The following is a 56,333-nucleotide window of genomic DNA, read 5'->3' on the forward strand; positions in this document are numbered from 1 at the left end:
GCCGCGAGGCTAGCGCTGGCTGCGACGCCCATGAGGGCTGCAAGCAGAAAATTGGCAAACAACTTCATATCGGGGGCTCGATTTATTGGCGCAAAACCGCGCGATTCTACAATGGCAGCCCGTTCCGAAAGCTCATTGATGATCACCCCGTCGCGCAAGCACGCTGCTCCCCCTTCCCGCGCGACCCCTGCCGTGGACCCTCTTGTCGCCGAGCGCGAACGCACCGCGCTCGGCTGGCTGCACACGGCGCACTTCCTCACCAGCGCCCCGCAGCTGGAGCATCTGCCCCCGCTCGACCTGCCCGAAATCGCCTTTGTCGGCCGCTCGAACGCGGGCAAATCGACCGCCATCAACACGCTCACGCAGCAGACGCGCCTGGCCTTCGCCTCCAAGACGCCGGGCCGCACGCAGCACATCAACCTGTTCGGCGTCGGCAAGCAGAAGGCCGACGACGCCGTGCTGGCCGACCTGCCCGGCTACGGCTATGCCGCCGTTCCCAGGGAAGCCAAGCTGCGCTGGCAGCGCGTCATGGGCAACTACCTGATGACGCGCGAGAACCTGCGCGGCGTGGTGTTGATGTGCGACCCGCGCCACGGCATGACCGAGCTCGACGAGATCCTGCTCGACGTGATCCGTCCGCGCGTGGAGCAGGGGCTCAAGTTCCTCGTGCTGCTGACCAAGTCCGACAAGCTCACGCGCAGCGAGGGCGCCAAGGTGCTGTCCATTACGCGACTGCAGGCCGGCGGTGGCGAGGTCAAACTGTTCTCCGCCCTCAAGAAACAGGGCGTGGGCGAAGCCGCCGAGCTGCTGTGGCGCTGGGCGCATCCACCCGGAGAAGAAAAACCGGAGGCGGCCCAGCCGGCCGCGCCGCAAGACACCTAGGCGAAAACCGGCGCGGGCCGTTTCATCTGCGTGATCCACTATGAAAACAATAGCAACGAAAGTTGAAGGAGACCCCGCATGATCGAGACGTTCCAGCGCAGCCTGCCCAACGGAATCACGCTGAGCTGCCGCGCAACCGGCACGCCCGGGCGACCGCTGATGATGTTCCTTCATGGTTTTCCCGAAGCCGCCTTCATCTGGGACGAACTGCTCGAGCACTTCGCCCAGCCTGAACACGGCGGCTATCGCTGCGTCGCGCCCAATCTGCGCGGCTTCGAAAAGTCGAGTGCGCCCACCGAGGTGGCCGCATACAAGGCCCACCTGCTGATCCAGGACATCCAGCAACTGGCGGCCACCGAAAGCGCCGACGGCACCATGGCTGCCCTGGTCGCGCACGACTGGGGCGGCGCTTTCGGCTGGGGCTATGCCAATGCCTTTGCGCAGCAGGTCGGCAAGCTGGTCATCATCAATTCGCCGCACCCCGGCACCTTCACGCGCGAGCTGCGCCACAACCCGGCGCAGCAGCAAGCCAGCGCCTACATGAACTTTCTCGCCAGGCCCGATGCCGAGGCCCTGCTCTCGGCCGACGACTTCAAGCGCATGTGGCCCTTCTTCACCTTGATGAAGGCCGGGCCCGATGGCTTCGGCTGGCTGACCGAGGATGTGAAGCAGCGCTACCGAGAAGTGTGGAATGCGGGCCTCACGGGCGCCTGCAACCTGTATCGCGTCACGCCGATGAAGCCGCCGTTGCCGGGCCAGAGCATCGACGGCATTCCGGTGCTGCCGCGCGAGCGGCTCACCATCGACGTGCCGACCTTCGTCTTCTGGGCGCTCGACGACGCTGCGCTGCTGCCGGGCCTGCTCGAAGGCCTGGAAGACTACGTGCCGAAACTCGAGGTCAAGAAGGTGCCCAACGCCACCCACTGGATCGTGCACGAGCAGCCGCAGCTGGTCGCGCGCGAGATCGAAGCCTTTCTTGCCAGGGGCTGAAGCGGCTCCGCTTCAGTAGATCGGCGGCGCGCCTTCGGGCCGCGTCTTGAAGCGGCGGTGCACCCAGTAGTACTGCGAAGGCATCGTGTCGATGTAACCCTGCAGCCGCTGGTTCATGAGCGCCGTGTCGGCCTCGACGTCGTCGGTCGGGAAGTTCTGCCAGGCCGGCCGCACTTCGATCTCGTAGCCGCCAGGCGTGAGCTTCGCGATCACCGGCACCACCTTCGCCTTGCCCAGCCGCGCGAAGCGCGAGAGCGAGGGCACCGTGGCCGCCTGCACGCCGTAGAACGGCACGAAGATCGTCTGGTCGCGGCCGAAGTCCATGTCGGGCAGCAGGTACAGGAGGCCGCCCTTGCGCAGGCCCGCGAGCACCGGCTTGATGCCGTCGACGCGGTTGAGCGCCGCGACGTTGCCGAAGCGCGTGCGGCCTTCGCGGATCCATTCGTCGACCATCGGATCGCGCTGGGTCGTGTAGATGGTGGCCGAGGGCCGCGCCGTGTGCATGGTCAGCGCAGTGGCTGCCGCGTCGAGGCCGTAGAAATGCGGCGCAAACAGGATCATCGGCTCGTCGCCATCGGCAATCTCGCGGATCTCCGCCGCCGCGCCGACCACCTTGAGCCGGCGGGCCACCACCTTTTCGGGCGCATGCCAGAGCCAGCTGCGGTCGAGCCAGGACTGCGCCACGTAGACGAAGGTCTCGCGCGCGATGCGGCGGCGTTCGGCTTCGGATTTGCCGGGAAAGCACACGGCCAGGTTGGTGTCGACCACGCGCCGCCGCGGCAAGGCGATGGTGTGCAGCACCCGGCCGAGCAGCGCGCCGAAACCGCGCACCAGCGGCAGCGGCAGCGGCGCGATCGCGCGCATGAAAGCGATGCCGAGGCGGGAACCGAGACTCATCGTGCCTGCTCCCCGGGCTGGGCCGCCACCGCGGTTTCGCCGCGCGGCTCCTTGTAGCGCGCGTAGTCCCACACGTACTGCCCCGGCAGGCTGTGGATCAGGCGCCCGATGGCGTCGTTCATGGCGGCAGCCGCGGCCTCGATGGGCGCCGCCGGATCGGTGAGCGGCGTACCCACGATCGGCTCGAAGCGGATCACGTAGCCCGCGCCGCGCGGCAGCCTTTCGCACACGCTCAGGAAGCAGGCGGCGCCGGTTTGCTGCGCGAGCCGCGGCAGCAGCGTCATGGTGTAGGCCGGCCGGCCGAGAAAGGGCGCCCACACCCCCTGCCCCAGCGGCGGCACCTGGTCGGGCAGGATGCCGGTGTAGCCGCCGCTGCGCAGCGTGCGGATGAGGCCGCGCACGCCGGTGTTGTTGGTGGGCAGAGTCTGCAGGCCGGGCCGGTCGCGCGAGCCGGCGGCGATGAGCTCGGCCATCCACTTCTTGCGCGCGGGACGGAACAGCGCGGTGATCGGCCCGAAGGTCTCGAGAAAGCGTTCGCCGATCGCCTGGCCGCACATCTCCCAGCTGCCCAGGTGCGGCGCCACGAGGATCACGCCCTTCTTCTCCCGCATGGCGGCCTCGAAGGCCTCCACGCCTTCCCAGCGCACCACGCGGCGCAGCACGCTCTCGCCCTGCGGACGCAGCCAGAGCCAAGGCAGCTCGGCGGCCATCTGGCCGGCGGCTGCGATGGCGGGTCGGTATTGCCCGGGGGTGAAGCCGGCGCTCTCGGCATTGGCCTTGAAGCGGCGGCGGTAGTCGGGCGCGCAATACCAGACGATCCAGCCCAGCAGTGCGCCGAGTCGATGCATCACGGGCATCGGTACGCGGGCAAGCAGGCGGAACAGGGTGACCATAGGCAACAGGGAGTGAAAACCAGGACGCGCGCGCACGATTTGGCGCGGCTCGAATAGAATGCAAATTGTCGCCGAGTTACGGAACAACTTGCAGGGCGACAAACACAAGCGCAAAAGCGATTGTGCCCCGCCGATTCGTCGGCCTCTGCTAAAGCGTTCGCCAGGGCTCCGCAGAGTTGGCAACGCGCCAAATCACTTCAAGGAGCTTTGAACAAAATGGCGAACGACTTCCTCTTCACGTCCGAATCGGTTTCCGAAGGCCACCCCGACAAGGTCGCCGACCAGATCTCGGACGCCATCCTGGACGCGATCTTCGAGCAGGACCCGCGCAGCCGCGTGGCCGCCGAAACGCTGACCAACACCGGCCTCGTGGTGCTCGCCGGCGAAATCACGACCAATGCCCACGTCGACTACATCCAGGTCGCGCGCGACACCATCAAGCGCATCGGCTACGACAACACCGACTACGGCATCGACTACAAGGGCTGCGCCGTGATGGTCTGCTACGACAAGCAGTCCAACGACATCGCCCAGGGCGTGGACCACGCGAGCGACGACCACCTGAACACCGGCGCCGGCGACCAGGGCCTGATGTTCGGCTACGCCTGCGACGAAACGCCCGAGCTGATGCCCGCGCCCATTTACTACGCGCACCGCCTCGTCGAGCGCCAGGCCCAGCTGCGCAAGGACGGCCGCCTGCCCTTCCTGCGGCCCGACGCCAAGAGCCAGGTCACGATGCGCTACGTGGACGGCAAGCCGCACAGCATCGACACCGTGGTGCTCTCCACCCAGCACAGCCCCGACCAGAGCGAAACGCCCACCAAGATGAAGGCCTCGTTCAACGAAGCCATCATCGAGGAGATCATCAAGCCCGTGCTGCCGAAGGAATGGCTCAAGGACACGCGCTACCTGATCAACCCGACCGGGCGCTTCGTCATCGGCGGTCCGCAGGGCGACTGCGGCCTCACGGGCCGCAAGATCATCGTCGACACCTACGGCGGCGCCTGCCCGCACGGCGGCGGCGCGTTCTCGGGCAAGGACCCGTCGAAGGTCGACCGCTCGGCCGCCTACGCCGCGCGCTACGTGGCCAAGAACATCGTGGCCGCGGGCCTCGCGCGCCAGTGCCAGATCCAGGTGGCGTACGCCATCGGCGTGGCCCAGCCGATGAACATCACGGTCTACACCGAAGGCACCGGCGTGATCCCGGACAGCAAGATCGCGGAACTCGTGCGCGAGTTCTTCGACCTGCGTCCCAAGGGCATCATCCAGATGCTCGACCTGCTGCGCCCGATCTACCAGAAGACCGCCGCCTACGGCCACTTCGGCCGCGAGGAGCCCGAGTTCACCTGGGAAGCGACCACGCAGGCGGCTGCGCTGCGCGCTGCGGCCGGCCTGTAATTCCCCGGGGCTTTCCGCCCTCCTCCCACGCAAATGCCGGCCTCGCGCCGGCATTTGCGCTTCTGGAATACCCCCGCCGAATTTGCTGGCGGTGCGCGGCGTTGTGTGTAAAACTTGAGCGTCTTGTGAAAATTTTACAAAGGCTCTGGTGTCGCAATTGCCGGTTCGTCCGCCTCCCGCCCCCATTCCGGCCCCCGATGCCGGCCGGGCACAGCGCATCCATTCGGTCATCGACCTCTGGCTCGGGGAGCAACTGCGCAGAAGGCGCCAGGCCCTCGGCCGCTCGCTGCAGCAGGTGGCGCAGGCCTGCGGAATTTCGGTCAGCCTGCTGAGCCAGCTCGAACGCGGGCACCGCTCCATCTCCATCCGCACGCTCGGCGCGCTGGCGCAGGAACTGCAGTTGCCCATCGAAACCCTGGTGCGCAACACCCAGTACAGCGAGGGCGAGGCCGAAGGCGCGGTGGCGCGCGCCGGCACGCACAAGCGCATCGACCTTGGCGACAAGGGCATCCACAAGGAAAACCTCACGCCGCCCGCCGCCGCGGGTGGCGTCGAGATGTACCGGGCGGTGATCGATCCGGGCGGCTCCACGGGCGACGACCTGTTCTTCACGCGCAAGGGCGAACAGGTCGGCTACGTCATCGAGGGGCAGCTCGAACTCTTCGTGCGCGAGCGCCTGCTCAAGCTGAAGGCCGGCGACAGTTTTTGCTACGACGGGGGCATGCCGCGCCGCTGGCGCAACCCCGGCACCACACCCACCACCGTCCTTTGGGCGATCACCCGTTCACCCGCATAGGCCCGATCTTTTCTTGAAGAGGAACCCACCATGAAAATCGCTTCTTCCCTCGCAGCCTTCGTGCTGGCCACGTTCACCCTGGCCTTCGGCGGCCAGGCCTCGGCCCAGACGGTGCTCAAGGTGGGGTCCACGCCCACCGGCAATCCGTTCACCTTTCTCGACACCAAGACCAACACCATCGACGGCATCATGGCGGACATCGTCAAGGCCGTCGGCAAGACCTCGGGCTTCGAGGTGCAGATCGAGCCGATGCAGTTCTCGGCGCTGATCGGCTCGCTCACGTCCAAGCGCATCGACCTGATCTCGGCCGCGATGTTCATCACGCCGGTGCGCCAGGAGGTGGTGGACTTCTCGCAGCCGATCTACAGCTACGGCGAAGGCATCGTGGTGCCGGTGAAGGACACCACCGCCTACCGCAGCTTCGCCGAGTTCAAGGGCAAGCGCATGGGCGTGCAGGTGGGCACGGCCTTTGTCGAGCCGCTGCAGAAACTCGGCATCTTCAGCGAGGTCAAGCTCTACGACACCACCGCCGACCTGATGCGCGACGCCAATGCCGGGCGCATCGACGCGGGCGTGCTCGACTCGCCGATTGCCGCCTACGCGATCTCCAAGAACGTGTTCCCGAACCTGCGCCTGGTGACGACCTACCAGCCGACGATGGTCAACAGCATCGGCATTGCCACGCGCAAGGGCGACACCGAAACCATGGGCAAGGTGAATGCGGCGCTCACCAAGCTCAAGGCCGACGGCAGCATCGACGCGATCCTCAAGAAGTGGGGCCTCAACAGCTGAGCGGCACTTGCATTGCCTGCCCTCTGACAAACCCTGCCCATGAGCACCTTCCTGCACAACGTCTGGGAGTTCCTGCCGATCCTGCTCCAGGGTGCCAAGCTCACGGTGCTGGTGACGCTGGGCTCGCTGGTGATCTCCACGCTGCTCGGCCTGGTCTGGGCAGCGATGCGGGTCTCGGGCATTCCGCTGCTCGCAAAGATCAGCGCGGGCGTGATCAACCTGCTGCGCGGCATTCCGATCATCGTGCTGCTGTTCTTCATCTACTTCGTGATGCCCGACTTCGGCCTCTCGCTGACGGCGCTGCAGGCGGGCATCCTGGGTTTGGGCATCGCCTACTCGGCCTACCAGTCGGAGAACTTCCGCGCCGGCATCGAAGCTGTGGACCACGGCCAGGTGGAGGCGGCACAGGCCATGGGCATGAGCTGGCGGCTCACGATGCGGCGCGTGGTGCTGCCGCAGGCCTTCCGCATCACGCTGCCCTCCTACGGCAACATCATGATCATGATGCTCAAGGACTCGTCGCAGGCCTCGACCATCACCGTGGCCGAGCTCGCGCTGCAGGGCAAGCTGATCGCCACTTCCACCTTCCAGAACGCCACCGTGTTCTCGCTGGTGGCGCTGCTCTACCTCATCATGTGCGTGCCGCTCATCCTGCTGGTGCGCCACTTCGAGAAGCGGGGCAGGAAATGATCGAGATCCGCGGCCTGCAGAAATCCTTCGGCAGCCACCATGTGCTCAAGGGCATCGACGCCTCGATCTCGCAGGGCGAAGTGGTCTGCATCGTCGGGCCTTCGGGTTCGGGCAAGTCGACCATCCTGCGCTGCATCAACGGGCTCGAGAGCTATTCGGGCGGCAGCGTCGACATCGACGGCCGCCGCGTGGACAACCGCCATGCATCGATCAAGGCGATCCGCGCCGAAGTGGCCATGGTGTTCCAGCGCTTCAACCTGTTCCCGCACCGCACGGTGCTCGAGAACGTGATCGAAGGGCCTGTGTACGTGAAGGGCGAAGACCGCGCCGCCGCCATCGTGCATGCGAAGGAACTGCTCGCGAGCGTCGGCCTGGCCGACAAGGCTGCGGCGCATCCGCCGGAACTCTCGGGCGGGCAGCAGCAGCGCGTGGCCATTGCGCGCGCGCTGGCCATGCAGCCCAAGGCCATCCTGTTCGACGAGCCCACCTCGGCCCTCGACCCCGAACTCGTCGGCGACGTGCTGCAGGTGATGCGCAAGCTCGCCGGCACCGGCATGACGATGGTGGTGGTCACGCACGAGATGCAGTTCGCGCGCGAAGTGGCCGACCGCGTGATCTTCATCGACGGCGGCGTGATCGTCGAACAGGGCCCTGCCGCTGAGCTGCTCAACAACCCGCGGAACCCGCGCACGCAGGACTTCCTGCGCCGCGTGCTCCATCCGCTCTGAAGGGCCTTCATTCATGCCGAACGCGCCGCAGGAATTCTTTCCGCTCGCCCCATCGCTCTGGGCCGCCACCGCGGTGCCCGCACCGGCAACCGCGCCGCTGGACACCGACGCGCAGGCCGACGTGATCGTGGTCGGCGCCGGCTATTGCGGCCTCAGCACGGCGCTGCATCTGGCCGAGCGCGGCGTGCGTGTGGTGGTGCTCGAAGCGAAGGAGATCGGTTTCGGCGGCTCGGGCCGCAACGGCGGCCAGGTCATCCCGGGCCTCAAGCACGACCCGAGCGAACTGCTGCGCATGTTCGGCTCCGACGAAGGCCAGCGCCTGGTCGACTTTGCCAAGGGCACGGCCGACGCGGTGTTCGACCTGATCGACAAGCACGGCATGGACGTGCCCCGCGCGCGCCAGGGCTGGATCCAGGGCGCGCACACGCCGGCCGCCGTGCAACTGGCCGAGCGCCGCGCGCGCGACTGGCAGATGCAGGGCGTGGCCGCGCGCCAGCTCGACCGCAACGAAACCGCGCGCCTGCTGGGCACCGACAAGTACTTCGGCGGCTGGCTCGATCCGCGCGGCGGCGGCGTGCAGCCGCTGAGCTACGCGCGCGAACTGGCGCGCGCGGCGCAGGCGGCCGGCGTGGTCATCCACACCGGCACGCCCGTGACGCAGCTCACCCAGGCCCACGGCAAGTGGCAGGCCGCCACCGCACGCGGCCAGCGCGTGACGGCCGAGCGCGTGGTGATGTGCACCAACGGCTACACCGACGGCCTGTGGCCCGGCCTGCGCAAGACCATCATCAATGCGAACTCGTTCCAGGTCGCGACCGAGCCGCTACCCGAGGCAATACGCAAGACCGTGCTGCCCGAAGGCCACGTCTCCTCCGATGCGCGCAACCTGCTGCTCTATTACCGCCTGGACCACGCCGGCCGCCTGCTGATGGGCGGGCGCGGCACCTTCCGCGAACCCGATTCCGGCCAGCCGGGCGACTGGTCGCACCTGGAGCACGTGGTTGCCAAGCTGTTCCCGCAGGCGGCGGGCGTGCCCATTGCCTACCGCTGGTGCGGCCATGTCGCGATCACGCGCGACTACCTGCCGCACCTGCACGAGCCCGCACCGGGCCTCTTGATCGACATCGGCTGCCAGGGCCGCGGGGTCGGCCTGCAGACGCGCATGGGCCAGGCCCTGGCGCAGTACATCGCCACGGGCGACAGGAAGGCGCTGCCGGTGCAGCCCTCGGACATGCGGCCATTCCCGCTCTATGGCCTGCGCCGCCTCTATGTGTCGGCCGTGATCGGCTGGTACCGAATGACGGACGGCGGCGTCTGAGCCTCAGAAGCGGTAGGCCCCGCTCAGGCCCACCGTCCAGTTGCGGCCCGGCGCGGGCTCGTAGTAGCGCGCGTTGCCCTCGTTGACGATCAGCGAACCCACGTAGCGGCGGTCGAACAGGTTGTCGACGCGCGCAAAGGCGTTGAACTCCCAGCGCTCCCACTTCTTCAGGTAGCCGGCGTACAGCGCGGCGACGGCATAGCCCGGCGCGCTGGCGGTGTTGGCGTCGTTGGCCTGCATGCGCCCGAGCGCGCGCATCTCGACGCCGGCGCGCCAGCCTTCGGGCGGCACCCAGCCCAGCGATGCGAAGAGCGATTGCCGCGCGATCCCCGGAATGCGGTTGCCCGCCGCCACCGTGTTGGATGCCGCGCAGGGCGACGGCGAGCAGAAGGCATCACGGTAGCGCGCGTCAAGCCAGGTGTAGGCCAGCTGGGTGCGCCAGTGGTCGGCCGTTTCGTGCTGCCAGGCCAGCTCGAAGCCGTTGCGCCGCGTGCGGCCCGCGTTCTGGAAAGTGGCGCGGCCGCCGATGTTGGTGTCGGTCACGATCTCGTCGCGCGTGCGGGTCTGGAACAGCGCCGCCGTCAGCAGCCCTCCGCCCAACCGCGCCTTCGCGCCCAGTTCGACGCTGACGTTGACCGAGGGCCGCAGCGCGAAGTTGAGCCCGCTGGCAACGCCCGCGCGGTAGGAAAGCTCGTTGAGCGTCGGCGTCTCGAAGCCGCGGCCGATCGAGCCATACAGCGCGAGATCGGGCGTGGCCTGGTAGCGCAGCGAGGCCACGGGCAACGTCTTGCTGTAGCGCGCGCTGCCGCTGTCGTCGCGGTTGGCGCCCACGATGTAGCGGTCCTGCGAATCGAAGTGCACGCTGCTGCGGCGCACGCCGGCCTCGAGCGTCCATTGCTCCGCGAGGCGCCAGGTGGCCTGCGCGTAAGGGTCGAGATTCCAGACCTCGTTGCGTTCGCTGCGCCGCAGTCGCCCCTGCACGCCCAGCACGGGCGAAGCCACGCGGCCGAGGTAGTTCTCGTAGCCGCGGCGCTGTTCGCGCAGGCTGTCGTAGCCCAGGCCCGCCACCAGTTCGAGCGGCCGGTCGGCCAGTTGCAGCGCGGCGGTCCAGCGCAGATCGAGCCCGCCGTACTGGCGCGTGAGGTCGATCACGCCGCCCGCATGCAGCGGGTTCTGTTGCGCCGACGGCGGAATCGACTGGTACTGCACGGTCTTGCGCTCGCCGCCGTAGACCATGAGCCGCAGCGACTGCGCGGCATCGATGCGCCGTTCATAGAGCAGGCCGGCCTGGGTCTGCTCCACGGTCTTGCGGGTGTCGAACTGGGTGGCGAGCGGTGCGCTGCGCGGCGCCAGCGCGTACTGCCCGGCCGTGAGCCCCAGCGGATCCTGCGCGCTGATGCGCACGCTGTTGAGCACCAGCGTGAGTTTGTCGCCGTTGTCCAGCGCGATGCCGAGCTTGCCGTTCGCAATGTCGCGCCGTGCCGCACTGTGCTCGCGCCAGCCGTCGGTCTGGAAGCGGCTCGCGTTCAGCAGGTAGTCGACTGCGCCCTGCGACCCGCTGGCCTGCAGCGACTGGCGCCAGGTGCCGAAGCTCCCTCCGGCCGCCGAGTACGAAAGCCGCGGCGCACCCTCGCCCGACGCGGTGAAGGCCTGCAGCACGCCGCCCGACGAGTTGCCGTAGAGCGCCGAGAACGGCCCCCGCAGTATCTCGATGCGGTCGAGCGAGCCGATGTCGATGTTGGAGGTCTGGCCCTGGCCGTCGGGCAGCGTGGCGGGAATGCCGTCGACATACAGCCGCACGCCGCGCACGCCGAAGGTGGAACGCGCGCCGAAGCCGCGGATCGACAGCTGCAGGTCCTGCGCATAGTTCATGCGGTTCTGCACCTGCAGGCCCGGAACGCCGCCCAGGCTTTCGGAAAGATTGACCTGCAGCCGGCTGTCGCGCATCTCGGCGCCATCGACCCGGTCCACCGAGCCAGGCACGTTGAACGGCGCGACCTCGCCGCGCGGCGTGGAGACGGTGACTTCGGGCAGGCTGCCGCGGTCGGCCTGCTGCGCCGCCGCGGCGAGCGGAACTCCCAGCAGGAGCAGGCGGACGGCGGCAGTGGCGGTAGCGGAAAGTGCAGGCTTCATTGCGCCGATTCTGCGTCGGCGCGCGCCCCTGCCCGTACTGGCAGGAACCCGGTCGGGCCGGATTCAGCTTCTTCTGCGCCAGCCGTACCAGCCGCAGACGGCAACGGGAATGCCCAGCGCAAACCAGGCCAGCATGTCTCCCAGGCCGCCGTCGCTGAACAGCGCCGAGACCAGCCCGAAGGTGGTCAGCATGCCGAGCACGATCGGCCAGCCCCACATGTGCCGGAAGCTGTGGCGCGGCTTCATGCCTGCACCTTCATGGCGGGCGCCGGATCAGGCTGCTGATGCCCACCATGCGGCGGCCGCTGGCCCACCGGCGAGGCCGCAGCAGGCACGCTGTTGCCGCGCTTGAGCCACAGGTACAGCCCGCTGCCCAGCACGATGATGGTCGCGATGTCGAGCAGCGCCCAGATGATCTGCATCGGCATGCCGCCGTAGTCGCCGAAGTGCAGCGGCTGCGACACCAGCAGCGCCGTCAGGTACCAGGGCATCTTCGGCGCGGCGGTCACCTGGGCCGTCTTGGCATCGACCAGCACCGGCTGCAGCAGCTTCGAGGTGAAGGGCTCGCTGCCGCGCATGAAGAAGGTGGTGTGGTGCGGGCTCGAGAACGCGGTGCCGGGGAACGCGACGAAGGACAGCTTCATGCCGGGCGTCTGCTGGAGCGCGACCTCCATCGAGCGCTGCACCGATGCGCGCTGGGCCACCGGCACCGTCGGCTCGTCCTTGTAGGGCGCAAGAAGCGCGCTGAGCTGGTCGTACTGCCAGTACTTGATGACCAGGTCGGCCCAGGTGTTGATCATGCCGGTGGAGCCCACCACGAACAGCCAGACCAGCGTGACGATGCCCAGCAGGTTGTGCAGGTCGAGCCACTTCAGGCGCGGGCGCTTCTCGCGCCGCACCGTGCCGAAGTCGAGCTTGCGCATGAACGGCGCATAGAGCACCACGCCGGAGACGATGGCCACCAGCAGCAGCAGGCCCATGAAGCCCAGGAACAGCTTGCCCGCGAGTCCGGCAAACAGGTCGACGTGCAGCTTGAACATCACGTACATGAAGCCTTCGTCGAGCTTGGGCTGGGCAAGCACGGCGCCGGTGCGCGCGTCCACCGCCACCGACTTGAAGTCGTCCGTGGGCGCAGGCGTTGGCGTGAGCGTGACGAACCAGAGGCCGTCGTCGTCCTCGGGCTGCGAAACGAACTGCACCACGCGGTCAGGGTGTTTCGCACGCGCCGTTTCGAGCACGCGGTCCAGGCTCACGCGCGGCGTGTTCGCGGGCATCTTGGGCGACTCGACCTCGGTGCCCAGCAGGTGCCCGATCTCGTGATGGAAGATCAGCGGCAGGCCCGTGATGCACAGGAGCAGCATGAACACGGTGCACACGAGGCTGCTCCACTTGTGCACCCAGGCCCAGGTCTTGATCTTTCGGCTGTTCATGTCGTTGCTGCCCTCGTCGAAAGTGAGCTGTTAGAAACGGTAGGTCGCGCTGGCCACGATGTTTCGGCGCGAGCCGTACCAGCAGTCGCCGCGCGACAGGCAGGTGCTGAAATACGCCTTGTCCGTCACGTTGTTGATGTTGAGCGCATAGCGCCACTGCGCGGTGTCGTAGGCGAACACGAGGTCGGCCAGCGCAACGCCCGGCACGCGCGGTCCCACGCCGAATTGCAGGTCGCGGAACGAGCTCATCACGCGCACGCCGGCGCCGGCCGAGAAGCCGCTGACGCCGCCGATCGAGAAGCGGTACTTGGCCCAGACGCTTGCCTGGTGCTTGGGCAGGCCCTCGATCTGTTCGTCGGCATCGGTGTAGTTGTAGTGTGCGATGAGATCGAGATTGGGGCCGATGGATCCCTTGGCCTCGAGTTCGACGCCCTTGGTCTTGGTCTTGCCGGCTTGCGTGTACACGTTCGGCGACGGCGAAGTGATCTGGTTCTTCTCCTGCAGATCGTAGACCGCCGCGCTGAATGCCAGCGCGCGGTCCTTCGGCTCATACTTCACGCCGGCTTCCCATTGCTCGCCGCGCAAGGGCGTGAAGATCTGCCCGTTGCGCGGCGACTGCGGCGTGAACGATTCGGTATAGCTCAGATACGGCGACCAGCCCGAGGGCATGGCATACATCAGGCCGAAGCGCTTGGTGGTCGCGCTGCTCTTCTGCTCGTCGCTGCCGGCGGCGCTGGACACCGCCCTGTCGTGCCGCAGGCCCGCCACGAAGATCCAGTTGTCGAGCTTGATCTGATCCTGCAGATAGACGCCGGTCTGGCGCTGGCGCGTGCGCGGCAGCGCCACGCGCTCGGGCAGGTCGACATGGCCGTACACCGGCGCGTAGACGTCGATGGTGTCGAAGGTCGTTGCGCCCCACACGTTCTCGCGCTGCCTGGAAAAATCCGCCCCGACCAGCAGCGTGTGCTTCACCGCGCCGGTTTCGAAATGGCCCTCGACATGGTTGTCGAGCGTCTGCGTGCGGTTGCGTGTGAGATAGCTGTCGTAGTAGCGGCCGAGCACGCGCTTGAAGATCGGATCGGTGGCGTCCCAGCTCTCGGCCCCGCTGAAGGCAGCGCCATAGTGGTAGCGGTTGTCGTTCTCGTTTTTCGCGTAGCGGAAGTTCTGCCGCACGCGCCAGTTCTCGTTGAACTTGTGCTCGAACTGCCAGCCGAAGGTCTTGCGTTCGCTGTTGTAGTAGTCGAAGCCCGGCTCGCCGATGAATCGGCTGGCGGGAATGCTCCCGTTCGGGTTCGGCAGCAAGGTGCCCTCCCACGGAAGGAACTGGGAGCTGCTGCCGCTCTTGTCCTTTTGCCACAGCCCCTGCAACGTGAGCGAGGTGGCCGCATTGGGCCGCCAGGTCAGCGAAGGCGCAATGACGCTGCGGTCGTCGGGCACGTAATCGACCTGCGAGTCCGACTTGCGCTGCAATGCGATCAGCCGGTACGACAGGCTGCCGTCGGCATTCAGCGGCCCCGTGAGGTCGGCCTGGACCTGCTTGCGGCCGAAGCTGCCGAACTGCACGCCCACTTCGCGCTGGGTTTCCTGTAGCGGACGCTTGCTGACCATGTTGACCACGCCCGCGGCCGTGCCCGCGCCGAACAGCATGCCCGCCGGGCCGCGCAGCACTTCGAGCCGCTCCAGCGTGTAGGGCTCGGTGCGCGTGGTGCTGGTGTAGTAGCCATAGGACTGGCGCAGGCCGTCCAGGTAGACGTCGGGCGTGGCGCCCCGGATGCGCACGGAGTCGGTCCGCGAATCCTGGCCATAGGCATCGGAGCGCACGCCGGCCGCGTAGTTGAGCGCGTCCTGCACGTTGGTTGCGCCCTGATCCACCATCTGGTCGCGCGTGACCACGGTCACGGACTGAGGCGTTTCTGCCAGCGGCGTGTCGGTCTTGGTGGCGGTGGCGGCGTTCCTGGCGCGGTAGCCGATCACCGGCGAAGTCGCGGTTTCGAGCTCGGCGCTTGCATCGATCTTCACTTCCGGCAGGGCGCCAGGCGCCGTGGTCTGGGCCAGAACCTGGTGATGCACGTAAATCGCCATGCAGCCTGCCAGCACCGATGCGACCTTGCGCCCCGCCATGAACCTCTTCATTCCTTCTCCACTCCGAAACATTATTAAGAACGATTCGCATTCTAATAGTTATAAAGTCTCATTTGTTCCGATTTCCCCGCCTGGACAAGGGGGCGTTCCTGCAGCGCTCGCGCCGACGGTGCGGCGCGCCACAAGGCAAAGCGGCTACGATCCCGGCCGCACGTCGTGTGCGTCCGCAGGCCCCATGCCCGACAAGCTCATCGCCTCTTCGTTTCCTGCGCTGCGCGGCCTGGCGCTCTGGCTGGTGGCCACCGGCATCGCCTGGGTGCTCGCAGGCTGCGCCGGCCTGCCTCCGCGCACGCCCGAGCCGCCAACGCTCTCGATTGCCGCCTCCCCTTCCACCGCGCTCGGCCGCGCCGCGGCCAGCCTGGACGACGCGCACGACGGCCTGTCGAGCATCCGGCCGCTGGTGGAGGCCTCCTTTGCGCTCGATGCGCGCTTCGAGCTGATGCGGCGGGCGCAGGCCTCGCTGGACGTACAGACCTATCAGCTCGGCAACGACAAGACCGGCCGCCTGCTGCTGCGCGAATTGCGCGATGCCGCGCGGCGCGGCGTGCGGGTGCGCCTGCTGCTCGACGACTTCTACACGGCCGGCATGGACCGCCTCCTGCTCGGCCTGGCCGCGGAACCCAACGCCGAAGTCCGGCTGTTCAACCCCTTCGTGAACGCCCGCGACCATTCGGCCACGCGCTGGATGGAATTCTTCGGCGATTTCCGCCGCCTCAACCATCGCATGCACAACAAACTCTTCGTGGCCGATGGCGCCATGGCCATTGCCGGCGGCCGCAACCTGGCCGACGAGTATTTCCTGCGCAGCGAGGGCGCCAACTTCATCGACTTCGAACTGATCATGGCCGGCCCCGTGGTTCCGGAGGCCGCCCGCATCTTCGACACCTACTGGAACAGCGACGTCGTCTACCCGCTCCAGCGGATCGCCAACGCCAGCGGCACCCCGGAGGCGCTGAAGTCCGAGTTCGAAGCCGCCACCTCGCCGGTCCATGCCCCGCCGCCCGCCGCCCTGCAGGGCACCGACCTGATGGGCGATCCGCCGCTCGGCGCCCAGTTGGCCGACGTCGGCCGCATGAAGTGGATGCGCGCCGACGCCCATGCCGCGGCCGACAGCCCCAACAAGGCGCTGGGCACCCTCGCGTCACCGGCCGAATCGCTGGCCGCGCGTTTCCATGAAATGACCGCCACGGCGCGTTCGGACGTGGTGGTGATCTCGCCCTACTTCATTCCGGGCGAGGAAGGCATGGTGCGCATCCGCGAGGGCCGGGCGCGCGGCGTGCGCATCAGTGTCATCACCAATTCGCTGGCCGACAGCGACGAGCCGCTGGTCAACATCAACTACAACCGCTATCGCGTCGACATGCTGAAGCTGGGCGTGAACCTGTACGAGGTCAGCACCCGGCAGCTCAAGCGCAACCGGCAGTTGCGCGACCTGCTCAAGAAGGCGCGCGGCCGGCTGCACGCCAAGCTCGCGCTGGTCGACCGCGAATGGGTGCTGCTGGGCTCCATGAACCTCGACCCGCGCTCGGCGCGGCTGAACACCGAGTTCGGCGTTCGCGTGCGAAGTTTCGAGCTGACCCAGGCGCTTCTCTATGCCTACCAGCTCGACGACATCGAGGGCGTCTACCGCGTCGTGCTGCTGCCCGACGGCGAGAACGTGCAATGGATAGGCACCGGCGACGTGGACAACGAGGTGCTCGACAGCGAGCCCGACTCGAGCCTGCTCACGCGGCTGCAACTGCTGCTGTTTTCCTGGTTCGTGCCGACCGACCAGCTGTAGCGGACGTCTACAATAGGTAATGAGATTTATTCTCATTAACTGTAAATAAAACGTCAACAAATTTCAATGAGATCCCGCATCCGGTCGTCACGCATCGCTTTTGCCCTGCTCCCCCTCGCTTCCATTTCCCCGCTCTCCATGGCACAAGGCACCGGCACCGGACAGCCGGACCCTGCGAGCACATCGCTGCCCGAAGTGCATGTTGTCGCCGAGCCCGAATCCGGGGGCTACAACCCCACGACCAGCAGCGGCGCCACGCGCACCAGCACGCCGCTGCGGGAGGTGCCGCAATCGGTGCGCATCGTCTCCAGCCAGCTGATCGAAGACATGGGTGCGACGCGCCTGGCCGACACGGTGGGTTTTGTCAGTGGGATCACGCGCCTCAACGACTTCGGTGGCACCTGGGACAACTTCGGCATCCGCGGGTTCAGCAGTACCGACATGGGATTCCTGGTCAACGGCTTTCCCGGATCGCGCGGCTACAACCCGCCGCGCGACACCGCCACGGTCGAGCGCTTCGAGTTCCTCAAGGGCCCGGCTTCGGCGGTCTACGGCAGCAGCGAGCCCGGCGGCACCATCAACATCGTCACGAAAAAGCCGGAATTCACGCGTCGCAACACGGCCGACTTCAGCATCGGCAGCCAGGGCCTGCGCCGCAGCACGCTGGACAGCACCGGCGCGCTGAGCCGCAACGTGGCCTACCGGCTGAACCTGGCGGTGGAAGAAGGCGACAGCCGAAGCGACCTGCTGAGCAACAGGCGCACCCTGGTCGCGCCGGCGCTGACCTGGGTCATCGACGACAAGACAGTGCTCAACTACGAGTCCGAATTCCTGCGTTCGAAAACGCCGCTGGACCGCGGGCTGATCAACGTTCGCGGCCTGCTCGGAACCCTGCCGCGCGACCGGGTGCTCAACGAACCCGGCGACGGCAACATGACGCTCACCAGCAATACCCACCAGCTCACGCTGGACCGCCAGCTGTCGGAAAACTGGCGCGCGCGCATCGGTGCGAGCTACAAGGAAAGCACCTTCTCCGGCAACTACACCGAAGCGACTTCCCTGGCCAGCGACAACCGGACGCTCAACCGCCGCGCCACCTGGCGCCAGCTGCCGTCGCGCGACACTTCTTTCCAGGCGGAGCTGGAAGGCAAGTTCACGACCGGCGCGCTGGCCCATACGCTGCTGGTCGGCGTGGAAGCGTCCAGGCTGTGGATGAACACCGAAATCCTCCGCTCGGGCAACTACCCGATCGACATCTACCAGCCCGTCTATGGCAGGCCCCGGCCGCCGCTCACCTCGCTCACTTCCAGTTCGGACGAGCACCAGCGCGCGAGCGCCGTTTTCCTGCAAGACCAGATCAGCCTGTCGCCGCAGTGGAAGCTGCTGGTGGGCGCCCGCTACGACCACTTCAGGCAGAGCATCGAGGACCGCGTGAACCGCAACAGCGCCCAGAAGCACGATGCCGTTTCGCCGCGCGCAGGCCTCACCTACCTGCCGAACGACTGGAGTTCCTGGTACGTCTCCGCCGGCAAGTCGTTTCGCGGCAACAGCGGCACCGACAAGAACGGCCAGGCCTTCGATCCGCAGCGCTCCACCGCGCTGGAGGCCGGCGTGAAGCTGCAGACGCCGGACCAGCGCCTGGGCGCCAACCTGGCCGTGTTCGACATCAAGAAGACGAACGTGCTGACGGCCAGCGACACGCCCGGCTTCTCCGTGGCGGCCGGCGAGGTCAAGAGCAGCGGCTTCGAGGCCGACGTCTATGGCCAGATCGACAGGAACTGGCGGGTGAGCGGAAATTTCGCGTACGTTGACGCCCGGATCTCGAAGGACGCAACGCTGGCGCCCGGCACACGCATCGTGAACATCCCGAAGACGAGCGCCGGCCTGTTCGCCATCCGCGAGGATGCGCTGGCCGACGGCAGCCGCTATGGAATCGGTGCCGGCATCAACTACGTCGGCAACCGTTCGGGCAACAGCGCCGACACCTACGCGCTGCCGGCCTACACCACCGTCAAGCTGGTGAGCTTCTGGCAGATCAACAAGACCGCCCGCGTGTCGATCGACGTGCACAACCTCTTCAACCGGAACTACTACACCGCCTCGTGGGGCAACCTGTACGTGATTCCGGGCGCCAGGCGCAGCGTCGTGGCCAGCCTGAAGCTGGACCTCTGAAGCCCGTGCATTCACCCCGTATCCGCATTTTTTCGACTGGACTCCCAATGATGAACAGGCTGCACCGAATCGCCGCCCTGGCCACGCTCGCAGCGGCGGCCGTACTTTCTTCCGCGGGCGCGCAGGCGCACGGCATCTGGTTTGCCCAGCGCTCGGGCGATCTCGCATTGATCTATGGCGAGGGCGCCGACGACCTGGATACGGTCAAGCGGCAGCCGCTGATCACCGCGGTCAGCGCCTATGACGCATACGGGAAGCCCGTGCCGACCGCCCTGGAGGTGAACGGGCGCCTGCTGCTTGTGGACACCAAGGAGAAACCCGCCATCGTCGCAGCGGTGCTCGACAACGGCATCTGGAGCAAGACGCCGGAAGGCAAATGGCTCAAGAAGGGCAAGAACGAAGTTCCCGGCGCGCTCACGAGCGGCCACAACTTCAAATATGCGGTGCATCTGCGCAGCCCGCTGCGCAATGCCTTGCCGCCGCTGCCCGGGCATGCGCTGCAGATCGTCCCGGTCGATGCCGCCCTGCCCGAGAAGCTCGGGCAAGACCTGCGCCTGCGCGTGCTCTACCAGGGCAAGCCCGTGGCGGGCGCCCTGGTGCTGAGTGATTTCGTCAACGATCCCGACGCCAGGCCCATGGAAAGCGGCGCCGACGGCAGTGTGGTCATCAAGGTGCGAAACCAGGGGCTGAACGTCGTCACCGCCCAGTGGGCCGCACCGCCGGAAGATCCCCTCAAGACCGACAAGGTGGAGCACCTGACATCGCTCTCCTTTGTGCTGTCGCACGCGCCGGAATAGGCGGGCAGCGCCGCAGATGCGCGCCCGGGCCCTTGAAACTCCCCCGATTGCCCTTATGATTAGCACTCGCTGCTGATGAGTGCTAACAAAGCCTCGCTTCCAGTCGATGGGCTGCCGGTCTTTCCCGCCGGCGCCCGACCACAACCCCGTTTCTTATCCAGGAGATGCAATGAAACTTCGTCCTTTGGCCGATCGCGTGATCGTCAAGCGTGTTGACAGCGAAACCAAGACCGCCTCCGGCATCGTCATCCCCGACGCAGCCGCCGAAAAGCCCGACCAGGGTGAAGTCCTGGCCGTCGGCCCCGGCAAGCGCACCGACAAGGGCGACCTGACCGCACTGACCGTCAAGGTCGGCGACCGCGTCCTGTTCGGCAAGTACAGCGGCCAGACCGTCAAGGTCGATGGCGACGAACTGCTGGTCATGAAGGAAGACGACCTGTTCGCAGTCGTCGAGAAGTAATCCATCCATCCCCATTCGGAGTAATAAAACATGGCAGCAAAAGACGTAGTCTTCGGCGGTGAAGCCCGCGCACGCATGGTCGAGGGTGTCAACATCCTCGCCAACGCCGTCAAGGTGACCCTGGGCCCCAAGGGCCGCAACGTGGTGCTCGAGCGCTCGTTCGGCGCCCCGACCGTCACCAAGGACGGTGTGTCGGTCGCCAAGGAAATCGAACTCAAGGACAAGCTCCAGAACATGGGCGCCCAGCTCGTGAAGGAAGTGGCCTCCAAGACTTCGGACAACGCCGGTGACGGCACCACCACCGCGACCGTGCTGGCCCAGGCCATCGTTCGCGAAGGTTTCAAGCTGGTGGCTGCCGGCATGAACCCGATGGACCTGAAGCGCGGCATCGACAAGGCCGTCACGGCCCTGGTCGCCGAGCTGAAGAAGGCTTCGAAGCCCACCACCACGTCGAAGGAAATCGCTCAAGTCGGCTCGATCTCGGCCAACAGCGACGAAACCATCGGCAAGCTCATCGCTGACGCGATGGACAAGGTCGGCAAGGAAGGCGTGATCACCGTGGAAGACGGCAAGTCGCTGGACAGCGAACTCGACGTCGTCGAAGGCATGCAGTTCGACCGCGGCTACCTGTCGCCCTACTTCATCAACAACCCCGAGAAGCAATCGGCGCTGTTGGACAACCCCTTCGTGCTGCTGTTCGACAAGAAGATCAGCAACATCCGCGACCTGCTCCCCACGCTGGAACAAGTCGCCAAGGCCGGCCGTCCGCTGCTGATCATTGCCGAAGAAGTCGAGGGCGAAGCCCTGGCTACCTTGGTCGTGAACACGATCCGCGGCATCCTGAAGGTCGTCGCCGTCAAGGCACCTGGCTTCGGCGACCGCCGCAAGGCCATGCTGGAAGACATCGCCATCCTGACGGGCGGCAAGGTCATCGCTGAAGAAGTGGGCCTGACGCTCGAGAAGGTGACGCTGGCCGACCTGGGCCAGGCCAAGCGCATCGAAGTGGGCAAGGAAAACACCATCATCATCGACGGTTCGGGCGCTGCAGCCGACATCGAAGCCCGCGTGAAGCAAGTGCGCGTGCAGATCGAGGAAGCCACCAGCGACTACGACCGTGAAAAGCTGCAAGAGCGCGTGGCCAAGCTGGCCGGCGGCGTTGCAGTGATCAAGGTTGGCGCTGCCACCGAAGTCGAAATGAAGGAAAAGAAGGCTCGCGTCGAAGACGCCCTGCACGCCACCCGCGCTGCAGTGGAAGAAGGCGTCGTGGCTGGCGGCGGCGTGGCTCTGCTGCGTGCCAAGCAAGCCGTGGGCGACTCGATCAAGGGCGACAACGCTGACCAGGACGCCGGCATCAAGCTGGTGCTCAAGGCCATCGAAGCACCCCTGCGCGAAATCGTGAACAACGCCGGCGGCGAAGCCTCGGTGGTGGTGAACGCGGTGTTGGCCGGCAAGGGCAACTACGGCTTCAACGCTGCGAACGACACGTACGGCGACATGCTCGAGCTGGGCATCCTGGACCCGACGAAGGTCACCCGCACCGCACTGCAGAACGCCGCCTCGGTGTCCTCGCTGCTGCTGACGACCGAAGCCATGGTCGCCGACGCACCGAAGGAAGAAGCCGGTGCTGGCGGCGGCATGCCCGACATGGGCGGCATGGGTGGCATGGGCGGCATGGGCATGTAATTGCCCACCCCCGAAGCGGCTCACTACTGCGTGTAGCCGCCTCCCCCTCCAGGGGCGACACCTGCGGACCGGCGGAGCCGGATCCGCGGTGTCTCCCGAATAAAAAAACCCGTCTCTCGACGGGTTTTTTTATGGGCGCTTCACAATGCGGCGCTCATCGGAACTGATCGCGCAATGCTGTGTAGAGGCGCTTGAAGCGCGCATGGCGTGCCGCGTGCGCGGTGGCGCCGTCTTGCGAGGGCACGAGCCGCTGCTTGACCGGCGGCAGCGTGCACACCTCGGCCACGGTGCCTCCGTCGGCCAGCCAGGCAAGGCGAGCCGCACCCAGCGCCCCACCTGTCTCGCTGCCCGCATAGAGCGTGAGCGGCACCTCGAAGATGTCGGCCAGCAACTGGCCCCACCAGACGCTGCGCGCGCCGCCGCCCACCAGCGCCACTTCGCGCAGCGGCATGCCGGCCGGCAGGCGCAGGGTGTCGAAGCCGTCGCGCAACCCGAAGCTCACGCCCTCGACCACGGCATAGGCGATCTCCGCCGGACCGTGCGCATGCGTGAGCCCGAACAGCACGCCCTGCGCGTTCGGGTTGTTGTGCGGAGAACGCTCGCCCGAGAGATACGGCAGGAACAACGGGCAACGTTCGCGCTGTGCCGGTGCAACCGACGCGGCAGCTTCGAGCAATGCCGCCTCATCGGCGAACTTGAATGCCTTGGCGGCCCAGCTCACGGCGCTCGCGGCCGAAAGCATCACCGACATCTGGTGCCAGCGCCCGGGCAGCGCATGGCAGAAGGCGTGCATCGCCTGCGCGGGGTTGGGCAAAAAACGGTCGGTCGAGACGAACACCACGCCCGAGGTGCCGAGCGACACGAAGCCCTGCCCCGGCTCCACCAGCCCCATGCCGACGGCGCTGGCGGCGTTGTCGCCCGCGCCGCCAGCAATGAGCACGGTGCTGCTGCCCACACCCCAGCGCGCGGCCAGCTCGGGCTTGAGCCGCGCCGACACTGCACTGCCCTCGACCAGCCGCGGCATGTGGCCGCGCGTGAGCCCAGTGGCCGCGAGCAGTTCGTCGGACCAGTCGCGCGCGCCGACGTCGAGCCACAGCGTGCCGGCCGCATCGGACATTTCGCTGACGGCCTCGCCGCTGAGCATGAAGCGCAGCCAGTCTTTCGGCAACAGCACGCGCGCCACGCGCTCGAAGATGTCGGGCTCGTGCTCGCGCACCCACAGCAGCTTGGGCGCGGTGAAGCCAGGCATCGCGAGGTTGCCCGCGATCTCGCCCAGCCGCGGCACGGTACGCGCCAGCGCCTCGCACTGCGGGCCGCTGCGTCCGTCGTTCCAGAGGATGGCGGGTCGCAGCACCTCGCCGGCGGCGTCCAGCAGCGTGGCGCCATGCATCTGGCCCGACAAGCCGATGGCGCGCACGGCCGCCAGTTCCTCGGGATGCGACTTTCCGAGCGCGCGCATCGCCTCCTCGAGCGCATGCCACCATTGGCTCGGCGCCTGCTCCGACCAGAGCGGCTGCGGCCGCTCGACGGTGAGCGGCGCGCGTGCCACGCCGACGATGCGGTGATCGTCGGCGAGCAGCAGCGCCTTGAGCTCGGACGTGCCGAGGTCGAGTCCCAGATACAAGATGGTGCCCCCTGATTGCGCCTTGGAAAAAGCCTGTGGTCAGCCGAACCGCGTGTCGGCCTGGCGCCTGAACTCGCTCGGCGTCATGCCCTTGATCTCGAGGAAGCGGCGGTTGAAGTTGGCCACGTTGTTGAAGCCGACCTGATAGCAGATGTCGGTCACGTAATGGTCGGTCTGCATCAGCAGGTGGCAGGCGCTGTTGATGCGCACCCGGTTGACGAAGTCGGTGAAGCTGTTGCCGGTGGAGCGCCGGAAGAAGCGGCTGAAGCGGCTTTCGCTCATGCCCAGTTCGGCCGCCACCTCCGACATGGAAATCGGCTCCGCCATGTTGCTGGTGATGCGGTTGACGATATCGTTGATCTGGTCGACCTGGGCGTCGCCCTCGATGCCTTGCGCGCCCTGCATCTGCACGCTCGAAAGCAGCCGGTAGTCGGTGCACTGCGCGAGGTCGGCCATGAACTCGAGGAACAGCCCGAGCCGGCGCACGCCGCGCGCGGCCTTGATGTTGTCCCAGTGCGCCTGCGCCTGCTGCGACATGCCGAAGAACTCGATGCCATGGCGCGCGCGCTCGAACAGCTGCATCACCTCGCGCAGTTCCGGAATCTCGGCCGCGGCGCGCTCGATGGGCTCGTGGCGGAACTGGATCACCCGGTCGCGTCCCGCGGCGCCGCCTTCGGGCACGTCGAGCGAGATCCAGTTGTGCGGCAGCCGCGGCCCGCACAGCACGAGGTGCCCGGGCTGGAACGGCCCGATCCAGTCGCCGATGAAGGCCTTGCCAGAGGTCTCGGTGATCAGGTGCAGCTCGTAGTCTTCATGGAAATGCCATCGCACCAGCGGGCTCGGAAAGCCGTGCGCCAGGCAGCGCACCAGGCCGGTTTCGGGGGCCTCGTAGCCCAGCGACGGCGAGCGCGCAATGTCACGCTCCAGCTCGGGTTGGCGCTGACGGGGAATCGAGCGTTTGCGTGTGGACGTTGTCATGGCAGCACGGGGGTCAGGGCCGGGAAGCGACGGCCCCATTGTCTTCCTGCGCCAGCGCGGCGTGCACCGCGTCGAGCGTGGGCGGATCGGCACCTTCGCGGGTGCAGTTGAGTGCGGCGGCGGTGGCGGCGAAGCGCATCACTTCGCGCCAGGCGTCGTCGCCCAGTTCGCCGAGCCGGGCCGGGTGCTCGACGCCGTGCGCGAGCAGCGCCACCGAGAGTCCGGCCGTGAAGGTGTCGCCCGCGCCGATGGTGTCGACCACCTGGACCTGCGGCGCCGCCACGGTGAGGGGCGCGTGCCCCGTGCGCCAAAGTGTGGCGCCCGCGCCGCCGCGCGTGACGACCACGGCGTGCGCGCCGGCCTGGAGGCATTCCGCGGCCAGCGCATCGACCGGCTGGCCGGGGGCGAGCAGTTCGGCGTCCTCGTCGCTGAGCTTGACGAGGTCGGCCATGGCGAGCCAGCCCGTCACGCGCTCGCGGTAGGCGGCCATGTCGGGAATCAGGCTGGGACGCACGTTCGGGTCGAACACGATCACGCGGCGCCCGGCGCTGGCCGTGACCAGCTCGGCAATGCGCGTGGCCGCCGGCTCCTGCAGCATCGAGATCGAGCCGAAATGCAGGAAGCGGCACTCCGCCGGCAACTGCGGCAGCGGTTCGGGCGCCCAGGTGGCGTCGGCGCTGCCGCGCGTGTAGAAGGCATAGCGGTTGGTCCGCGGCGTGCGCTCGACGAAGGCCAGCGTCGACGGCGCATTGCTGCGCAGGATGAAGCTGGTGTCGACGCCGTTGCGTTCGAGAAAGCCCATCAGCCGTTCGCCGAACAGGTCGGTCGACAGCTGCGTGAGAAAGCCGGTGGGCTGGCCAAGGCGCGCGCAGGCCACGGCGGTGTTGAGCGGCGAGCCGCCCTCGTGGCCCAGGAACGCGAGCGTGCCGGCCTCGCTGGCGGTGAAATCGATGAGGGCTTCGCCCGTGAGTGCAATGCGCATGGTTCTCGGATTCTCTTCTCTCAGGGCAAGGTGCGCGCATCGGCCAGGAAGCCGCGCTCCGCGGCCAGCGTGGCGGGGTGGTCGAGCAGTTCGGCAAAGAGGCGCGGCGGGATCGTGATGGCGCCCACGCCCAGCGCCAGCAGCGAAAGATAGGCTTCGCGCGAGCGGATGCTGGCCACCAGCAGCCGCGTACCCGAAGAAGGCCGCTGCGCGATCAGCGCCTGCATCTGCGCGATCAGCGCGAGCCCGTCGACCCCGGCATCGTCGAGCCGGCCGAGGTACGGTGCCGCGTAGGCCGCGCCCAGTTGCGCGGCGAAGTGCGCCTGCTCGGGCGCATAGACGGCTGTCCACGTGACGGGCACGCCTTGCGCGATGAGCCGCGCGCCGGCATCCAGGCCCTGGCGCGTGGCGGGGATCTTCACCACCAGCTGGCCCCGGTCGAAGTGCGAGAGCAAGGCATCCGCGTCTTCGAGCATGCCGTCGACCTCGCTCGAATACACCTGCGCCTGCACCTGGCGCGCGCCCAGTTCGATGCAGCGCTTCAGCAAAGCGGGCACTTCGCCGCGGCCGATGCCCGCACGCTGCAGCAGCGTGGGGTTGGTCGTCACGCCGTGCACTACCGGGTGCGGCAGGCAAGTCTTCAGTTCGGCCAGGTCCGCGCTGTCGAGGTACAGATGGAAGTCTTCGGTCATCACTCGTCAGCTCATGACATTGCCGCCATCGACGTTGAGGGTCTGCGCCGTGATGTAGCGCGCCTCGTCGCTGGCCAGGAATACCGCCGCGCCTGCGATGTCGGCCGGCACGCCCATGCGGCCGAGCGGCACCTCCAGGCCCACGCGGCGCTTCTTCTCGCCGGGCGGCAGCCCTTCGGCCTTGGCGAACAGGCTGTCGACATGGTCCCACATCGGCGTGTCGACCACACCGGGTGCAATGCCGTTGACACGGATGCCGTGCGGCGCCATGGCCAGCGCGGCGCTCTGCGTATAGCTGATGACCGCGGCCTTGGTGGCGCAGTAGTGCGACACCAGCGCCTCGCCGCGCCGCCCGGCCTGCGAGGCCATGTTGATGACCGACGCGCCTTGCGTGCCGGCCTCCACCATGTGGCGCAGCACGGCCTGCATCACGAAGAACATGCCTTTCACATTGACCGCGAACAGCCGGTCGAACGAAGCCTCGTCGCTGTCGAGCAGCGGCGCCAGGTCGAACACCGCGGCATTGTTGAACAGCGTGTGGATCGGCCCGAAGGCGACCTGCGCCTCGGCCAGCATGTGCGCGATGGCCTGTGTGTCGGTCACGTCGGCCGCGATGTAGGCCAGATGGTCGGGGTGCTGCTGCTGCAGCGCGCGCACCGCCTCGGGTGCCGCCGCGGCGCGGTCGATCACGCTGCAGCGCGCGCCCTCCGCAATGCAGGCCTCGGCCACGGCCAGGCCGATGCCGCCACCGGCACCGGTCAGCAGCACGTGGCGGTTCTTCAAACGTTCGCTCATGTCGTTGCTCCAGGGTTCAGGAAATTTGCCACGCGACCGCTCGCCGCGCGCACCGCGTCGACCAGCCGTGCATCGCCCGCGGCGGCGCCCCACAGGCCCGGGTCCGAGCACAGCGCGAGCACCGGATCGGCGGCATCGCAGATCGCGTGCGCCGCGGCTTCGTCCATGCCCTGGTCCTGGTAGGCATAGGGCAGCGCCCCGCGATGCCAGCGCTGCAGGAAGGCCAGGAACAGCGCGGGCAGCATCGCAACGCTGTCGATCGGCTGCCCCGCGGCCAGCCGCTCGCGCACCGTAGGCGCGATGAAGCCCGGGATCTTCGAGAAGCCGTCGGCCGCCACGCGCTGGTTGGTGTCGCGGATCGCGGGGTTGCCGAAGCGGTCGAGCACCACGTCGCGGTAGGCCGCGAGGTCGATCGGGCTCGGACTCAGGCATGGGATCACGTCGTCGGTCACGTAGTCGAACGCCATCCTGCGGATGGCGGCGTCGTGCGTGCCTTCGTGGATGAAGTTGAGCCCCGCCAGGGTGCCCGCCCAGGCGGTGCAGCTGTGCGTGGCGTTGAGGATGCGGATCTTGGCCTCTTCGTAAGGCTGCACCGATTCGACCAGCTCCACGCCCACGCGGCCCCAGTCGGGCCGCCCGGCCGCGAAGTTGTCCTCGATCACCCACTGGATGAAGCTCTCGCCGGTGATGGCGGCCGCATCGTCGCGGCCGGTCGCGGCCTTCACGCGCGCGCGCAGCTCGGGCGGCGGGCGCGGCGTGATGCGGTCGACCATCGCGTTCGGGCAGGCGGTGTTCGCTTGCACCCATGCCAGCAAATCGCCATCGCCCGCGCGTTCGATGAATTCGAGCAGTCCGGCACGGAAGCGGTCGCCGTTGTGGCGCAGGTTGTCGCAGTTGAGCAGCGTGACCGCGCCCGCTTGCGCGGCCTTGCGCGCGCGCAGGATCGCGCAGACGGCGCCGTAGATCGTCACGCCCTCGCCACCCTCATTGCGGGCATTGCCGCGCCGCGCGCGCTCGATATCGGCTGCGAGATCGCCGAACGACAGGTCCAGGCGGCCCTTGGTGTCGAGGTAGTAGCCGGCCTCGGTCACGGTGAACGAAACGATGCGCGTGGACGGCGCCGCGCCGCGCGCGACCACCGCGGCCAGCGAAGGCTCCCACGGCAGCACTTCACGGATGGCCTCGATCTGCTCGTACCGGTACTCGCCGGCCGGCGACACGGTTTCGAGCGTGTAGCGGCCGTCCTGCGCTTGCAGCGCGGCGACGACCTCGGCCATGTCGGGCCGGATGTTGGCGCCCGAGAGCGACCAGCGGGTGTCGCCCGCATCGATCAGCCGCTGCAGATAGACGGCCTGGTGGGCCCGATGGAACGAGCCGAGTCCAAGGTGAAGCACCATGAACTCCGACGGAGCCGGGGGTGGAGTTGGCGCATCGAGAGGCGCTGCTGCGAGGGTCACGGGAATGTTCCGGAAGAAGTCAGGCGGAGACCGAACGGCCTTCGCGGTTGAACAAATGGAGCACCGACGGATCGAGCTCGACCGCCACGTCGTCGCCCGCATGCAGCGGCGTGCGCTCGTTCTGGCGCGCGATCAGCGGCACGCCGCCCACGTCGACGTGGATCAGCGTGTCGGCACCCAGCGCCTCGATCAGCTCCACACGCCCCGGCACGCCCGTGGCGGCGGCCTGCTTCGGATGCACGCGCAGGCCTTCGGGCCGCACGCCCAGGAAGCCGTCGCTCGGCAGGCGCCCGCCGGTGGCGGCGGAGAAGCTCGGAATCGCGCTTGCCGCCACCATGTTCATCGACGGCATGCCGATGAACTGCGCGACGAACTGGTTGGCCGGGTGGTCGTAGAGCTCGAGGGGCGTGCCGACCTGCTCGATGAGGCCGTCCCTGAGCACCACCACGCGGTCGGCCAGCGTCATGGCCTCGACCTGGTCGTGCGTCACGTAGATGGTGGTGGCGCCGAGCGATCGGTGCAGCTTGTGGATCTCGACGCGCGTGTTGCCGCGCAGCGCCGCGTCGAGGTTGGACAGCGGCTCGTCGAACAAAAACACCTTGGGCGCGCGCACTATCGCGCGGCCGATCGCCACGCGCTGGCGCTGCCCGCCCGACAGGTCCTTGGGCGTGCGGTCGAGGTACTGCGTGAGGTTGAGCGTCTTCGCCGCGTACTCGACCTTGGTCTTGATCTCGTCCTTCGGCACGCCCGCGAGCTTGAGCGCGAAGGACATGTTGTCGTACACGCTCATGTGCGGATAGAGCGCATAGCTCTGGAACACCATCGCCAGGTCGCGCTTGCCCGAAGGCGCCCAGGTGATGTCCTTGCCGTCGAGCAGCAGCTTGCCGCTGGTGATCGGCTCGAGCCCCGCAATGAGGCGCAGCAGCGTCGACTTGCCGCAGCCCGAAGGCCCGACGAAGACGATGAACTCGCCCTTCTGGATTTCGAGATCGACGCCCTTGATGATGTCGACGTCGCCGAAGCTCTTCTTGATGTCTTTGAGTTGCAGGTAGGCCATGGGGTGTCTCCCTTTCTTTACTTGACGGCGCCGAAGGTCAGGCCCTGGACGAGCTGCTTCTGGCTGAACCAGCCGAACACGACGATGGGCGCAATGGCCATCAGCGAGGCGGCCGACAGCTTGGCCCAGAACAGGCCCTCGGGGCTGGAGTACGAGGCGATCAGCGTGGCCAGCGTGCCGGCCTTGGCCGAGCTGAGATTGAGCGCCCAGAAGGCCTCGTTCCAGCTCAGCACCAGGCACAAGAGGCCGGTCGATGCGAGACCGCCCACCGACAACGGCAGCACGACGTGGCGGAACTCTGTCCACAGGCTGGCGCCGTCCATGCGCGCGGCTTCGAGGATTTCGTTCGGAATGTCCTTGTAGGCGCTGTAGAGCATCCACACCATGATCGGCAGGTTCGACAGCGTGAACACGATGGTCAGCGCGGTGAGCGAATCCAGCAGGCCCGCAGTCTGCGCGAGCACGTAGATCGGCACCAGCGCCCCGACGGCCGGCATCATCTTGGTGGAGAGCATCCACATCAGGATGTCGCGCGTCTTCTTCGTGCGGAAGAAGGCCATCGAGTACGCGGCGGGCGCCGCGATCAGCAGGCCGATGATGGTCGAGCCCAGGCTGGTGATGAGCGAGTTGCGCGCATACAGCAGGTAGTCGCTGCGGCGCTGCACTTCGCTGAAGTTGCCGAGCGTGGGCTCGAAGATGAAGAGCGGCGGCACGTGGATCGCCTGCAGCTCCGTCTTGAAGGCCGTGAGGAACAGCCAGCCGAGCGGAAAGAACAGCAGAAGCGCCACGGCCCATGCACCGGCGGTGCGCAGCAGTTGCGGAAGGAAATTGCTGGGTTGCATGGTCGTTCCTTCAATCCAGGTTCTTGCCGATGATGCGGATCAGGAACACGGCCACGATGTTGGCCAGCACCACCGCGAACAGCGCACCGGCCGAGGCCACGCCCACGTCGAAGTTCATCAGCGACTGCTTGAAGATCAGGTAGGTCATGTTGGTGCTCTCGTTGCCCGGGCCGCCATTGGTGGTGATGGCAATTTCGGCGAACACGCTGAGCAGAAAGATCATCTCGATCATGATCACCACCGCCATCGGCCGGCCGAGGTGCGGGATGGTCAGGTAGAAGAAGCGCTGGAACGCGCTCGCGCCGTCCATGCGCGCGGCTTCCATCTGCTCGCGGTCGAGCGACTGCAGCGAGGTGATGAAGATCAGGCAGGCGAACGGCAGCCACTGCCAGGCCACCATGACGATCACCGAGAACAGCGGCACATCGGTGAGCCAGTCGACCGGCGTCGCGCCGAAGAAGCGCCACACGTCGGCCAGGATGCCGTAGATGGGATTCATCATCATGTGCTTCCACAGCAGCGCGTTGACCGCGGGCATGACGAAGAAGGGCGAGATCAGCAGTACCCGCACGATGCCGCGGCCCGGAAAGGGTTCGTTCACCAGCAGCGCGAGCAGCACGCCGAGCACCACCGTGATGGCGATCACGCTGCCGATCAGCACCAGCGTGTTCCAGGTCGCGGGCCAGAAGTCCGGATCGGTGACGAAGTAGTGAAAGTTCTCGATGCCCGCGAAGGTGCGTTCGCCGGGCTGCATGAGGTTGTAGTTCACGAACGAGAAGTACAACGTCATCGCGAGCGGCACGATCATCCACAGCAGGAGCGTGAGCACGGCGGGCGCCATGAGGGCGCGGGGCAGGAGGCGTTTCATGAAGAGGTTCCTTCTCGTTGTCTCTGGCTCCTTCCCCCTCTGGGGAAGGCGGGGATGGGGGCTCGCTGCTCGAGCGCTGCGGCGATTGGTGCGCCGCGTGCCCCCACCCCAACCCTCCCCCGGGAGGGGAGGGAGCAAGAAAGAAAGCCTGGCTTACTTGTAGTACCCGGCCTTCTTCATCTCGCGCTCGGCCGCCGTCTGCGAGGTCTTCAGCGCCTGGTCGACCGTGACCTTGCCCGACAGCGCCGCGCTCATCTGCTGGCCCACGGCCACGCCAATGGCCTGGAACTCGGGGATGGCCGCGTACTGGACGCCGGCGTAGGGCGACTTGGGCAGCGTGCTGTCGGTGAGGTTGGCGGTGTCGATGGCCCTTTTCTCGGCTGCAGCAAACTTCGCAACCTTCTGGAACTCGGGGTTCGCATAGGTCGACTTGCGCGTGCCGGTCGGCACCGAAGCCCAGCCGGTTTCCTTGGCCACGAGGTTGACGTAGTCCTTGGACGTGGCCCACTTGATGAACTTCTGCGCGGCGTCGTCCTTGGTCGAGCTGGCCGGAATGGCCAGGTTCCACGACCACAGCCAGTTGGCGCCCTTGGGCGTGACGGCGATCGGCGCCTGCGCGAACGCCACCTTGTCAGCCACCTTCGACTGCTTCGGGTCGCTGATGAACGAGGCCGCGATGGTCGCGTCGACCCAGGCCGCGCACTTGCCTTCGTTGAAGAGCGCGAGGTTCTCGTTGAAGCTGTTGGCCGAGGCGCCCGGAGGGCCGTTCTTCTTCATCAAGTCGACGTAGAAGGTGATGGCGTCCTTCCATGGCTTGGTGTCGATCTGCGGCTTCCACTGCATGTCGAACCACTGGCCGCCGTGCGTATTGACCAGCGTGGTCAGGAAGGCCATGTTGTCGCCCCAGCCCGGCTTGCCGCGCAGGCACATGCCGTACACGCCGGCCTTCGGGTCATTGGCCTTGTCGGCGAACTCCTTCACCTGCGCCCAGGTCGGCTGCTCGGAGAACTTCACGCCCACCTTGTCGGCCAGGTCCTTGCGGTACATGAGCATCGAGCTCTCGCCGTAGAACGGCGCGGCGTAGAGCTTGCCGTCGGTCGACAGGCCGTTGCGGATGGCGGGCAGCAGGTCGTCCACGTCATAGGCGGCGTCGGTGGCAATGGGCTTGAGCCAGCCCTTCTTCGACCAGATCGGGGTTTCGTACAGGCCGATGGTCATCACGTCGAACTGGCCGCCCTTGGTGGCGATGTCGGTGGTCACGCGCTGGCGCAGCGTGCCTTCTTCCAGCGTGACCCACTTGAGCTTGATGTCGGGGTTGGCTTTTTCGAAGAAGGGGGTGAGCTTCTGCATCTCGATCATGTGGCCGTTGTTGACGGTCGCGATCACGAGTTCGGTGGCGGCCTGGGACATCGCGCCCGTGCCGATGAGTGCGAGGACGAGGCCCGCTTTCAGAAAACGCTTCATGTTGTCTCCTAGAGGTGAGCGACGCCCGCTCTGTTTGGGTCGCCGTGGCGGGATTCTGGAGAAACGCGCTTGCGGGTTTGGTACTTCACCGGCTCGCTATGGTACTTTCATGCACCAGTTGGCTAGGAGATTCCCTAGTTGGTGCAATACAGCATGGAAAATCTCAATCCAAAGGCTTCAGGCGCCGCCCAGCAGCTGGCGCCGGAACTGCGCCGCGGCCGGTGAGAGCGCGCGGTCCTGCCGGGTGACGAGGCAGATTGGCGGTACGCGCACCGGCAGTTCCACCGGCACCGTGCGCAGCACGCCCAGCCGGGCGTAGTGGCTGGCCTGCGAAGCCGGCATCACGGCCGCCATGTCGGAGTTCTCGAGCAAGGCGGTGATGGCAATGGGCGATGCCGTTTCGATGATGTCGAGCCGCGCCTGGATGCCCGCCTCCCGCATCGCCGCCTCGAAGCGCCCGCGCTGCGGCGAGCCCGGCGGCTGCAGCACCCAGGACCAGTTGGCCATCTCGGCCAGCGTGACGGTGGCGCGCTCGAACACCGGGTGCGTGGCGCGCACCACCACCACCTGCGATTCGCCCAGCAGCGGCACGCTCGCGTACTTCGCCTCGTCGTGGCCGTCGGTGAGCCGGCCCAGCACCAGGTCGACATCGCCCTGCTCCAGCTGCGCCTGCATCACGTCGCTGGTCTCGACCACCACCGACACGGCCACCTGCGGATGGCGGCGGTGGTACTCGACCAGTGCCGGCGCCAGCAGTTCGGGCACGGCGCCCGGCACGCTGCCCACGCGCAGCGAGCCGCTGAGGCCGGAGCGCAGCGCGAGCATTTCCTCGCGCGCGCTGCCGAAGTCGCTGAGCACGCGGCGGGCATAGCGGATCAGGATCTCGCCATAGGGCGTGGGCTCCATGCCGCGCGCAAGGCGCTCGAAAAGCCTTTCGCCGAGCGAGTCCTCCAGCTGCTGCAGCAGCTTGGTGGCGGCCGGCTGGCTGATGTTCATGGCCTCGGCCGCGCGGCCCAGGTGGCGGTGGGTATCGAGCCGCGCCAGCAGGAGCAACTGGCGCGGCCGCACGTGGAGCATCAGCGATGCGTCGGTCAGGCCGGAACCGGAGGTCATGCACAAAAGTATATGGAGCTTCGGGCTTTTTTGATTGGATCGGCCGCATGAAGCTGCCTAAGCTCGCGCCAAACAAGCAGGAGACACCCCGATGAAGCAATCTTTTCTGGCCCGCGCGGCGGGCACGGCCGCGCTGGCGCTGATGGCCGCCACCGCCGGTGCGCAGCAGCCGGCCTACCCCGACAAGCCGCTGCGCATCCTGGTCGGCGCCTCGCCCGGAGGCGGCACCGACATCCTGGCGCGCGTGCTGGCCGACAAGTTCGCGCCGGTGCTCAAGCAGCCCGTGACGGTGGAGAACCGGCCCGGCGCCTCCAACACCATTGCCGGCGAGCTCACGGCGCGCGCCGCGGCCGACGGCAGCACGCTGCTGCTGGCCACCAACACCGCGCAGGCGGTGGCACCCCACATCCTCAAGCTCAAGTACGACCCGCTGAAAGACCTGCAGCCGATCGGCCTGGTGGCGGTGATGCCCAACGTGCTGGTGGTCTCGGCAAGCTCTCCCTACAAATCGGTGAAGGAGCTGGTAGCGGCCATGGGCGCCAGGCCGGGCGGCTTCAAGTACGCCTCCTCCGGCATAGGCAGCACCCAGCACGTGGGCGGCGAGGCCTTCAACCTGGCCACCGGCATGAAGTCGATCCACGTGCCCTACAAGGGCAGCTCGCAGGCCCACGTCGACATCATCGGCGGCGAAGTCGACATGATGTTCGACAGCACTTCCTCCGCCATGGGCCAGATCAAGGCCGGCAAGTTCCGCGCGCTGGCCGTGAGCGCGCCGCAGCGCTCGCCCGAGCTGCCCGACGTGCCCACGCTGGCCGAGCAGGGCATCAAGGGCGCGGACGTCTCCACCTGGTACGGCCTCTACGTGACGGCCGGCACGCCGCGGCCCGCGGTCGAGCGGCTGAACGCCGAGCTCGTGCGCACGCTGAAGCTGGCCGACGTGCAAACGCGCATCAAGGCCCTGGGCGGCGAGCCCGGCGCGCTGACCGGCGAAGCCTTCGCGGCGATGAACAGGCAGGAGTTCGACCACTACGGCCAGCTGGTGCGCGACGCCAACATCAAGGCCGAATGAGGCCTCTCTTCTTCATCATCATTTCATTCCTGCCCACATGTCCACTTCATCGAAGACCCCCAGCCTGATCTCCGCCAGGCCCCGCATCGCCGTGCTGCTCGGCGATCCCAGCGGCATCGGCCCCGAGATGGCCGTGAAGCTGCTCGCGCGCCAGCGCAACCTGGACGCCGCGCGCGTGCTGCTGATCGCCGACCCCGCGGTGCTGGCCGCGGGCGAGCGCGTGGCGGGCATGAAGCTGGATCCGCTGCGGGTCGGCGGACTCGACGACCTGCGCTTCGAAGACGGCCGCCTCACCGTGCTGCTGCACGACTGGATGGAAGGCCGGGAGCCGGTGCTCGGCGAGTCGAACGAGGCCTCGGGCCGCGCTTCCTTCGAGGCGCTCGAACTCGCCACCGCGGCCGTGCGGCGCGGCCAGGCCGAGGGCATTGTCTTCGCGCCGCTCAACAAGCATTCGCTGCGGCTCGGTGGCCTCGTGCACGAGGACGAGCTGCGCTACATGCAGGAGCGCTTCGCGGTGACGGGTTTCGTCTGCGAGTTCAACCTCACGGGATCGCTCTGGACCTCGCGCGTGACCTCGCACATTCCGCTGAAGGACGTGGCAAGCCACATCACGGTGGAGGGCGTGAGCGACGCGGTGAAGATCATTGCGTCGGCGCTGCGCCGCGCGGGCGTGGCACAGCCGCGCATTGCGGTGACGGGGCTCAACCCGCATGCGGGCGACGGCGGCTCCATCGGCATGGAAGAAATCGAGATCATCGCGCCGGCCATCGAGCGGCTGCGCGCCGAGGGCCACGATGCGCGCGGCCCGTTCTCGCCCGACACGGTGTTCATCGGCGCGCGCCGCGGCGACGTGGATGCGGTGGTGTCGATGTACCACGACCAGGGCCAGATCGCGATGAAGCTGATGGGCTTCGAGCAGGGCGTGACGCTGCATGGCGGCCTGCCCGTGCCGGTGGCCACCTCGGCCAGCGGCAGCGCCTTCGACATCGCGGGCAAAGGCATCGCGCAGATCGAAGGGCTGCAGCAGGCCTTCGACCTGTGCGTGCGCATGGCCAGTGGCGGGCCGGTGCGCGCGCTTTCCAGCGCGGAAACTGCAGCCTGACCGAGGCTCAGGTGGCGGGTGCCCCGTGCGGGTTGGTTTCGGGCTGCGTGGGCTGCACGTAGAAGTAGATCAGCACCAGGTTGACGATCGGAATGATCATCAACAGCTGGAGCCAGCCGCTCTTGCCGATGTCGTGCAGGCGGCGCGCGCCCACGGCCAGCGCGGGCAGCAGGAAGCCCAGCGCCGCGATGACGTACACATATTGATGGATCAGGCTCGCCACGATGAGAACGACGACCTCGGCCAGCACGAACCACCAGTACTCCGAACGCGATGCGCGCCCGTTGAAATCGGCGTATTTGCTGAAACAGGTCTTGACTGCTGTCTGAAAGTCCATTGATCGACTCCTCTTGATTGAATCCCAGGGAAATTCCCCGGGCCGATCATATCGACGCATCTTTCAACGGCAAATTCGGCCATCAGTTCGCAAACAAACGGCCTATGAATCGGCCTGTCGCGGCCTATCCGGACCTGCTGCCCCGGCCTTTCAGCGGATCAGGCCTGCGTGCCCAGGCGTTTCAGGAGGCCGGCCGTCGAGGCGTCGAGCCCCATGATGTCGCCCGAGGCGAGGCGCGGCTCGATGTCCTTCGCAAGCACCTTGCCGAGTTCCACGCCCCACTGGTCGAAGCTGTTGATGCCCCACAGCGCGCCGCTGGTGAACACGCGGTGCTCGTACAGCGCAAGGAAGGCGCCCAGCGATTCGGGCGTGAGCTTCTCGAACACGAAGAAGCTGCTCGGCCGGTTGCCCGGGAAGTTCTTGTGGCCGCCGGCATCGAGCTTGCCGACCATCAGCGCCTGCGCCTGCGCGAGCGCATTGGCCAGCAGCTTGGGGTGGTGGCCGTCGAGGTCGTGCGCCGCATCGCGCACCGCCACGAATTCGAGCGGGATCACGTCGGTGCCCTGGTGCAGCATCTGGAAGTAGGCATGCTGGCCATTGGTTCCGGGCTCGCCCCAGAGCACAGGCGAGGTGCCGAGGCCGGCGGGCAGCGGCGCGCCGCTCGCATCGACCTGCTTGCCGTTGCTCTCCATCTCGAGCTGCTGCAGGTAGGCCGGCAGGCGCTTCAGGGCGCTGTGGTACGGCGCGATGCCGCGGCTCGTGAACTTGTGGAAGTTGCGGTACCAGACGTCGAGCAGGCCGAGCCGCGCCGGCAGGTTCTGCTCGAGCGGCGCGTTGCGGAAGTGCTCGTCCATTGCGTGCGCGCCTGCCAGCAGCCGGCGGAAGCCCTCGGCGCCGATGGCCAGCGCAATCGGCAATCCGATGGCCGACCACAGCGAATAGCGCCCGCCTACCCAGTCCCAGAAACCGAAGGTGGTGTCGATGCCGAATTGCTTCGCCGCCTCGACGTTGGTGGTGAGCGCGGCAAAGTGGCCGGCAATGTCGGTGCCGCCCGACTGCTCGTACCAGCGCCTGGCCGAGAGCGCGTTGGCCATGGTCTCGGCCGTGGTGAAGGTCTTGGAGGCAATGAGGAACAGCGTGTGCTCCGGCGCCAGGTCGCGCAGCACGCCGGCCAGCTCGTGGCCATCGACGTTCGAGACGAAGTGGAAGCGCTTGCCCGGCGCGGCGAACTCGGCCAGCGCGAGCACCGCCATCTGCGGCCCGAGGTCGGAACCGCCGATGCCGATGTTGACCACATCGGTGATCGTGTGGTCGGCGCGCACCTTCTCGGCAAAGGCCAGCATCGCATCGAGGGTTTGGTGCACCTCGCGCAGCTTGTCGGCCGTCTTGCCCACTTTCGCATCGGCGGGGGCGCGCAGCAGCGTGTGCAGCACGGCGCGGTCTTCGGTGTTGTTGATGTGCTCGCCCGCGAACATCGCGTCGCGGTGCGCCTCGAGGCCGCACTCGCGGGCCAGCGCGAAGAGCAGTTCTTCCGTGCGCGCATCGATCAGGTTCTTCGACAGGTCGGCGAACAGGTACGGCGCTTCCTGGCTGAAGCGTTCGAAACGGCCGGCATCGTCGACGAAGGCGTGGCGCACGTCGAACTGGCGGCCCGCGGTCTCGAAGGCGGCCTGCAATTGCGCCCAGGCGGGCGCGCGGTCGCAGCGAAGGGTCATGGCCATGCTTACTTGCCGCTTTCCTGCATGAGTTTTTCGAGCTTCACGGCATCGGCCGCAAAGGCGCGGATGCCCTCGGCGAGCTTCTCGGTGGCCATGGCGTCTTCGTTGAGCGCGAAGCGGAAGCCGGCCTCGTCGTAGCTCACTTTCTGCATGTCGGCCGTGGGCGCGGCGGAGGCGTCGAGCGCATGCGCGAGGGGCTCGTTGCTTGCGGCCAGCTCGGCCAGCAGCTCGGGGCTGATGGTCAGCAGGTCGCAGCCGGCCAGGGCCCGGATCTGTCCCACATTGCGGAAGCTCGCGCCCATCACCTCGGTCTTGATGCCGTGCTGCTTGTAGTACTCGAAGATCTGGCGCACCGACTTGACGCCCGGGTCGTTTGCGCCCGCGTTGGCGGCCTCGTTCCACTGGGCCCCGGCCGATTTCTTGTACCAGTCGTAGATGCGGCCCACGAAGGGCGAGATGAGCTGCACGCCGGCCGCGCCGCAGGCCACGGCCTGCGCGAACGAGAACAGCAGCGTGAGGTTGGTGCGGATGCCCTTCTGCTCCAGGGCGCGCGCCGCCTCGATGCCCTCCCAGGTGGAGGCCACCTTGATCAGCAGGCGCTTCTCGGTGTCGATGCCTTCGGCCTTGTAGAGCGCCACGATGCGCTCGCCGCGCGCAACGGTGGCGGCCGTGTCGAACGAGAGGCGCGCGTCGACCTCGGTCGACACGCGGCCCGGGATGATCGAGAGGATTTCGGTGCCGAAGCGCACCAGCAGCCGGTCGATGACCTCGTCGAGCGGCTTGCCCGCGTGCTTGCTGACGGCTTCGTCGAGCAGCGGCCGGTACTCGGGCTTCTGCACCGCCTTCAGGATGAGCGACGGATTGGTGGTCGCATCCTGCGGCCTGGAGATGGCAAGTTGCTTGAAGTCGCCGGTGTCGGCGACCACGGTGGTCCATTGGCGGAGAGCATCGAGTTGGTTCATGGAGAAAGATTATCCAGTGCGGGTGATGACAAGTCCTGCACGCTGTTGCGCCGGGTCCGATGTTTTCATGCGCACCGTAGCACGGGTTTTCACCGCCCCGCATCAGCCTGCCGCCGACAGGGTTGTAAGTGGCCGGCCGGCCGCGCTGCCCTACAGCGGCTGTGGTCCGCCGCTGACGGCGCGCCGCCCCGGCCGGGGACTAGGCTGGCCGTTTCCGATTGATGCTTCCGACCACAGGAGTGCCACGCCCATGCCCCTTCGCCATCGCTCCGCCGCGGCTGCCGCCGCCAGCCGCGCTCCTTCCTTCGATGACCGCCGCACCAGCCACGCCATCGGCACCCTGGCCACGGCCTTCGTGGTGGGCGGCGTCGCCACCTGGATCGCCATGGGTGCGGGGCGCACCGGGCGAGCCCAGCTGCCCGGGCCGCCCGATGGTGCGCCGCTCATGCGTGCGCCGCTGCAGGTGGTGGCGCCGGTCGATCTGCAGCGCTATGCGGGCATCTGGCACGAGCAGGCCCGCCTGCCCAACCGCTTCCAGAAGCAGTGCGCCGGTCCCGTGAGCGCCGAGTACACGCTCCAGGTCGATGGCACCATGCAGGTGCTCAACCGCTGCGTGCGGCCCGATGGCAATTTCGACGAAGCGGTGGGAACGGCCCGTGTGGTGCCGGTGGCCGGCCAGCCCGGCGCGGGCCGGCTCGAAGTGCGCTTTGCACCGTCGTGGCTCAGCTGGCTGCCGATGGTGTGGGGCGACTACTGGATCCTGAAGCTCGACCGCGACTACCAGGTGGCGCTGGTCGGCACGCCCGACCGCGAATACCTCTGGGTGCTTTCGCGCGCGCCGCGCCTCGAGGACGACGCGCTGCAGGCCGAGCTGGACTACGCCGCCAGCCTGGGCTTCGACACCTCCAAGGTGGTGCTCACCGGCCGGTAGCCGGCAGGTAGCGCGCCAGCTGCGCCGCCAGAGCTGGCGGGTAGGTGCAATGGATGGCCTGCCAGCCGAAGGCACGCGCGGCCTCCACATTGGCGGCCGAGTCGTCGATGAACACCGTCTGCGCGGGATCGAGCGCATGGCGCACCGCCAGCAGTTCGTAGATTTCGCGATCCGGCTTGATGAATTTCACGTCACCCGAGAACACGCCGCCGTCGAAGCGCCGCATGAAGCCGTGCCGGCGCTCGACCGCGCGTGCGTAGGGCGCCGGCATGTTCGAGAGGTAGTACAGGCGCAGCGCCTCGCCGGCCTCGCGCCGGACGAACAGGCCCTCCAGCAGTTCCACGGTGACGGCAATGGGCTCGAGGCGCTCCCCGAGCGTGCCGAGCATGGCGTCCAGCCGCTCCGCCGGCAGCGACAGCCGCCGGGCCAGGCGCGCGATGGCCTCGTCCAGCGAGCGCATGCCGCAGTCGAAGCTCATCCAGTCGTCATGGTGGAAAAGCGCTCGGCCCAGCGCCGCTGCGGCAGCCTCGGTGGGGGCATGCTCGGGAAGGTGGGTCTGCACCAGCCGGGTGGGCTCCCATGCCAGCAGCACGGCGCCAAGATCGAAAACCACGTTCATGGCGCCATTGTTTCACGCGGCGGGCACCACGCTCACACCATGCGCCGCCAGCGACAGCGTGGCCTCGGCGCCCGCGGCCAGGGGCGTCGACAGATCGGTCGACACCACGAAGACCGGCCCCAGCGGCGTGTCGAAGCCGTATTCGTAGAAGCTCCCGAGGTAGGCCGCCTTGCGCAACGTGGCCGGCAGGCCCTCGCGGGTGCCGTCCAACCCGATTTGCCAGGCCTCGGGCCGCACCGCCACCTTCACCGCGCCGGGCGCCACCGCATGGCGCGGCTGCAGCCGCAGCGGACCGAGCGCGACGCTGCCGTCGGCTTGCGCCACCGCCGGAAACACCATCGCCTCGCCCATGAAACCGGCCACGAATTCGCTCTCGGGCCGGGCGTAGAGCTGCTCGGGCGTGCCACGCTGGGCGATCACGCCGTGGTCCATCACGATGATCTGGTCGCTCACGGCCAGGGCCTCGCTCTGGTCGTGCGTGACGTAGGCCACCGTGAGCTTCAGGCGCTGCTGCAGCGCGCGGATCTCCTCGCGCATTTCGCGCCGCAGCCGGGCGTCGAGGTTGGACAGCGGCTCGTCGAACAGCAGCACCGCGGGCTCCAGCACCAGTGCGCGCGCCAGCGCCACGCGCTGCTGCTGGCCGCCCGAGAGTTCGCTGGGCAGCCGCTCGTCGAAGCCGACCAGCCCCACGCCCTTGAGCGCGCCGCGTGCCCGCGAGGTGGCCTCGTCCTTCTTCACGCCGCTCATGCGCAGGCCGTAGCCCACGTTCTCGATCACGTTCATGTGCGGGAACAGCGCGTAGCTCTGGAACATCATGCTCACGTTGCGCTCGGCCGGGCCCAGCGTGGTCACGTCGCGGCCGCCCATGAAGATCGAGCCCGAGGTGGCCGATTCGAGCCCCGCGATCATGCGCAGCGTGGTCGTCTTGCCGCAGCCCGAGGGCCCGAGGATGGTGGTGAGCGTGCCCGCAGGCACCTCGAAGCTGATGCCCTTGACCGCCAGCGGCCCGTTCCTGTCGGTGCCGTAGCGCTTGGTGACGTTGCGCAATTCGATGCCGTTCATTCAATGATCTCCGCGCGGCTCATGCCGCCAGGCTTTCCATCTTGTGATGCCCCTGGTGCGGCGGCGTGGCCCCGCGCCGCCCCAGCCTGCGCTCCCCCACCACGAACTGCACCAGCGCAATCGCGACAGACATCAGGATCATCAGCACCGTGCAGTAGGCCAGCGCGATGCCGTAGTCGCCATTGCCCACGCGGCCGATGATGTAGGTGGTGGCCAGTTCGTTCTCGGCCGTGACCAGGAAGATCACCGCGCTCACCGTGGTCATGGCGCGCACGAAGCTGTAGACCAGCGCGGCCACCAGCGCAGGTTTGAGCAGCGGCAGCACCACCCTGAAGAGCGTCTGGGCCGTGGAGGCGCGCAGCATCAGCGAGGCTTCGTCCAGCGACCGGTCCAGCTGCTTGAAGGCCGCCGTGCCGGCCCGCACGCCCACCGGCAGGTTCCGGAACATGAAGCACAGCACGATGATGAGCCCGGTGCCCGTGAGCTCGAAGGGCGGCACGTTGAAGGCCAGGATGTAGCTCACGCCCAGCACCGTGCCCGGGATGGCAAAGGCCAGCAGCGCGCCGAACTCGAAGACGCCCTGCCCCTTGAACTCGTTGCGCGCCAGCAGCCACGCAATCAGCAGGCCCAGCGCGGCCGTGATGGGCGCCGAGATGCCCGCGAGCTTGAGCGTGGTGAGCAGCGAGTTCCACGCGGTGCCGGCCCACACCAGGCCGAACTGGCCCCATTCGAGCGCGAACGCGTTCTTGAAATGGTCGAGCGTGAAGCTGTAGTCGCGCCCCCAGGTCTGCACGAAGCCGCCCGCAAGGGCGAACAGGTAGACCACCGCGGTGAACGCGATCCAGGGCAGCGCGATGCACTGGATGGTGCGCCGCACGCCGTCGGGCAGCGCCATCGCGATGCCCGCGTCGCCCTTGCCGCTCACGGTGGTGTAGTTCTGCCGGCCGAGCACGCCGCGCTGCAGCGCGAACACGCCAAGCGCAAAGATCGTCAGCACCCACGCCAGCGAAGCCGCGCGGCCCTGGTCGTACTGCGCGCCGACGATCGCAAAGAAGATGTCGGTCGACAGCACCGAGAACTGGCCGCCCACCACCACCGGATTGCCGAAGTCCGCAATGCTTTCGATGAAGCCCACCAGGAAGGCATTGGCCAGCCCGGGCTTCAAAAGCGGCAGCGTGATGGTGAAGAAGGTGCGGCGGCGGTCGGCACGCAGCATCTGCGCCGCCTCTTCCAGGCTGGGCGCAATGCCCTGCACCACCCCGCGCATGATCATGAAGGCAATGGGCGTGAAGGCGAACAGCTGCGCCACCAGCACGCCCGGCATGCCGTAGAACCAGCGCGTCGGCTCGACGCCGAACACGCTCTCGAGCAACTGGTTGACGATGCCCGCGCGGCCGAACAGCAGGATGAGCCCGAGCCCCACCACGAAGGGCGGCGTGATGATCGGCAGCAGCGCGAGCACGCGCAGCGCGCCCTGGCCGCGCTTGCTGCCGCGTTCGGCCATCAGCGCCATCAAGGTGCCGAGGAAGGTGGTGCCAGCCGCCGTCAGCAGCGCCAGCACGAGCGTGTTCCAGGCCACGCCGCAGCGCACGCCGCCGGCCAGGCAGCCCACGCCCCAGATGCGTTCGGCGAACACGCGCGCGGCAAAGGCCGCGATCGACCAGCGGCCGTCCTCGTCGAGGAAGGCACCCGCGAGCGCCTTGCTCACCGGGTAGGCGATGAACAGCGCCATCAGCACGCCGCAGCCGATGACCGCGGCCGCCACGAACAGGTCGCCCTTGAAAAGCCCGAGCCGCGCAATGCCGAAGGCGGCCAGCATCGTGAGCGCCGTGAGCGCCACGAAGCCGCCCGCGCCAATGCCGAACTGGTTGATTGCGAGTTCGCCGAACAGCGCGTTGAGCGCTTCGAAGCTCCAGCCGCGCGCGCCGATGGCGAACCCGGCAATGGCCAGGCCGAAGGCACCGATGGCGCCACCCGCCAGCAGCCAGCGCCCCTGCGCGCGGCCGGCCGGCAGCCAGGCGCCGATGGCGCACATCGCCAGGCCGGCAAGCCCGATGAAGAGCCAGCCGCGCCCCTGCGTGGCCGCCTGCATCAGGCCGTTGGCACCCTCGGCCCGGCCGAAGACCTGCGGAACGGCTTCGTACCAGGTGGCGTCCTGAATCGCGTACCAGGGCAGCAGCAGGTAGGCCGCAAGGCCCAGCGCCACCCAGGCCCGGATCCAGCGCTGCGCCCGCCGGGCGGCGGCCACCGACGCCGGATTGGCCGGCGCGCCGCCGATGGAAAGGGCTTGCACTTAGCGCGGCAGCGAATTGACGTCTTTTTCCCAGCGCGCGATCAAGCGGCGGCGCTCGGCGCTGGCGCCGTACTTGGCGTAGTCGTAGTTGATGAACCTGATCTTCTTGAAGTCAGGAATGCGCGGATCGAGCTTGGCATTCGCGTTGCTCGGCAGCTGGAACTGCTTGTTGGCGGCGCCGAGCTCCTGCGCGGCCGGCGTCAGCGCCCATTCGTAGAACTTCTTCGCGGCCTCGAGGTTGCGCGCACCCTTGATGATGCTCATGGAGCCGATCTCGGCGCCGGTGCCGTCGGCCGGCGTGATTGTCTCGACCGGAAAGCCCTGCATCTTCTCGCCCGGGCCGTCGTGCACGAAGCTGATCGACACGGCCGTTTCGCCGCGCGCCACCGCCTTGATGGGACCGGTGCCCGAGCGCGTGTACTGGCCGACATTCTTGTGCAGCGCCTTCAGGTAGTCGAAGGCCTTGTCCTCGCCCATCAGCTGCACCAGCGTGGCGATCATGGTGTAGGCCGTGCCGCTCGATGCGGGGTTGGCCACCTGGATGTCGCCCTTGTATTCGGGCTTGAGCAGGTCGGCCCAGGTCTTGGGCACCGGCAGCTTCTTCTTGGCGAGCAGCTCGGGGTTGTAGCCGAAGCCCAGCGGGCCGGAGTAGATGCCCACGGTCCTGTAGCCCGACTGCTTCGCCTGCTGCTGGGCCCAGGGGTGCAGCTGCGCCAGCGTGGGCGACTTGTACTCGAGCGTCAGGCCCTGCTCGGCCGCCTGCAGGTGCGGGTCCCCGGTGCCGCCGAACCAGATGTCGGTCTTGGGGTTGTCCTTCTCGGCGATGAGCTGGGCCAGCGCCTCGCCCGAGCCCTTGAGCGACATGTTGATGCGGGTACCCGTGGTGCGCGCATACACGGTGGCGATCACGTTGCACCATTCGGCCTGGACCGAGCAGATCACGTTGACCGTGCCCTGGGCCGACGCGGCAGCCGACAAACCCACCAAGGCCGCTGCAGTAAAAAGCTTCTTCATGTGAAAACCCCGCCTCCAAAACAAAAATAGGCCTCCCGGCCGGGGTTGAGCGTAGCTTTCGTACAGGTTTCATGAATTGGTACAAGTACCATTCGGTTGAAACAGAGAGCCCACTCGGCACCAAGACAAAAGGAATTTCGACTCATGAGCTTCGATCTCGTTCTGTTCGGCGGCACTGGCGATCTCGCATGGCGCAAGCTCATGCCCGCGCTGTTCCAGGCCTTCAGGCACGGCAGCCTTCCGAAAGACGGACGCATCGTCGGCGTGGCCCGCGACGACCTCTCGGACGACCAGTACCGCGAACTGATCCAGTCGCGCTTCAATGCCGTCGAAGGCGCCAAGCGCCCTTCGACCGAGGAGTTCGAGAAGTTCGCCTCGCTGCTGTACTACCTGCGCATGGACCTGTCCAAGCCGGCCGACTACGCCCGGCTTTCCGAACTGCTCAAGCAGCGCAATGCCGACACGGTGGTGATGTACGTGGCCACGGCGCCCGCGCTCTTCACCCAGGTGGTCGAGCAGATTGCCGCGGCCGGCCTCAACGGAGCGTCGACGCGGGTGGTGCTCGAGAAGCCGCTGGGCCACGACCTGGCCTCCAACCGCGCGATCAATGCCGCGGTGTGCAAGGTGCTCGACGAGAAGCAGGTCTTCCGCATCGACCACTACCTGGGCAAGCCCTCGGTGCAGAACCTGTTCGCCATGCGCTTCGGCAATGCGCTGTTCGAGCCCATCTGGCGCCGCGAGCACATCGCCAACATCCAGATCACCATCGCCGAAGACCTGGGCGTCGAAAAGCGCGGCGCCTTCTACGACCAGACCGGCGCACTGCGCGACATGGTGCAGAACCATGCGCTGCAGCTGGTCTGCGCCATCGGCATGGAGCCGCCGATCAACTCGCATGCCGACGCCATCCGCGACGAGAAGCTCAAGGTGCTGCGCGCACTCAAGCCCTGGACGCCCGAGACGCTGGGGCTGCATGCGATTCGCGGCCAGTACACGGCCGGCACGGCCTACGGCGAACGCGTGCCGGGCTACAGGGACGAGCCGGGCGTCGACCCCGAGAGCCGCACCGAGACCTTCGTGGCGCTGCGCACCGAGATCGCCAACTGGCGCTGGGCCGGCGTGCCGCTGTACATCCGCACCGGCAAGCGGCTGGCCTCGCGCGACGCGCGCATCGAGGTCAACTTCAGGCCCACGCCGCATGCGATCTACCGCGCACCCGCCGGTGCGGTCAACAAGCTGGTGATCAACCTCCAGCCGCGGGACGGCCTGGAGCTGCACATGCTCGCGCAGGCGCAGGACAACCGCCGCAGCAGCAACGGCCACCACAGCGCCTCACAGCTCGCGCCCGTGCAGCTGGACCTCGACTTCGACAAGCGCTTTGGCGCCGAGCGCGTGGGTGCCTACGAGCGGCTGCTGCTCGACGTGATCGACGGCCGCCTGAACCTGTTCGTGCGCAGCGACGAGCAGGAAGAGGCATGGCGCTGGGTCGAGCCGCTGATCGACAGCTGGGCATCGGACGGCGGGCCGCGCCCCTACGCCGCCGGCACCTGGGGCCCGAGCGCCTCGAGCGCGATGATTGCGCGCGACGGCTTTTCGTGGAGCGAGGAACAGTAGGTCCGCGCGCTCAGCCGAACTGCACGCAGCGCATGCTCAGCGTGCCCGACTGGAAGCCCTCGTGGACCGTTTTCGCACGCTCGCTCGTCCCCGCGGCGCCGAGCGCGTAGAGAAACGGAAAGTAGTGGTCCGGCGTGGCGACCGCGGTGGCGGCACCTGCCAGCTTTTCATAGCCGACCAGCGCGCGGTCGTCCCGCCCCGCGAGCGCGGCCTTCACCGCGTCGTCGAACGATTGCGCCCAGGGCCGGCTGGCTGTGAGCCCATCGGCCGTGCCGCGGTCGGTGACCCGCAGGTTGTGCACCACGTTGCCACTTCCCATCACGAGCACGCCCTGGTCCCGCAGCGCCGCCAGGTCGCGGCCCACCGCGTAGTGGAAGGCGGCCGGCTGGTCGTAGTCGATGCTGAGCTGGAACACCGGAATGTCGGCCTTCGGATAGAGGTGCTTCAGCACCGTCCAGGTCCCGTGGTCCAGGCCCCACTGCTGGGTGCCCACCACCGCGGCCTGCTTCACCGCGCCGACGGTTTCGCGCGCGAGCGCGGGATGGCCCGGTGCCGGGTACTCGATGTCGAACAGCGCCTGCGGAAAGCCGCCGAAGTCGTGGATCGTCTTCGGCCGCTCCTGCATTCCGACGCCGGTGGCGCCGCGGCTCAGCCAATGGGCCGAAACGCTCAGGATGGCCGAGGGCCGCGGCAGTTCCCTGCCCCAGGCGGACAGCCGGCGCGTGAAGGCATTGTCGGCCAGCGCGTTCATGGGCGAGCCGTGGCCGATGAAGATGACCGGCATCCGCTGCGACGCGGCCGCGCCCGCCGCGTGCGACAGCGAACAAAGCGAAGCCAGCGTCGAAGTGGCCGCTAGCGCGGACCCCATGAGAAAGCCGCGCCGGCCCAGCGCCGACTGGATCGCCGGGTTGCCGCCGGTGCCTGTGTTCTGCTTCATCGTCATGGCCGCACTCTGCGCCGCTTTGCCGCGCTTGTCGGTGCGTTTACGCACACCTCGGCTCGGGCTAGATCCGGCCTTCCTCCGCCGCGTGGCAAGCCACCTGCACGCCCCTGATGGTCAGCAGCTTCGGCCGCTCGGCCGAGCACCGCGCATTCGCATGCGGACAGCGCGGATGAAACGCGCAGCCGGCCGGCGGGTTCAGCGGGTTCGGCACTTCGCCCTGCACCGGCGTGCGCGCGCGGCCGGTGTGCTTCATCTGCGGAATCGCGTCGAGCAGCATGCGCGTGTAGGGATGCTGCGGCTCGGCAAAGAGCTTCTGCTTGTCCGCCACCTCGACCAGCCGGCCCAGGTACATCACGCCGACCTGGTCGGCCACGTGCCGCACCACCGCGAGGTTGTGCGAGATGAAGAGATAGGTCAGGCCCTGCTGGCGCTGCAGGTCCTTCATGATGTTGAGCACCTGTGCCTGCACGCTCACGTCGAGCGCCGAGGTGGGCTCGTCGCACACCAGGAACTCGGGCTCGGTGGCGAGTGCGCGCGCAATCGAAATGCGCTGGCGCTGGCCGCCCGAAAACTGGTGCGGGTACTTGCTCATGTCCAGCGGCGAGAGGCCGACCGACTTGAGCAGTTCGCCCACGCGCTCGCGCAGCTCGGCATTGCCGCTGAGGATGCCGTGCTCGCGCAGCGGCTCGCCGACGATGTCTTCCACGATCCAGCGCGGGTTCAGGCTCGCGTACGGGTCCTGGAAGATCATCTGGATGCGCCGGCGCAGCTTGCGGCCTTCGGGGGTCTTGAACGCGGCGTGGGCGTCCTGCCCGTCGAACTGCAGGCCGCCGCGCGTGGGTGCGTAAAGGCCGACCAGCAGCCGCGCCACGGTGCTCTTGCCGCAGCCCGACTCGCCCACCAGCGCCAGCGTCTTGCCGCGCTCGATGGAGAAGCTCACGCCGTCCACCGCATGCAGCAGCACGCGCGGCTTGCGTTCAAGCACGCGGTTGAGCCACGGCGGCGAAACGTCGAAGGTGCGCGCGAGATCGTGCGCCACCACGAGCGGTGCGGCGCTCATCGGGTCACCTCCGCAAGCGGCGCGGCCGCATCGGGCACGGCGCGCTCGCCGGCCAGCTGCGCATCGTGGTGCCGGGCGGCCAGCTCGGCCTGGCCCTTGTGCGGATCGGTGGCATCGTGCAGCCAGCATGCGGCACGCGTGGCGCCGGCATGCATGAGCTCGGGCCGCTCGGTCAGGCAGCGCGCAAAGGTGCGCGGGCAACGCGGGTTGTAGGCGCAGCCCTGCGGGATGGCATTGAGCCGCGGCATGGCGCCGTCGATCTGGTTGAGCCGTTCGCGGTCGCTCGTCATGTCGGGAATCGAGGCCATCAGGCCCGAGGTGTAGGGATGCGCCGGCTGGTGGATCACCTCGTGCACCGGGCCGATCTCGGCGATGCGGCCCGCGTACATCACGGCCACGCGGTCGCAGGTTTCGGCGATCACGCCCATGTCGTGCGTGATCAGCATCACGGCGGCGCCGCGGTCCTTGCAGATGCGCTTGAGCAGCTGGATGATCTGCGCCTGGATCGACACGTCGAGTGCGGTGGTCGGCTCGTCGGCCACGATGAGCTTGGGCTCGGCCGCCAGCGCCAGGGCAATCACCACGCGCTGGCGCATGCCGCCCGAGAACTGGTGCGGGAAGTGGTCGATGCGCTGCTCGGCGGCCGGAATGCCGGTGTCCTGCAGCAGGCCGATGGCGCGGCGCCGCGCTTCGGCCTCGGTCACCGGCAGATGGGCGCGAATGGTTTCCACCAGCTGCCGGCCCACGGTGTAGAGCGGGTTCAGCGAAGTCAGCGGATCCTGGAAGATCGCGCCGATCTTGCGGCCGCGGATGGGCCGCATCGCATCGAAGCCGAGGTTGTCGATGCGCTGGCCTTCGAGCAGGATCTCCCCGCTGGCCACGCGGCCCGGCGGCTCGAGCAGCCCGATGATGGCCGCGCCCGTGAGCGACTTGCCGGCGCCCGACTCGCCCACCACGCCCAGGATTTCCCCGGGCGCGATGTCGAATGAAATTCCGTCGAGCGCGCGCAGCGTGCCGCGGCGGTGCGGGAACTCGACCACAAGGTTCTTGACCTGGAGCAGCGTCATGGCGGCGTTGTCCTTTTTTCCATCTCAGCGCAGGCGCGGGTTCAGCGCATCGCGCAGCCAGTCGCCCAGCAGGTTCACGCTGAGCGCGATCAGCACCAGCATCAGGCCCGGGAACACGGTGATCCACCACTCGCCCGAGAACAGGTACTGGTTGCCGATGCTGATCAGCGTACCCAGCGAAGGCGAGGTCGGCGGCACGCCGACGCCGAGGAACGACAGGGTCGCCTCGGTGATGATGGCGGTGGCCACCTGGATGGTGGCCAGCACCATCACCGGGCCCATCACGTTGGGCAGCACGTGGCGCAGCATGATGCGCAGCGGCGCCACGCCGGTCACGCGGGCGGCCTGCACGTATTCCTTGTTGCGCTCCACCAGCGTGGAGCCGCGCACCGTGCGCGCGTACTGCACCCAGCCGGTCAGCGAGATGGAGATGATGAGCACGCCGAAGGCCAGCGACTCATGCGCATTGGGAAACAGCGCGCGGCCGACGCCGGCAATCAGCAGCGCCACCAGGATGGGCGGGAACGACAGCATCACGTCGCACAGGCGCATGAGGAACGAATCGAGCCAGCCGCCGAGGAAGCCGGCCAGCAGGCCGAGCACCACGCCCACCGTGATCGACAGCGCCACCGACACGATGCCGACGATCAGCGAGATGCGCGCGCCGTAGATCACGGCCGAGAGAATGTCGCGGCCCTGGTCGTCGGTGCCCAGCAGGTACTTGGAAGAACCCTCGGCGCTCCATGCGGGCGGCAGGCGGGCATCGCCAAGTTCGAGCGTCGCCAGGTCGAAGGGATTGTGCGGCGACACCCATCCGGCGAAGACCGCGCAGAACAGGCAGGCCAGCGCGATGAGCGCCGCCGCCATGGCCACGGGCGAAGTGCGGAAGCTGTAGCCGACATCGCTGTCGAGCCAGCGGGCAAGTGTTTTTTTCATCGTGGGGCGAAAAAGGATGGGCCCGCAAGAAGCGGGCCCATGATCAGGCCGCCCGATGAGCGGCCTGCGGGATCACGGCTTGATGCTCATCCACTTGAAGGGCATGTAGTTGTCGGCCATCTGCGTCAGCGCCACCTTCTTGCTCACGCCCCAGGCCAGCGTCTGCTGGTGCAGCGGCAGGTGGCCGACGTCCGCGGTGTGCAGGTCGAAGGCTTCCTTGATCATCGCGTCGCGCTTGGGCTTGTCGGTCTCCGACTGGATCTTCTTGGTCAGCTCGTCGACCTTGGGATTGCAGTAGGCGCCCAGGTTGAACTGGCCGGCGCCGGTCTTGTCGTCGGGGCAGGCCATCAGCGCCGTGAGCGCGTTGTGCGAGTCGTAGGTGGTCGGGGTCCAGCCCAGCATGTAGAAGCTGGTGTCGCGACGCAGCACCTTCGGGAAGTAGGTGCCCTTGGTCTCGGCCGCGAGGTTGATCTTGACGCCGATCTTCGCGAGGTTGGAGGCCACGCTCTGGCAGATCTGGCCGTCGTTCACGTAGCGGTCGTTCGGGCAGTTCATCGTCACCTCGAAACCGTTCGGGTAGCCGGCTTCGGTCAGCAGCTTCTTGGCGGCCTCGACGTCGTAGGGCAGGCGCTTGTCCTGCGCTTCGTTCCAGCCGTTGATGCCGGGGCCGACCATCAGCGCAGTGGGGCGCGAGGCCCCGCGCATCACCGTGCGCTGGATGCCGGCGATGTCGATGGCCTGGTAGAAGGCCTGGCGCACGCGCTTGTCCTTGAACGGGTTCTTGCCCTTGACGCTGGAGTACAGCAGCTCGTCGCGCTTCTGGTCCATGCCCAGGAAGATGGTGCGCAGCTCGGGGCCGGAGATGACGCGTGCCGTCGGGCTGGCGTTGACGCGCGCGATGTCCTGCACGGGCACCGGCTCCATGACGTCGACTTCGCCCGAGATCAGCGCGGCGACGCGCGTGGCCGGGTTGGCGATCGGCGTGAAGATGATCTCCTGCGCGTTGCCTTCGATCTTGCCCCAGTAGGTGGGGTTGCGCACGAACACCGTGCGCACGTTCGGCTGGCGCTCGCGCACGCGGAACGGGCCGGTGCCGTTGGCCTTGAACGAGGCGGTGTTCTCGATGCCCTTGCGGCGGTCGACGGGCGTGACGGCCTTGTTCTCTTCGCACCACTTCTTGCTCATGATCATGAGCTGCGTGATGACGTCGGGAAGAATGGGGAACGGCCCCTTGGTCTCGATCTCGATGGTGTGCGAGTCGACCTTGCGCACTTCCTTGATGTCGGTGGTGTTGGACTTCATGTCCGAGCCGTCGCCCGAGGCGCGCGCGAAGCTGAAGAGCACGTCGTCGGCCGTGAAGGGCGTGCCGTCGTGGAACTGGACGTTCTTGCGCAGTTCGAAGCGCCACACGGTGGGCGAGGTCTGTTTCCAGCTGGTGGCCAGCAGCGGCGCGACGCTCAAGTCCTTGTTGCGGCCGACCAGCGTTTCATAGACGTTGGCGGTGGTGCTCAGCTGCAGCGACTCGTTGAGCGAGTGCGGGTCGAGCGACAGCGCGTCCCCCTGGTTCGCCACGCGAATGGTCTGCGCGCCGGCCATCAGGCTGGCGGTGCCCAGCATGCACAAAACTGCGACCGCAGCCGCCTTCTTCTGAAAACTCATGGAAACACTCCTCGGGTTGGAATCTGAAGTACATCAAGACGCCGCGGTAGCGGCGTCTTTCACGGGCTGCTGGCTGCGGGTGGCAGCCAGCGGCATGCCCTGCTCGATCAGCCCCGCATGCAATGCGGCGCCGAGCGGCAGGATCTCGTCGTTGAAGTCGTAGCGGCTGTTGTGCAGGAAGGCGCCGCACTTGGCGTCCTGGCCGATGCGCAGGTAGGCCCCGGCCTTTTTCTGCAGCATGAAGGAGAAGTCCTCGGCGCCCATGCTGGGCTCCATGCTGCGCTCGACGTTGGAAGCGCCCACCAGCGACTCGGCCACGTCGGCCGCGAACATCGCCTCCGGTGCGGTGTTGATGGTGGCGGGGTAGATGCGCTCGTACCTGATGGTGGCCGTGGCGCCGAAGCCCGCAGCCACCGCGGTGCAGAGTTCGGTCAGGCGCTGCTCGACCTGCGCCTGCACGCGCGCGCTGAAGGTGCGCACGGTGCCCACCAGCGTGGCCTCGCCCGGAATCACGCTCATCGCGCCCAGGTCGCCCGCCTGCACCGCGCAGATGCTGACCACTGCCGCATCGATCGGCCGCACGCTGCGCGACACGATGGTCTGCGCGGCCGTGATGATGTGCGCGGCGACCACCACGGGGTCGATGGTCTGGTAGGCATGGGCACCGTGGCCGCCCTTGCCCTTGATCTCGATCGTGATGCGGTCGGCCGCCGCCATCATGGCGCCGCGGTTGATGCCCACGGTGCCCGCGGGCATGGCGGGCCAGTTGTGCATTGCATAGACCGCGTCGACCGGAAAGCGGTCGAACAGGCCGTCCTCGATCATCACGCGCGCGCCGGCAAAGCCCTCTTCGCCGGGCTGGAAGATCAGCACCGCGGTGCCGTCGAAGCTGCGGGTCTCGGCCAGGTAGCGCGCCGCGCCGACCAGCATGGCCGTGTGCCCGTCGTGCCCGCAGCCGTGCATCAGGCCGTCGTTGGCGGAGCGCCAGCCGAAGTCGTTGTCTTCGCGCATGGGCAGCGCATCCATGTCGGCGCGCAGGCCGATCATCCGCCCGCTCGCCGTGGACCGGCCGCGGATGACGCCCACCACGCCGGTCTTGCCGATGCCCTCGTGGATCTCGTCCACGCCGCAGGCACGCAGCGCCTCGCGCACGCGGCCGGCCGTGTAGACCTCTTCGAAGCCGAGTTCGGGGTGGGCGTGCAGGTCGCGGCGAAAGGCCGTGATCTCCGGATAGAAGCTCGCGATGTGCGCAAACGCCCTGCCCGAGGCCTGCAGTCGCGGTGCTGCAGCTGCTGCGACAACCGTCATTTCAATGTCCTCCCGCCTTGCCCACGCGCAGCCGCGGATCGACCACGAAATAGAGCAGGTCGACCACGAGATTGATCACCACGAAGATCAAGGCAATGAGGCACAGGTAGGCCGCCATCACCGGAACGTCGGCAAAGGTCACGGCCTGGATGAACAGCAGCCCCATGCCGGGCCACTGGAACACCGACTCGGTAATGATGGCAAAGGCAATGAGGCCGCCCAGCTGCAGGCCCGTGATCGTCATCACCGGCACCAGCGTGTTCTTGAGCGCATGGCCGAAATGAATGGCGCGGTTCGTCAGGCCGCGCGCGCGCGCAAACTTGATGTAGTCGGTGCGCAGGACCTCGAGCATTTCGGCGCGCACCAGCCGCATGATCAGGGTCAGCTGAAAGATCGCGAGCGTGACCGCCGGCAGGATGATGTGATGCCATCCGTCGGCCCGGAACAGGCCGCTGCTCCACCAGCCGAACTGCACGGTCTCCCCGCGTCCGAAGCTCGGGAACCAGCCCAGAATCACCGCAAACACCAGGATCAGCAGGATCCCGATCAGGAAGGTGGGCAGGGACACGCCAAGCAGCGACACGGTCATGAACACCTGGCTCAGGAAGGTGCCGCGGCGCAGCGCGGTGTAAACGCCCATCGGAATGCCGATGAACAGAGCCAGCACGGCCGCAACCAGCGCGAGTTCGAGCGTGGCCGGAAAGCGCTCGCCGATGAGGCGCGAGACTTTCGCGCCCTGGCGCAGGCTCAGGCCGAACTCGCCCTGGGCCGCATTGACGAGAAAGTGCCAGAACTGCACGAAGAAGGGCTGGTCGAGCCCCAATGCGGCGCGCAGCTCGCGGATCTGCTCGGGCTTGGCGTCCTGGCCCAGCAGAAACACGACGGGGTCGCCCACATATTGAAAGAGGAGAAAGGCGATGAACGCGACCGCGATCATGACGATCACGGCCTGGATCAGGCGGCGCAGGACAAAGGCAATCATTCAGCAAGCAGAGTGAACGGGCATGCTAGCAGTGCAAGCTGCGTGCCCGCACGGTGGTTCCCCGGGGGTGCACGCAGATGGTGCGCTTCGCTTGAGCTCATGCACAACCAACCAGCGAAGCACAAATAAAAAAGCCACCCGACTTTCGTCGAGTGGCTTTTGAGTCTTTCGATTCAAAGCTGGCGAAAGCCAGCCTCAAATTAGAAAGCGTGACGGATACCGAAGTCGTAGCCGGTCGAGGTCTTCGGGGTGAAGACGCCGTTGCTGATGAAGGCCGGGCCGCCAACGGTCAGGGCTGCACCGTTCTTGTTGCTCACGCGAGCGATCGTTGCGTACAGAGCCGTGCGCTTCGACAGGTTGTGCACGTAGCCCAGAGCCAGCTTGTTGGCCTTCGGATCTTCGACGGCAGGAGCGAACAACACCACAGGCGCGTTGTTGTCGTACTTGACGTGCGAGTACGAAGCGCGGATCAGGCCAGCACCGACCGGCACGGTCACGCCGAGCAGGTAGCCGGTGAGGTCCACGTCAGGACGGCCGCCGAGGAAGGGCTCGATTTCGTAGTCGACCTTGTTCTTGGCCTTCGACACTTCACCGAAGAGCTTCACGGGACCGAAGTCATACGAAGCGCCGAGGTTCAGCGTGTTGACCTTGGTGGTCGTGCCAACGTAGTACTGATCGCCAACCGTGCTGCTGCCGTAAGCGATTGCAACGTCCAGAGGACCGTTGGCGTAGCCGAAGCGGCCACCGACATAACGGCCGGCGCGCGAGTTGTTCGCGACGTTAGGCGTGGCGAGGCCCGGATCGTACTTGGTCTTCTCGCTGAAGGCGTACTGGATCTGGCCGTAGAAACCACCCAGGTTCGGCGGCAGGAAGTAGCCGATCGAGTTGCTGGCGCGCACGTAGTTGCTGTTGCCGACGTTGGTGAACGGAGCCGTCGAAGCTGCCGGGGTCAGGAAGCTGCCGAAGCTGTCGTTCGCCGTGTTGATCAGGTTGCTGCCAACGCCGTTGGTGCCGAACGGATCGAACACGGTGTCGTTCCAGAAGGTCGGGGTGTAGTCACGGCCGAGGCGGACTTCACCGAAACCACCCGACAGGCTCACGGTCGAGCGACGTGCGAAGGTGGCGATACCTTGCTGGCCGTCGTCGTTGGAGATCGGGGCTTCGAGCCAGAAGCTGGCGGCCAGGCCACCACCGAGGTCTTCCGTACCACGGAAGCCGATACGGCTGGAGTTGTAGCCCGAGTTAGCCAGTACACGACGGCTGACCTTGACGCTGCCTTGGTTCAGGTAGAACGGGTTCAGGAACGTGGCACCGTTCAGGTCACGCGAGGTGCTCGAATAGCCGCTGATCGACGCGTCGACCACGCCGAACAGCGTGACGGACGACTGAGCCGAGGCAACACCGGCAACAGCCAGGGCAGCCAGAGCAACTAGAGATTTTTTCATTGCAAGTTTCTCCAAGGTTAAACATAGGGCTCCGGTGCGAAGGGCTCACCGTGACTGGCACTTTTGTGCTCCCACCGGACCCCGGGCCAACCTCCTTTTGGGAAGTTGATGCTATTGCACCAGAGCCGCTGCGGCAGGGCAAAACAAATCGCCCGAAATCTCCAGCGGCCCCTGCGTTTCGTTGCAGTCCTGCAACAAAGGACTTTGGCGCGCTCACAAACCACCATATGAAATGAAGCAACTGTTTCGCGCTGCTCTTTCCGCATACGTTCAAATACGGGCATGACTTCCACGCTCGACCCCGTCCTGGCTGCGGCCGATGCGGCATTGCGCACTCTTTTTGCCCGGCCCCATGCAAC

Annotated in this window: 51 protein-coding genes (2 of these 51 cut by a window edge); 18 read left to right on the forward strand and 33 right to left on the reverse strand. The window is 67.3% G+C overall.

Annotation, left to right across the window (positions count from 1 at the left end; translation table 11 throughout):
• Window positions 1-68: the 5' end (the start) of a c-type cytochrome gene (locus IB278_RS07070; protein WP_145740987.1), read on the reverse strand. The gene continues 601 nt to the left of window position 1, outside the view; the window shows 68 of its 669 coding nt (coding positions 1-68); the start codon lies at window positions 66-68; its stop codon lies beyond the left edge, outside the window.
• A gap of 70 nt (window positions 69-138) precedes the next feature.
• Between IB278_RS07070 and yihA the strand changes: the two genes are divergently transcribed.
• A complete protein-coding gene (gene yihA, locus IB278_RS07075) occupies window positions 139-882 on the forward strand; it encodes a ribosome biogenesis GTP-binding protein YihA/YsxC (RefSeq protein WP_145740985.1) in 744 nt (247 codons plus the stop codon).
• Between the two features lie 78 nt (window positions 883-960).
• Window positions 961-1,872 (forward strand): alpha/beta fold hydrolase, encoded by a 912-nt coding sequence (locus tag IB278_RS07080; RefSeq protein WP_145740983.1) that lies wholly within the window; start codon window positions 961-963, stop codon window positions 1,870-1,872.
• Between the two features lie 12 nt (window positions 1,873-1,884).
• On the opposite strand, the gene IB278_RS07085 is transcribed toward IB278_RS07080, so the two are convergent.
• Complete coding sequence (locus IB278_RS07085; RefSeq protein WP_145740981.1) at window positions 1,885-2,769, reverse strand: lipid A biosynthesis acyltransferase; 885 nt, start codon at window positions 2,767-2,769, stop codon at window positions 1,885-1,887.
• Window positions 2,766-3,662, reverse strand: a complete 897-nt coding sequence (locus IB278_RS07090) for a lysophospholipid acyltransferase family protein (protein ID WP_012746276.1) — start codon at window positions 3,660-3,662, stop codon at window positions 2,766-2,768. The genes IB278_RS07085 and IB278_RS07090 overlap by 4 nt, the downstream gene beginning before the upstream one ends.
• A gap of 216 nt (window positions 3,663-3,878) precedes the next feature.
• Between IB278_RS07090 and metK the strand changes: the two genes are divergently transcribed.
• The 6 genes from metK (at window position 3,879) to IB278_RS07120 (ending at window position 9,384) form a co-directional block, all read left to right on the forward strand.
• The gene (gene metK / locus IB278_RS07095; protein ID WP_145740980.1) at window positions 3,879-5,060 is read left to right on the forward strand and encodes a methionine adenosyltransferase; all 1,182 of its coding nucleotides are present in this window, start codon (window positions 3,879-3,881) and stop codon (window positions 5,058-5,060) included.
• Between the two features lie 148 nt (window positions 5,061-5,208).
• The gene (locus tag IB278_RS07100; protein WP_318646676.1) at window positions 5,209-5,856 is read left to right on the forward strand and encodes a helix-turn-helix domain-containing protein; all 648 of its coding nucleotides are present in this window, start codon (window positions 5,209-5,211) and stop codon (window positions 5,854-5,856) included.
• Between the two features lie 30 nt (window positions 5,857-5,886).
• The gene (locus tag IB278_RS07105) at window positions 5,887-6,648 is read left to right on the forward strand and encodes an ABC transporter substrate-binding protein (protein ID WP_186454125.1); all 762 of its coding nucleotides are present in this window, start codon (window positions 5,887-5,889) and stop codon (window positions 6,646-6,648) included.
• Between the two features lie 39 nt (window positions 6,649-6,687).
• Window positions 6,688-7,338, forward strand: coding sequence for an amino acid ABC transporter permease (locus IB278_RS07110; protein ID WP_145740976.1), 651 nt, complete (start codon window positions 6,688-6,690; stop codon window positions 7,336-7,338).
• Window positions 7,335-8,066 (forward strand): amino acid ABC transporter ATP-binding protein, encoded by a 732-nt coding sequence (locus tag IB278_RS07115; protein ID WP_192323051.1) that lies wholly within the window; start codon window positions 7,335-7,337, stop codon window positions 8,064-8,066. Before IB278_RS07110 ends, IB278_RS07115 begins: the two co-directional genes overlap by 4 nt.
• Before the next feature lie 13 nt (window positions 8,067-8,079).
• Window positions 8,080-9,384 (forward strand): NAD(P)/FAD-dependent oxidoreductase, encoded by a 1,305-nt coding sequence (locus IB278_RS07120; protein ID WP_192323052.1) that lies wholly within the window; start codon window positions 8,080-8,082, stop codon window positions 9,382-9,384.
• A gap of 3 nt (window positions 9,385-9,387) precedes the next feature.
• Here IB278_RS07120 and IB278_RS07125 read toward each other — a convergent pair whose 3' ends face one another.
• The 4 genes from IB278_RS07125 to IB278_RS07140 form a co-directional block, all read right to left on the reverse strand.
• Window positions 9,388-11,517 carry a TonB-dependent receptor gene (locus IB278_RS07125; RefSeq protein ID WP_192323053.1) on the reverse strand — a complete coding sequence of 710 codons (2,130 nt, stop codon included), beginning with the start codon at window positions 11,515-11,517 and terminating at the stop codon, window positions 9,388-9,390.
• A gap of 63 nt (window positions 11,518-11,580) precedes the next feature.
• Window positions 11,581-11,763 carry a hypothetical protein gene (locus IB278_RS07130; RefSeq protein WP_145740968.1) on the reverse strand — a complete coding sequence of 61 codons (183 nt, stop codon included), beginning with the start codon at window positions 11,761-11,763 and terminating at the stop codon, window positions 11,581-11,583.
• On the reverse strand, window positions 11,760-12,947 hold the full coding sequence (locus IB278_RS07135; RefSeq protein WP_145740966.1) for a PepSY-associated TM helix domain-containing protein: 1,188 nt from the start codon (window positions 12,945-12,947) through the stop codon (window positions 11,760-11,762). The genes IB278_RS07130 and IB278_RS07135 overlap by 4 nt, the downstream gene beginning before the upstream one ends.
• Window positions 12,948-12,977: 30 nt before the next feature.
• Window positions 12,978-15,080 (reverse strand): TonB-dependent siderophore receptor, encoded by a 2,103-nt coding sequence (locus IB278_RS07140; protein ID WP_192323054.1) that lies wholly within the window; start codon window positions 15,078-15,080, stop codon window positions 12,978-12,980.
• Window positions 15,081-15,264: 184 nt separating this feature from the next.
• Here IB278_RS07140 and IB278_RS07145 point away from each other — a divergent pair, with 184 nt between their 5' ends.
• The 5 genes from IB278_RS07145 to groL all read left to right on the forward strand — a co-directional run bounded on the left by IB278_RS07145 (window position 15,265) and on the right by groL (window position 21,981).
• Complete coding sequence (locus IB278_RS07145; RefSeq protein ID WP_192323055.1) at window positions 15,265-16,869, forward strand: phospholipase D family protein; 1,605 nt, start codon at window positions 15,265-15,267, stop codon at window positions 16,867-16,869.
• A gap of 66 nt (window positions 16,870-16,935) precedes the next feature.
• Window positions 16,936-19,041 carry a TonB-dependent siderophore receptor gene (locus tag IB278_RS07150; protein WP_192323056.1) on the forward strand — a complete coding sequence of 702 codons (2,106 nt, stop codon included), beginning with the start codon at window positions 16,936-16,938 and terminating at the stop codon, window positions 19,039-19,041.
• 47 nt (window positions 19,042-19,088) lie between these two features.
• The gene (locus IB278_RS07155; RefSeq protein ID WP_225612784.1) at window positions 19,089-19,838 is read left to right on the forward strand and encodes a DUF4198 domain-containing protein; all 750 of its coding nucleotides are present in this window, start codon (window positions 19,089-19,091) and stop codon (window positions 19,836-19,838) included.
• 169 nt (window positions 19,839-20,007) lie between these two features.
• Window positions 20,008-20,298 carry a co-chaperone GroES gene (locus IB278_RS07160; protein ID WP_018907465.1) on the forward strand — a complete coding sequence of 97 codons (291 nt, stop codon included), beginning with the start codon at window positions 20,008-20,010 and terminating at the stop codon, window positions 20,296-20,298.
• Window positions 20,299-20,328: 30 nt separating this feature from the next.
• Window positions 20,329-21,981, forward strand: coding sequence for a chaperonin GroEL (groL, locus tag IB278_RS07165; protein WP_028259335.1), 1,653 nt, complete (start codon window positions 20,329-20,331; stop codon window positions 21,979-21,981).
• A gap of 154 nt (window positions 21,982-22,135) precedes the next feature.
• Here the strand turns inward: groL and xylB are convergent, their stop codons facing one another.
• From xylB to IB278_RS07220, 11 genes are all read right to left on the reverse strand, one after another.
• On the reverse strand, window positions 22,136-23,605 hold the full coding sequence (gene xylB / locus IB278_RS07170; RefSeq protein ID WP_192323057.1) for a xylulokinase: 1,470 nt from the start codon (window positions 23,603-23,605) through the stop codon (window positions 22,136-22,138).
• 39 nt (window positions 23,606-23,644) lie between these two features.
• Window positions 23,645-24,583, reverse strand: a complete 939-nt coding sequence (locus IB278_RS07175) for an AraC family transcriptional regulator (RefSeq protein WP_192323058.1) — start codon at window positions 24,581-24,583, stop codon at window positions 23,645-23,647.
• A 13-nt stretch (window positions 24,584-24,596) separates the two neighbouring features.
• Window positions 24,597-25,565: a carbohydrate kinase family protein gene (locus IB278_RS07180; RefSeq protein ID WP_192323059.1), complete on the reverse strand. Its 969-nt coding sequence runs from the start codon at window positions 25,563-25,565 to the stop codon at window positions 24,597-24,599.
• 20 nt (window positions 25,566-25,585) lie between these two features.
• Complete coding sequence (locus IB278_RS07185) at window positions 25,586-26,257, reverse strand: transaldolase family protein (protein ID WP_192323060.1); 672 nt, start codon at window positions 26,255-26,257, stop codon at window positions 25,586-25,588.
• A gap of 6 nt (window positions 26,258-26,263) precedes the next feature.
• Entirely contained in the window at window positions 26,264-27,052 is a 789-nt protein-coding gene (locus tag IB278_RS07190) for an L-iditol 2-dehydrogenase (RefSeq protein WP_192323061.1), read from the reverse strand.
• On the reverse strand, window positions 27,049-28,449 hold the full coding sequence (dalD, locus tag IB278_RS07195) for a D-arabinitol 4-dehydrogenase (RefSeq protein ID WP_192323192.1): 1,401 nt from the start codon (window positions 28,447-28,449) through the stop codon (window positions 27,049-27,051). The genes IB278_RS07190 and dalD overlap by 4 nt, the downstream gene beginning before the upstream one ends.
• Window positions 28,450-28,528: 79 nt before the next feature.
• Window positions 28,529-29,566 carry an ABC transporter ATP-binding protein gene (locus tag IB278_RS07200; protein WP_145740947.1) on the reverse strand — a complete coding sequence of 346 codons (1,038 nt, stop codon included), beginning with the start codon at window positions 29,564-29,566 and terminating at the stop codon, window positions 28,529-28,531.
• 17 nt (window positions 29,567-29,583) lie between these two features.
• The gene (locus IB278_RS07205; RefSeq protein ID WP_145740946.1) at window positions 29,584-30,408 is read right to left on the reverse strand and encodes a carbohydrate ABC transporter permease; all 825 of its coding nucleotides are present in this window, start codon (window positions 30,406-30,408) and stop codon (window positions 29,584-29,586) included.
• Between the two features lie 10 nt (window positions 30,409-30,418).
• The gene (locus IB278_RS07210) at window positions 30,419-31,276 is read right to left on the reverse strand and encodes a carbohydrate ABC transporter permease (RefSeq protein ID WP_145740944.1); all 858 of its coding nucleotides are present in this window, start codon (window positions 31,274-31,276) and stop codon (window positions 30,419-30,421) included.
• Window positions 31,277-31,429: 153 nt separating this feature from the next.
• Complete coding sequence (locus tag IB278_RS07215; RefSeq protein WP_145740942.1) at window positions 31,430-32,740, reverse strand: ABC transporter substrate-binding protein; 1,311 nt, start codon at window positions 32,738-32,740, stop codon at window positions 31,430-31,432.
• 177 nt (window positions 32,741-32,917) lie between these two features.
• Window positions 32,918-33,853 (reverse strand): LysR family transcriptional regulator, encoded by a 936-nt coding sequence (locus IB278_RS07220; RefSeq protein WP_225612785.1) that lies wholly within the window; start codon window positions 33,851-33,853, stop codon window positions 32,918-32,920.
• Window positions 33,854-33,944: 91 nt separating this feature from the next.
• Here IB278_RS07220 and IB278_RS07225 point away from each other — a divergent pair, with 91 nt between their 5' ends.
• Both IB278_RS07225 and IB278_RS07230 read left to right on the forward strand, forming a co-directional pair.
• Window positions 33,945-34,922, forward strand: coding sequence for a Bug family tripartite tricarboxylate transporter substrate binding protein (locus IB278_RS07225; protein ID WP_192323062.1), 978 nt, complete (start codon window positions 33,945-33,947; stop codon window positions 34,920-34,922).
• A 37-nt stretch (window positions 34,923-34,959) separates the two neighbouring features.
• A complete protein-coding gene (locus tag IB278_RS07230) occupies window positions 34,960-36,024 on the forward strand; it encodes a PdxA family protein (RefSeq protein WP_192323063.1) in 1,065 nt (354 codons plus the stop codon).
• Window positions 36,025-36,031: 7 nt separating this feature from the next.
• On the opposite strand, the gene IB278_RS07235 is transcribed toward IB278_RS07230, so the two are convergent.
• From IB278_RS07235 to tal, 3 genes are all read right to left on the reverse strand, one after another.
• The gene (locus IB278_RS07235) at window positions 36,032-36,361 is read right to left on the reverse strand and encodes a DUF805 domain-containing protein (RefSeq protein WP_145740936.1); all 330 of its coding nucleotides are present in this window, start codon (window positions 36,359-36,361) and stop codon (window positions 36,032-36,034) included.
• A gap of 158 nt (window positions 36,362-36,519) precedes the next feature.
• Entirely contained in the window at window positions 36,520-38,082 is a 1,563-nt protein-coding gene (gene pgi, locus IB278_RS07240) for a glucose-6-phosphate isomerase (protein WP_145740934.1), read from the reverse strand.
• A gap of 2 nt (window positions 38,083-38,084) precedes the next feature.
• Window positions 38,085-39,041, reverse strand: coding sequence for a transaldolase (gene tal, locus IB278_RS07245; RefSeq protein WP_145740932.1), 957 nt, complete (start codon window positions 39,039-39,041; stop codon window positions 38,085-38,087).
• A gap of 250 nt (window positions 39,042-39,291) precedes the next feature.
• On the opposite strand from tal, the gene IB278_RS07250 reads away from it, so the two are divergent.
• The gene (locus IB278_RS07250; protein WP_145740930.1) at window positions 39,292-39,972 is read left to right on the forward strand and encodes a lipocalin family protein; all 681 of its coding nucleotides are present in this window, start codon (window positions 39,292-39,294) and stop codon (window positions 39,970-39,972) included.
• On the opposite strand, the gene IB278_RS07255 is transcribed toward IB278_RS07250, so the two are convergent.
• From IB278_RS07255 to IB278_RS07270, 4 genes are read right to left on the reverse strand one after another with little or no spacing between them, the layout of a single operon-like run.
• Window positions 39,959-40,591 (reverse strand): HAD family hydrolase, encoded by a 633-nt coding sequence (locus tag IB278_RS07255; protein ID WP_192323064.1) that lies wholly within the window; start codon window positions 40,589-40,591, stop codon window positions 39,959-39,961. The two genes, IB278_RS07250 and IB278_RS07255, sit on opposite strands and share 14 nt — an antisense overlap.
• A 12-nt stretch (window positions 40,592-40,603) precedes the next feature.
• Complete coding sequence (locus tag IB278_RS07260; protein WP_145740927.1) at window positions 40,604-41,653, reverse strand: ABC transporter ATP-binding protein; 1,050 nt, start codon at window positions 41,651-41,653, stop codon at window positions 40,604-40,606.
• Window positions 41,654-41,672: 19 nt separating this feature from the next.
• Complete coding sequence (locus tag IB278_RS07265; RefSeq protein WP_192323065.1) at window positions 41,673-43,946, reverse strand: ABC transporter permease; 2,274 nt, start codon at window positions 43,944-43,946, stop codon at window positions 41,673-41,675.
• Window positions 43,947-44,960, reverse strand: coding sequence for an ABC transporter substrate-binding protein (locus IB278_RS07270; RefSeq protein WP_145740923.1), 1,014 nt, complete (start codon window positions 44,958-44,960; stop codon window positions 43,947-43,949).
• A gap of 144 nt (window positions 44,961-45,104) precedes the next feature.
• On the opposite strand from IB278_RS07270, the gene zwf reads away from it, so the two are divergent.
• On the forward strand, window positions 45,105-46,574 hold the full coding sequence (gene zwf, locus IB278_RS07275; RefSeq protein WP_192323066.1) for a glucose-6-phosphate dehydrogenase: 1,470 nt from the start codon (window positions 45,105-45,107) through the stop codon (window positions 46,572-46,574).
• Between the two features lie 10 nt (window positions 46,575-46,584).
• Here the strand turns inward: zwf and ygiD are convergent, their stop codons facing one another.
• The 8 genes from ygiD to IB278_RS07315 all read right to left on the reverse strand — a co-directional run bounded on the left by ygiD (window position 46,585) and on the right by IB278_RS07315 (window position 55,974).
• Window positions 46,585-47,517: a 4,5-DOPA dioxygenase extradiol gene (ygiD, locus tag IB278_RS07280; RefSeq protein ID WP_192323067.1), complete on the reverse strand. Its 933-nt coding sequence runs from the start codon at window positions 47,515-47,517 to the stop codon at window positions 46,585-46,587.
• A gap of 61 nt (window positions 47,518-47,578) precedes the next feature.
• Window positions 47,579-48,577: an ABC transporter ATP-binding protein gene (locus tag IB278_RS07285; RefSeq protein WP_192323068.1), complete on the reverse strand. Its 999-nt coding sequence runs from the start codon at window positions 48,575-48,577 to the stop codon at window positions 47,579-47,581.
• Window positions 48,574-49,644 (reverse strand): ABC transporter ATP-binding protein, encoded by a 1,071-nt coding sequence (locus IB278_RS07290; protein WP_192323069.1) that lies wholly within the window; start codon window positions 49,642-49,644, stop codon window positions 48,574-48,576. The genes IB278_RS07285 and IB278_RS07290 overlap by 4 nt, the downstream gene beginning before the upstream one ends.
• 24 nt (window positions 49,645-49,668) lie before the next feature.
• Window positions 49,669-50,580: an ABC transporter permease gene (locus IB278_RS07295; protein WP_145740914.1), complete on the reverse strand. Its 912-nt coding sequence runs from the start codon at window positions 50,578-50,580 to the stop codon at window positions 49,669-49,671.
• A 72-nt stretch (window positions 50,581-50,652) separates the two neighbouring features.
• A complete protein-coding gene (locus IB278_RS07300) occupies window positions 50,653-52,239 on the reverse strand; it encodes an ABC transporter substrate-binding protein (protein WP_145740912.1) in 1,587 nt (528 codons plus the stop codon).
• 33 nt (window positions 52,240-52,272) lie between these two features.
• Entirely contained in the window at window positions 52,273-53,547 is a 1,275-nt protein-coding gene (locus IB278_RS07305; protein WP_145740911.1) for a M20 aminoacylase family protein, read from the reverse strand.
• A 1-nt stretch (window position 53,548) separates the two neighbouring features.
• The gene (locus tag IB278_RS07310; RefSeq protein ID WP_145740909.1) at window positions 53,549-54,529 is read right to left on the reverse strand and encodes an ABC transporter permease; all 981 of its coding nucleotides are present in this window, start codon (window positions 54,527-54,529) and stop codon (window positions 53,549-53,551) included.
• 200 nt (window positions 54,530-54,729) lie between these two features.
• Entirely contained in the window at window positions 54,730-55,974 is a 1,245-nt protein-coding gene (locus IB278_RS07315; protein WP_145740908.1) for a porin, read from the reverse strand.
• 282 nt (window positions 55,975-56,256) lie between these two features.
• On the opposite strand from IB278_RS07315, the gene coq7 reads away from it, so the two are divergent.
• A protein-coding gene (gene coq7 / locus IB278_RS07320; RefSeq protein WP_145740906.1) for a 2-polyprenyl-3-methyl-6-methoxy-1,4-benzoquinone monooxygenase crosses the window boundary here: on the forward strand, window positions 56,257-56,333 show its beginning. The gene runs 553 nt beyond the window's last position; 77 of the gene's 630 nt are visible here — the first part of the coding sequence; its start codon is at window positions 56,257-56,259; its stop codon lies off the right edge, out of view.

This window comes from Variovorax sp. VRV01 (assembly GCF_014852545.1).
Lineage (GTDB): Bacteria > Pseudomonadota > Gammaproteobacteria > Burkholderiales > Burkholderiaceae_C > Variovorax > Variovorax beijingensis_A.

Bases quoted from the DNA above. Each gene is read 5' to 3' on its own strand.
- IB278_RS07150 (WP_192323056.1), top strand. From the start codon at position 16,936: ATGAGATCCCGCATCCGGTCGTCACGCATCGCTTTTGCCCTGCTCCCC.
- IB278_RS07160 (WP_018907465.1), top strand. From the start codon at position 20,008: ATGAAACTTCGTCCTTTGGCCGATCGCGTGATCGTCAAGCGTGTTGAC.
- IB278_RS07205 (WP_145740946.1), bottom strand. From the start codon at position 30,408: ATGCAACCCAGCAATTTCCTTCCGCAACTGCTGCGCACCGCCGGTGCA.
- IB278_RS07130 (WP_145740968.1), bottom strand. From the start codon at position 11,763: ATGAAGCCGCGCCACAGCTTCCGGCACATGTGGGGCTGGCCGATCGTG.
- IB278_RS07220 (WP_225612785.1), bottom strand. From the start codon at position 33,853: ATGACCTCCGGTTCCGGCCTGACCGACGCATCGCTGATGCTCCACGTG.
- IB278_RS07080 (WP_145740983.1), top strand. From the start codon at position 961: ATGATCGAGACGTTCCAGCGCAGCCTGCCCAACGGAATCACGCTGAGC.
- IB278_RS07180 (WP_192323059.1), bottom strand. From the start codon at position 25,565: ATGCGCATTGCACTCACGGGCGAAGCCCTCATCGATTTCACCGCCAGC.
- IB278_RS07115 (WP_192323051.1), top strand. From the start codon at position 7,335: ATGATCGAGATCCGCGGCCTGCAGAAATCCTTCGGCAGCCACCATGTG.
- IB278_RS07120 (WP_192323052.1), top strand. From the start codon at position 8,080: ATGCCGAACGCGCCGCAGGAATTCTTTCCGCTCGCCCCATCGCTCTGG.
- tal (WP_145740932.1), bottom strand. From the start codon at position 39,041: ATGAACCAACTCGATGCTCTCCGCCAATGGACCACCGTGGTCGCCGAC.
- IB278_RS07190 (WP_192323061.1), bottom strand. From the start codon at position 27,052: ATGAGCGAACGTTTGAAGAACCGCCACGTGCTGCTGACCGGTGCCGGT.
- IB278_RS07090 (WP_012746276.1), bottom strand. From the start codon at position 3,662: ATGGTCACCCTGTTCCGCCTGCTTGCCCGCGTACCGATGCCCGTGATG.
- IB278_RS07200 (WP_145740947.1), bottom strand. From the start codon at position 29,566: ATGGCCTACCTGCAACTCAAAGACATCAAGAAGAGCTTCGGCGACGTC.
- IB278_RS07250 (WP_145740930.1), top strand. From the start codon at position 39,292: ATGCCCCTTCGCCATCGCTCCGCCGCGGCTGCCGCCGCCAGCCGCGCT.
- IB278_RS07140 (WP_192323054.1), bottom strand. From the start codon at position 15,080: ATGAAGAGGTTCATGGCGGGGCGCAAGGTCGCATCGGTGCTGGCAGGC.
- IB278_RS07135 (WP_145740966.1), bottom strand. From the start codon at position 12,947: ATGAACAGCCGAAAGATCAAGACCTGGGCCTGGGTGCACAAGTGGAGC.
- IB278_RS07225 (WP_192323062.1), top strand. From the start codon at position 33,945: ATGAAGCAATCTTTTCTGGCCCGCGCGGCGGGCACGGCCGCGCTGGCG.
- IB278_RS07175 (WP_192323058.1), bottom strand. From the start codon at position 24,583: ATGACAACGTCCACACGCAAACGCTCGATTCCCCGTCAGCGCCAACCC.
- IB278_RS07300 (WP_145740912.1), bottom strand. From the start codon at position 52,239: ATGAGTTTTCAGAAGAAGGCGGCTGCGGTCGCAGTTTTGTGCATGCTG.
- dalD (WP_192323192.1), bottom strand. From the start codon at position 28,449: ATGGTGCTTCACCTTGGACTCGGCTCGTTCCATCGGGCCCACCAGGCC.
- IB278_RS07285 (WP_192323068.1), bottom strand. From the start codon at position 48,577: ATGAGCGCCGCACCGCTCGTGGTGGCGCACGATCTCGCGCGCACCTTC.
- zwf (WP_192323066.1), top strand. From the start codon at position 45,105: ATGAGCTTCGATCTCGTTCTGTTCGGCGGCACTGGCGATCTCGCATGG.
- IB278_RS07230 (WP_192323063.1), top strand. From the start codon at position 34,960: ATGTCCACTTCATCGAAGACCCCCAGCCTGATCTCCGCCAGGCCCCGC.
- IB278_RS07295 (WP_145740914.1), bottom strand. From the start codon at position 50,580: ATGAAAAAAACACTTGCCCGCTGGCTCGACAGCGATGTCGGCTACAGC.
- yihA (WP_145740985.1), top strand. From the start codon at position 139: ATGATCACCCCGTCGCGCAAGCACGCTGCTCCCCCTTCCCGCGCGACC.
- pgi (WP_145740934.1), bottom strand. From the start codon at position 38,082: ATGGCCATGACCCTTCGCTGCGACCGCGCGCCCGCCTGGGCGCAATTG.
- groL (WP_028259335.1), top strand. From the start codon at position 20,329: ATGGCAGCAAAAGACGTAGTCTTCGGCGGTGAAGCCCGCGCACGCATG.
- IB278_RS07255 (WP_192323064.1), bottom strand. From the start codon at position 40,591: ATGAACGTGGTTTTCGATCTTGGCGCCGTGCTGCTGGCATGGGAGCCC.
- IB278_RS07110 (WP_145740976.1), top strand. From the start codon at position 6,688: ATGAGCACCTTCCTGCACAACGTCTGGGAGTTCCTGCCGATCCTGCTC.
- IB278_RS07155 (WP_225612784.1), top strand. From the start codon at position 19,089: ATGATGAACAGGCTGCACCGAATCGCCGCCCTGGCCACGCTCGCAGCG.
- IB278_RS07085 (WP_145740981.1), bottom strand. From the start codon at position 2,769: ATGAGTCTCGGTTCCCGCCTCGGCATCGCTTTCATGCGCGCGATCGCG.
- IB278_RS07270 (WP_145740923.1), bottom strand. From the start codon at position 44,960: ATGAAGAAGCTTTTTACTGCAGCGGCCTTGGTGGGTTTGTCGGCTGCC.
- IB278_RS07260 (WP_145740927.1), bottom strand. From the start codon at position 41,653: ATGAACGGCATCGAATTGCGCAACGTCACCAAGCGCTACGGCACCGAC.
- IB278_RS07125 (WP_192323053.1), bottom strand. From the start codon at position 11,517: ATGAAGCCTGCACTTTCCGCTACCGCCACTGCCGCCGTCCGCCTGCTC.
- IB278_RS07315 (WP_145740908.1), bottom strand. From the start codon at position 55,974: ATGAAAAAATCTCTAGTTGCTCTGGCTGCCCTGGCTGTTGCCGGTGTT.
- IB278_RS07105 (WP_186454125.1), top strand. From the start codon at position 5,887: ATGAAAATCGCTTCTTCCCTCGCAGCCTTCGTGCTGGCCACGTTCACC.
- metK (WP_145740980.1), top strand. From the start codon at position 3,879: ATGGCGAACGACTTCCTCTTCACGTCCGAATCGGTTTCCGAAGGCCAC.
- IB278_RS07235 (WP_145740936.1), bottom strand. From the start codon at position 36,361: ATGGACTTTCAGACAGCAGTCAAGACCTGTTTCAGCAAATACGCCGAT.
- IB278_RS07145 (WP_192323055.1), top strand. From the start codon at position 15,265: ATGCCCGACAAGCTCATCGCCTCTTCGTTTCCTGCGCTGCGCGGCCTG.
- IB278_RS07215 (WP_145740942.1), bottom strand. From the start codon at position 32,740: ATGAAGCGTTTTCTGAAAGCGGGCCTCGTCCTCGCACTCATCGGCACG.
- IB278_RS07305 (WP_145740911.1), bottom strand. From the start codon at position 53,547: ATGACGGTTGTCGCAGCAGCTGCAGCACCGCGACTGCAGGCCTCGGGC.
- ygiD (WP_192323067.1), bottom strand. From the start codon at position 47,517: ATGACGATGAAGCAGAACACAGGCACCGGCGGCAACCCGGCGATCCAG.
- IB278_RS07310 (WP_145740909.1), bottom strand. From the start codon at position 54,529: ATGATTGCCTTTGTCCTGCGCCGCCTGATCCAGGCCGTGATCGTCATG.
- IB278_RS07185 (WP_192323060.1), bottom strand. From the start codon at position 26,257: ATGACCGAAGACTTCCATCTGTACCTCGACAGCGCGGACCTGGCCGAA.
- IB278_RS07210 (WP_145740944.1), bottom strand. From the start codon at position 31,276: ATGAAACGCCTCCTGCCCCGCGCCCTCATGGCGCCCGCCGTGCTCACG.
- IB278_RS07290 (WP_192323069.1), bottom strand. From the start codon at position 49,644: ATGACGCTGCTCCAGGTCAAGAACCTTGTGGTCGAGTTCCCGCACCGC.